The sequence below is a fragment of the Pseudoalteromonas sp. SR43-5 genome (genome assembly GCF_014163835.1).
GTDB lineage: Bacteria > Pseudomonadota > Gammaproteobacteria > Enterobacterales > Alteromonadaceae > Pseudoalteromonas > Pseudoalteromonas distincta.
This window is the reverse complement of the sequence record NZ_JACJEA010000006.1, coordinates 115,344-156,637: the sequence shown is the minus strand read 5'-3', so window position 1 is coordinate 156,637 and position 41,294 is coordinate 115,344. Positions and strand designations below refer to the sequence as shown.

34 protein-coding genes (1 of these 34 only partly in view) are annotated in these 41,294 nt (G+C 37.5%); 14 read left to right on the top strand and 20 right to left on the bottom strand.

Translation table 11 applies throughout. From position 1 onward, the window contains the following. The first annotated feature begins 27 nt into the window (after positions 1-27). Entirely contained in the window at positions 28-1,224 is a 1,197-nt protein-coding gene (locus H5090_RS05555; protein ID WP_182695223.1) for an MFS transporter, read from the top strand. An 81-nt stretch (positions 1,225-1,305) separates the two neighbouring features. Here the strand turns inward: H5090_RS05555 and H5090_RS05550 are convergent, their stop codons facing one another. The 4 genes from H5090_RS05550 to H5090_RS05535 all read right to left on the bottom strand — a co-directional run bounded on the left by H5090_RS05550 (position 1,306) and on the right by H5090_RS05535 (position 5,607). Continuing rightward, positions 1,306-2,169 (bottom strand): DMT family transporter, encoded by an 864-nt coding sequence (locus tag H5090_RS05550; protein WP_182681551.1) that lies wholly within the window; start codon positions 2,167-2,169, stop codon positions 1,306-1,308. A 232-nt stretch (positions 2,170-2,401) separates the two neighbouring features. Then, positions 2,402-3,145, bottom strand: coding sequence for a FadR/GntR family transcriptional regulator (locus H5090_RS05545; protein ID WP_002960591.1), 744 nt, complete (start codon positions 3,143-3,145; stop codon positions 2,402-2,404). 427 nt (positions 3,146-3,572) lie between these two features. Continuing rightward, the gene (locus H5090_RS05540; protein WP_182695222.1) at positions 3,573-4,559 is read right to left on the bottom strand and encodes a Gfo/Idh/MocA family protein; all 987 of its coding nucleotides are present in this window, start codon (positions 4,557-4,559) and stop codon (positions 3,573-3,575) included. Positions 4,560-4,596: 37 nt separating this feature from the next. Further along, positions 4,597-5,607, bottom strand: a complete 1,011-nt coding sequence (locus tag H5090_RS05535; protein WP_182695221.1) for an AraC family transcriptional regulator — start codon at positions 5,605-5,607, stop codon at positions 4,597-4,599. Positions 5,608-5,709: 102 nt separating this feature from the next. Between H5090_RS05535 and H5090_RS05530 the strand changes: the two genes are divergently transcribed. Next, the gene (locus H5090_RS05530) at positions 5,710-7,314 is read left to right on the top strand and encodes a GMC family oxidoreductase (protein WP_182695220.1); all 1,605 of its coding nucleotides are present in this window, start codon (positions 5,710-5,712) and stop codon (positions 7,312-7,314) included. A 27-nt stretch (positions 7,315-7,341) separates the two neighbouring features. Here H5090_RS05530 and H5090_RS05525 read toward each other — a convergent pair whose 3' ends face one another. The 3 genes from H5090_RS05525 to H5090_RS05515 form a co-directional block, all read right to left on the bottom strand. Further along, entirely contained in the window at positions 7,342-8,157 is an 816-nt protein-coding gene (locus H5090_RS05525; RefSeq protein WP_182695219.1) for a class I SAM-dependent methyltransferase, read from the bottom strand. A gap of 3 nt (positions 8,158-8,160) precedes the next feature. Next, a complete protein-coding gene (locus tag H5090_RS05520; RefSeq protein ID WP_002960599.1) occupies positions 8,161-8,562 on the bottom strand; it encodes a hypothetical protein in 402 nt (133 codons plus the stop codon). Between the two features lie 67 nt (positions 8,563-8,629). Next, on the bottom strand, positions 8,630-9,049 hold the full coding sequence (locus H5090_RS05515; RefSeq protein ID WP_182692533.1) for a DUF3429 domain-containing protein: 420 nt from the start codon (positions 9,047-9,049) through the stop codon (positions 8,630-8,632). 281 nt (positions 9,050-9,330) lie between these two features. On the opposite strand from H5090_RS05515, the gene ahpC reads away from it, so the two are divergent. Further along, positions 9,331-9,900 (top strand): alkyl hydroperoxide reductase subunit C, encoded by a 570-nt coding sequence (ahpC, locus tag H5090_RS05510; protein ID WP_002960601.1) that lies wholly within the window; start codon positions 9,331-9,333, stop codon positions 9,898-9,900. A 155-nt stretch (positions 9,901-10,055) separates the two neighbouring features. Then, complete coding sequence (ahpF, locus tag H5090_RS05505; RefSeq protein WP_182692532.1) at positions 10,056-11,630, top strand: alkyl hydroperoxide reductase subunit F; 1,575 nt, start codon at positions 10,056-10,058, stop codon at positions 11,628-11,630. A gap of 117 nt (positions 11,631-11,747) precedes the next feature. On the opposite strand, the gene H5090_RS05500 is transcribed toward ahpF, so the two are convergent. The 4 genes from H5090_RS05500 to H5090_RS05485 form a co-directional block, all read right to left on the bottom strand. Next, positions 11,748-12,005: a hypothetical protein gene (locus tag H5090_RS05500; protein WP_182695218.1), complete on the bottom strand. Its 258-nt coding sequence runs from the start codon at positions 12,003-12,005 to the stop codon at positions 11,748-11,750. Positions 12,006-12,063: 58 nt separating this feature from the next. Further along, on the bottom strand, positions 12,064-14,082 hold the full coding sequence (locus tag H5090_RS05495; RefSeq protein ID WP_182695217.1) for an ATP-binding protein: 2,019 nt from the start codon (positions 14,080-14,082) through the stop codon (positions 12,064-12,066). Between the two features lie 172 nt (positions 14,083-14,254). Further along, positions 14,255-14,476, bottom strand: coding sequence for a penicillin-binding protein (locus H5090_RS05490; RefSeq protein ID WP_182695216.1), 222 nt, complete (start codon positions 14,474-14,476; stop codon positions 14,255-14,257). Between the two features lie 206 nt (positions 14,477-14,682). Beyond that, entirely contained in the window at positions 14,683-15,456 is a 774-nt protein-coding gene (locus tag H5090_RS05485) for an undecaprenyl-diphosphate phosphatase (RefSeq protein ID WP_182695215.1), read from the bottom strand. A gap of 236 nt (positions 15,457-15,692) precedes the next feature. Between H5090_RS05485 and H5090_RS05480 the strand changes: the two genes are divergently transcribed. The 3 genes from H5090_RS05480 to H5090_RS05470 are packed head-to-tail and all read left to right on the top strand — an operon-like array spanning position 15,693 to position 17,814. Continuing rightward, positions 15,693-15,980: a hypothetical protein gene (locus tag H5090_RS05480; protein WP_182695214.1), complete on the top strand. Its 288-nt coding sequence runs from the start codon at positions 15,693-15,695 to the stop codon at positions 15,978-15,980. Then, positions 15,977-17,572 carry a PepSY domain-containing protein gene (locus H5090_RS05475; protein WP_182695213.1) on the top strand — a complete coding sequence of 532 codons (1,596 nt, stop codon included), beginning with the start codon at positions 15,977-15,979 and terminating at the stop codon, positions 17,570-17,572. Before H5090_RS05480 ends, H5090_RS05475 begins: the two co-directional genes overlap by 4 nt. Continuing rightward, entirely contained in the window at positions 17,569-17,814 is a 246-nt protein-coding gene (locus H5090_RS05470) for a hypothetical protein (RefSeq protein ID WP_165723373.1), read from the top strand. Before H5090_RS05475 ends, H5090_RS05470 begins: the two co-directional genes overlap by 4 nt. A gap of 9 nt (positions 17,815-17,823) precedes the next feature. On the opposite strand, the gene H5090_RS05465 is transcribed toward H5090_RS05470, so the two are convergent. Beyond that, positions 17,824-18,660, bottom strand: coding sequence for a patatin family protein (locus tag H5090_RS05465; RefSeq protein WP_165723372.1), 837 nt, complete (start codon positions 18,658-18,660; stop codon positions 17,824-17,826). 167 nt (positions 18,661-18,827) lie between these two features. Between H5090_RS05465 and H5090_RS05460 the strand changes: the two genes are divergently transcribed. Next, positions 18,828-19,700: an SMP-30/gluconolactonase/LRE family protein gene (locus H5090_RS05460; protein WP_165723371.1), complete on the top strand. Its 873-nt coding sequence runs from the start codon at positions 18,828-18,830 to the stop codon at positions 19,698-19,700. Between the two features lie 238 nt (positions 19,701-19,938). Here the strand turns inward: H5090_RS05460 and H5090_RS05455 are convergent, their stop codons facing one another. Continuing rightward, on the bottom strand, positions 19,939-21,378 hold the full coding sequence (locus tag H5090_RS05455) for a diguanylate cyclase domain-containing protein (protein ID WP_182695212.1): 1,440 nt from the start codon (positions 21,376-21,378) through the stop codon (positions 19,939-19,941). Between the two features lie 197 nt (positions 21,379-21,575). Here H5090_RS05455 and H5090_RS05450 point away from each other — a divergent pair, with 197 nt between their 5' ends. Continuing rightward, positions 21,576-22,469: a cation diffusion facilitator family transporter gene (locus H5090_RS05450; RefSeq protein ID WP_002960617.1), complete on the top strand. Its 894-nt coding sequence runs from the start codon at positions 21,576-21,578 to the stop codon at positions 22,467-22,469. Positions 22,470-22,528: 59 nt separating this feature from the next. On the opposite strand, the gene H5090_RS05445 is transcribed toward H5090_RS05450, so the two are convergent. Next, the gene (locus H5090_RS05445) at positions 22,529-27,028 is read right to left on the bottom strand and encodes an EAL domain-containing protein (RefSeq protein WP_182695211.1); all 4,500 of its coding nucleotides are present in this window, start codon (positions 27,026-27,028) and stop codon (positions 22,529-22,531) included. Between the two features lie 166 nt (positions 27,029-27,194). On the opposite strand from H5090_RS05445, the gene H5090_RS05440 reads away from it, so the two are divergent. The 3 genes from H5090_RS05440 (at position 27,195) to H5090_RS05430 (ending at position 29,867) form a co-directional block, all read left to right on the top strand. After that, complete coding sequence (locus H5090_RS05440; RefSeq protein ID WP_182695210.1) at positions 27,195-27,746, top strand: isochorismatase family protein; 552 nt, start codon at positions 27,195-27,197, stop codon at positions 27,744-27,746. Between the two features lie 146 nt (positions 27,747-27,892). Next, positions 27,893-29,359, top strand: a complete 1,467-nt coding sequence (locus H5090_RS05435; RefSeq protein ID WP_165723367.1) for a methyl-accepting chemotaxis protein — start codon at positions 27,893-27,895, stop codon at positions 29,357-29,359. Next, positions 29,343-29,867 carry a DUF6436 domain-containing protein gene (locus H5090_RS05430; protein WP_182695209.1) on the top strand — a complete coding sequence of 175 codons (525 nt, stop codon included), beginning with the start codon at positions 29,343-29,345 and terminating at the stop codon, positions 29,865-29,867. The genes H5090_RS05435 and H5090_RS05430 overlap by 17 nt, the downstream gene beginning before the upstream one ends. A 61-nt stretch (positions 29,868-29,928) precedes the next feature. Here H5090_RS05430 and H5090_RS05425 read toward each other — a convergent pair whose 3' ends face one another. Beyond that, the gene (locus H5090_RS05425) at positions 29,929-30,486 is read right to left on the bottom strand and encodes a TMEM165/GDT1 family protein (protein WP_182695208.1); all 558 of its coding nucleotides are present in this window, start codon (positions 30,484-30,486) and stop codon (positions 29,929-29,931) included. A gap of 342 nt (positions 30,487-30,828) precedes the next feature. Here H5090_RS05425 and H5090_RS05420 point away from each other — a divergent pair, with 342 nt between their 5' ends. Then, on the top strand, positions 30,829-31,023 hold the full coding sequence (locus H5090_RS05420) for a (2Fe-2S)-binding protein (protein WP_182695207.1): 195 nt from the start codon (positions 30,829-30,831) through the stop codon (positions 31,021-31,023). Between the two features lie 65 nt (positions 31,024-31,088). Here H5090_RS05420 and bfr (H5090_RS05415) read toward each other — a convergent pair whose 3' ends face one another. The 5 genes from bfr (H5090_RS05415) to H5090_RS05395 all read right to left on the bottom strand — a co-directional run bounded on the left by bfr (H5090_RS05415) (position 31,089) and on the right by H5090_RS05395 (position 36,568). Beyond that, positions 31,089-31,553 (bottom strand): bacterioferritin, encoded by a 465-nt coding sequence (gene bfr / locus H5090_RS05415; RefSeq protein ID WP_002958984.1) that lies wholly within the window; start codon positions 31,551-31,553, stop codon positions 31,089-31,091. Between the two features lie 12 nt (positions 31,554-31,565). Next, a complete protein-coding gene (gene bfr, locus H5090_RS05410; RefSeq protein ID WP_002958985.1) occupies positions 31,566-32,036 on the bottom strand; it encodes a bacterioferritin in 471 nt (156 codons plus the stop codon). A 272-nt stretch (positions 32,037-32,308) separates the two neighbouring features. Continuing rightward, positions 32,309-34,444, bottom strand: coding sequence for a TonB-dependent receptor (locus tag H5090_RS05405; RefSeq protein WP_182695206.1), 2,136 nt, complete (start codon positions 34,442-34,444; stop codon positions 32,309-32,311). A gap of 72 nt (positions 34,445-34,516) precedes the next feature. Beyond that, positions 34,517-35,587, bottom strand: coding sequence for a PepSY domain-containing protein (locus H5090_RS05400; RefSeq protein ID WP_182695205.1), 1,071 nt, complete (start codon positions 35,585-35,587; stop codon positions 34,517-34,519). Positions 35,588-35,701: 114 nt separating this feature from the next. Then, entirely contained in the window at positions 35,702-36,568 is an 867-nt protein-coding gene (locus H5090_RS05395) for a cation diffusion facilitator family transporter (protein WP_182695204.1), read from the bottom strand. Between the two features lie 251 nt (positions 36,569-36,819). Between H5090_RS05395 and H5090_RS05390 the strand changes: the two genes are divergently transcribed. After that, positions 36,820-41,294 carry the 5' portion of a PAS domain-containing protein gene (locus H5090_RS05390; protein ID WP_182695203.1) on the top strand. The gene runs 289 nt beyond the window's last position, so only the first 4,475 of its 4,764 coding nucleotides appear in the window; the start codon lies at positions 36,820-36,822; the stop codon falls past the right edge of the window.

Here is a 41,294-nt window from a genome sequence, read left to right as displayed (position 1 = left end):
TATTATTTTTATAAAGTAGAGACACACATGACCCAAACAGGCGTTTCAGCGCAACCCCTTAGCAATACACTCGTTACTATTATTGCTTTGTGTTGCGGTCTTATTGTTGCCAATATTTATTACGCTCAACCTATTATTGAGTTACTTGCCCCAGAAGTTGGATTAAGTGCGCACAGTGCTAGCCTTATCGTATCGCTTACACAAATAGGCTACGCTTTGGGGTTGTTTTTTTTAGTACCACTAGCTGATTTAGTTGAAAATAAAAAGCTTATGTTGGTCACTCTTGGTGTGTCGTTTTTGAGTTTAGTGGGTACGGCACTTGCTGATTCACCTAATGTAATGCTTATTTTGTGTTTGATGATAGGTATAAGTTCGGTTTCTGTTCAGGTGCTTATTCCACTTGCTGCGCATTTATCGTCTGACGAAAAACGCGGACAAGTTCTTGGTAATATTATGGCGGGTTTGTTGTTAGGTATTTTGCTAGCAAGACCTATATCGAGCTTAATAGCCGATCACTTTGGTTGGCGCGCTGTATTTTACTTTGCAGCAGGGTGTATGGTGTTTATTGCTGGTGTAATTTATTTTGCTATTCCAAGTAGGCAACCAACCCATAAAACAACGTATTTTAAGTTATTAAAATCGCTGAAACAATTAATGATAAGCCAGCCAGTGCTGCGCCAACGTTCACTTTTTCAAGCGTTAATGTTTGCATCGTTCAGCTTATTTTGGACGAGCGTACCGGTTGTGCTTGCCCGTGAGTATGGTTTATCCCAATCAGAAATAGCATTGTTTGCACTAGTGGGCGCCGCAGGTGCTGTAGCAGCTCCCATTGTTGGGCGTTTGGCTGATAAGGGCTATACGCATCAGTTATCGTTACTGGCCAAGCTCATTGCAGCACTGTGCTTTTTACCAAGCTTATTTGAGTTACCTTACGGCATTATAGTATTGGCATTAACCGGTGTGTTTATTGATTTTTCTGTGCAGGCCAATATGGTATTGGGTCAACGTGCAGTGTACGCACTAGAACCACAAAGCCGTGCGCGTTTAAACGCTATTTATATGACTAGCATATTTGTAGGTGGCGCAGTAGGCTCGCTTATTGCCAGCCCATTATATGAAGTGGGTGGTTGGACTGGTATTGCACTGGTGGCTACGGGTATGCCGCTTATTTCGTTGATTGGTTATTTGGTTACAACTAAAAAGCAAAGTAAGGCTGTGAGTTAAAAAATTACCGGATACAACACAATAAAGTCACCATGTTGTATGGTGACTTTATTGTGTTGTTTAGGTTAGTTTGGTAGTTAACTAAGTAGCCTGTTTTTTTGCGTTTGAAAACGAGCTACCAACAGATGCAATAATTACAAGCAAAATAGCGAGCCACTGCCATAAAGTAAGCAATTCACCCAGTATAATAAACCCTGCGAGCGAAGCTATTGCAGGCTCTAAACTCATCATTACGCTAAACCCTTGTGAAGGCATGTTACGCAGTGCAACCATTTCAAGTGTGTAAGGCAGTGCGCTTGATAAAATAGCAATACCAATACCCAGTGGGATAATTTCCCATGTAAACGCGGGGCTTTGCATAATGCCGCCGTAAGGCACTAGCACTATAGCGGCAACAGTCATGCCCAATGCGACAGTGGCTCCACCAGAACTTTGTGTGCCGGTTTTTTTACCAAATAATATATAACCTGCCCAACACGCGCCAGCACCAAGCGCAAGCGCTACACCTAATGGATCAAGGCTATCTTGCCCGCTCATATCAGGAAGCAGAAGCAAAATACCAGCAATAGCACAGGCAACCCAAAATAAATCACGTTTGCGGCGTGATGAAAATAAGGCAACAGCAAGCGGGCCTGTAAATTCAAGTGCTACACCAATGCCTAGTGGAATGCGTTCAATAGCGTAATAAAACAAAATGTTCATGCCGCCTAAACTTAAACCATACACAATTATAGGAATACGATTACCCGTAGTGGGTAAGTGTTTCCAAGGTTTAAACACTAAGCAAAGTATAAAGGCAGAAAAACCAAGCCTAAGGGCCGTCGTACCCTCAGGGCCAACAATTGGAAAAAGCTGTTTTGCAAACGACGCGCCCGTTTGAATGGTCATCATGGCAAGCAATACACACACGATAGCCAGTAAATAACTTTTTGAAGATGCTTGCATTTTTATCCTTGAGTTGAGTAACTCTATCAATTAGTTATGTAATGCAGGGAGTATAAAAGCTAAACCCACACGATATTAATGGCGGCATAGTATCTTTTTTTAAATTTATAGGTAAGTGTTTGCGACCAAAAATAACGCAATAAAAAGTATATTAAATAGGGAAGGTAAATAAAGTAAGAGGTAAAGTTAGCAAACAGGCGTTTGCTAACTTTAATCAGTTGGTTAAAAGGCCTTAGTGGGCACTTTTATTAACTAAGCCATCAAGCGAGTAGAGGCCTCGTTTTTCATCATTTTTACGTTTAATTTCTTCAAGTGCACGCGATTCTACAGCGTCAAATAAAGCATTAATTAAGCGGTTAAAATGTTTGTGCATTGCACTGCGCGCTGCATTTGCATCATGCGACTTTAGGGCTGTATAAATAGCGGTGTGTTCATCCATAACGCACTCGTTATTGTTTTTACACACACTGCCATAGTCAGCAACAATTTGTGGATTTGTTAAACGTAAATCCCACAAGTTAGACACTGCAAATTCAAGTGCTTTATTACGCGTTGCTCTAGCTATAATTTCGTGGAACTCACGATCGGCTTGCTCAACATATAGGCCTTTTTCCATAGCAATTAATGTTTTATTTAGTTGCTCTAGTTCTTCTTCTGTAATGCTTTGAGCAGCTAGAGCGGCAATTTCGCCTTCAATTAATGCGCGAGCTTGAGTAAGTTCAAATGCACTGATCTCTTTTGATTTTATAGATGCATTTTTTTGTTCTACTACGTAAACACCAGAGCCAGTTTTAACTTCAACTCGGCCACGTACTTCTAATGCGATAATAGCTTCTCTAATGGTAGGGCGGCTTACATCAAACATTTCTGCAAGTTCACGTTCAGGTGGTAAACGACTCCCAGCAGAAAATTCGCCTTGATTTATTAAAGACTCAATTTTATCAACTATGCGCCAAAATAAGCGACGATTACCCATACTTTACCTTCATTACCTTAAGGAATAATGGCCTCTGGGGCCTATAAGTCAAAACCAACTGTTAATATCAGAGGTTACCTTAAAATTCACTATTATGTCAAAATTCTAACGCGATGTTAGGGTTAAAAACCACTATACACCAACGGTTGCATTCTTGTATTACCAATTTAGTTTAAAATAATGTAATTGGCCAGCTTGATTGGTAATGTTTTTATGTGTTAGGTTAGATTTAAGGTTATTGAGTAATAAATATTGGTAATAAACCGAGTTGGGTTGTCAGTGTTAAGTTTGCTGTAGAAGTATTTGATTGCCCATGGATGGGGATCGCTATTTTAAAGTGTTTTGTAAAATGTGTCGTTGTACGAGAGCTATTTAAGCTTTCTTCTGGGCGTTAGCTGTCGTTGGTTAACGCCCATATTTTATTTAATTAGTCGTTAGGGTACACAACCCCAAGCTGTTTGCGCGCTTCATCAAGAACGCTCATTACGTTACTGGCTAAAATGTGCGTATTAACAGGTGACTCAAGGATATTTTGCTTCACTAATGACATGAAATGCTCAACTTCGTATTTCATAAAGTGCTCATCAAACGGCTGGGATATAATCTCTACATCACCATTATTAGCAATAAATTCCACTTTTTTAAGTTGCGATACGGCTTCTATACGTATGCGCCCAAGCTCGCCTTGTATTTCGGTTATGTTGTCGCCTTGCGATATTTTGGAGTAACTAATAACGGCTTGTTTATCTGCATAGTTTAGTAATACATCGCCCGCACCATCTACACCAGTATCGAGCAATACGCCACTGGCACTCACGCTTTTTGGTGCCCCCCAAAGTGCAATTAATAAATACAGCGGGTAAATCCCTAAATCAACTAAAGCACCATTTGCAAACTCGGGTAAAAATGTGTTTGGGCGTTCTCCATTTTTATACTTATCGTAACGCGATGAGTATTGACTGTACTGGCCAATATACTTACGTGGTGTGCCAATTTTTACCATTGCCTGTTGTAGCTGTTCATAGTTAGGCAAGTGAGAGGTCATCATGGCTTCCATGTAAAGGCGCTGATGCTTTTTTGCTGTAGCTATAATGCTTGCAAGCTCTTTAGAATTGGCAGCTGATGGTTTTTCGCCAAGGACATGTTTACCCGCTTCTAGACACATAACGGCATATTGTTTGTGTAAGCTATTAGGGGCGGCTATGTAGACAGCATCGACATTTTGATCTTGGCAAATTTGCTCGATTGAGGTGAAAATTTTTGCTTGTGCATTTTGTGGGTGTTTGGCTAAAAATGCTTCGCCGCTAGATACTGCGCGCGAGCACACCCCATATAAATTAAAATCGTTTAACGTATTTGCAGCGGCTAACAATGTGTCGCTAATAAAATTGGTGCCAACAATAACAAAGTTCATGCTCACTCCTTAGCTTAAATAAAAATAATAAGAGTATTTAGTTTAACATTTTTTTAGTTCTATATGCTCGAGGAGAACATCCAAACCAGCGTTTAACATTAACACTTAGTGTTGCTTGTTCCTGATATCCTAAAAGCTCAGATATGGTTGAGATTGTAAATTGGTTTTGCGCTAAATAGTGTGCAGCTAAAGCGCGGCGAGTGGCATCTTTTAGTTTTACAAAACTCGTATTATGTTTGATAAGTTCTCGATGCAGAGTACGCGGGTGCATACCCAGCGCAGCTGAAATAGTTTGGTTACTACATTGATAAATAGGAAGCATAGGCCTAATTAGCGCACTAACTTGGTTGGGCAACGGTTGTGTGTGTTCTTTGTTTTTTGCCAAGAAGTTTAGCGCTGCTTGTACTTTATTTAGTTTAGGGTGATCAAGCTCAAGAGTTAAATCACTTTTTGAGATTACAATGCCAGCGCTGTTGCGATGCTCTATAACGTTACAACCAAAGTAAGTGTTATAGGCACGAGTATTAGTACTTAACTTTTTTGGCAAAAATATATTAATTGGTTTGCAGCGGTTATTACTCAGCTTTTTAATAACAGCTAATGCTAAACCAATGGTTAGCTCAATGACTTGGTTTATGTGCGGTAATGGTTTTAAATTAATTTCGAATGATAAAAACAAGCTTTTATCATTCTCTAAAGGGTGCGAATTTAAGCTAAGTGCAGGGCTGTGTAAGTGAAGGTATTTAATAACCCAATTAAGTGCATCACCTAAATTAGTACTACTTTTGGCAGCTATTGCAATATGTCCTAAAATATCAAAGTTTTGTCTACTTGCGAGCTTAAGGCCAAAACTAGAGCAATTGAACTTACAAGCACAGTATTCTAAAAGCTCAGCGTAATCTCGATAAGGTAAATATTGGTTGTCGAGATTTTTAAAGTCAACGTTACTAATATTACAGCTTTGCATTATTTCATGCGGATCGCCGCCAAATTCGCTAATTAGCATGTCTATACCTTGTAATGACGTGGCTCTGATTAGGCTGCTCATGGTTAACCCCAAATAAGTGATGTCTAAAAATATCAAGTTTTATTGGGTTTTTCTATGCACTATTACTGTTAAGGCCGTTTAAAACTTTTATTAAGGTACACCATGAACAATACAACATTTGATTACATTGTGATTGGCGCAGGCAGTGGCGGCTGCGTTATGGCATCGCGATTGTCTGAGGATAAAAATGTCAGTGTGTGTTTAATTGAAGCTGGCGGCAGCGATAAAAGTGCATTTGTGCAAATGCCAGCTGGCATAGCAGCGAGTGTGCCTTATGGCATAAATAGCTGGCATCACAATACGGTGCCACAAAAAGAGCTTAATAACCGCTGTGGTTTTGTGCCGCGCGGCAAAGTATTGGGTGGCTCAAGCTCTACCAATGCAATGGTTTATATTCGCGGTAACAAATACGATTACGATAATTGGGCACAACTTGGTAATGAAGGCTGGGATTTTAAGAGTTTACTCCCGTACTTTATTAAATCTGAGAACAATAAAGCGTTTATAAATAATGAGCTGCACGGAACAAAAGGCCCGCTACATGTACAAGAGCTAAGTAACCCAAGCAATGTAAACCAATATTTTTTAAATGCCTGTGCTGAGCAGAGCGTTAATTTAAGCGACGATATAAATGGCAAAGAGCAAAGCGGTGCGCGTTTATCGCAGGTAACTCAGCACAATGGCGAGCGTTGTAGTGCGGCAAAAGCATATTTAACACCGCATTTAAACCGCCCCAATTTAACGGTATTAACCCATAGCCACGTTAATAAAATAAATGTAACCAATAAGATAGCGCAAGGTGTGCAAATAGAGCGCAATAAAGAGGCTATTAATTTACGTGCTAAAAAAGAGGTAATACTCAGTGCTGGCGCTATTAATTCGCCGCAAATATTAATGCTTTCAGGCATTGGCCCAAAAGAGCAGTTAAGTGCGCATAATATTAAGGTTCAGCACGTACTTGAAGGTGTTGGCGCTAATTTACAAGATCACTTAACGGTAGTGCCACTTTATAAATCAAAAACAAGTAAAGGCACATTTGGTATAAGCCCGCTTGGCATTGCCAGCATTTTAAAAGGATGCGTTAACTGGTTTACAAAACGACAAGGGCGATTAACCAGTAATTTTGCAGAGTCGCACGCGTTTATTAAATTATTTGAAGGCTCGCCAGCGCCCGATGTGCAGCTAGAGTTTGTAATTGGGCTGGTGGACGATCATAGTCGTAAATTACACACTGGGCATGGTTACAGTATACACAGCAGTATTATGCGCCCCAAAAGCCGAGGCACGATTACATTAGCAGATAACAACCCGCGTAGTGCACCGCTTATTGACCCTAATTACTTAAGCCACCCAGATGATTTAACTGTAATGCTTGCAGGCCTTAAAAAAACACTCGCTATTATGCAAAGCAACGCTTTTGATAACATACGCGGTAAAATGCTCTACCCGCTTGATATAAATAATGATGAGCAGCTAATTGAGTTTATACGCCAAACTGCAGATACCGAATATCACCCGGTCGGGACATGTAAAATGGGGCAAGACTCAATGGCAGTGGTAGATACTAATTTACGAGTACACGGGGTAAGTAACTTACGCGTAGTTGATGCGTCGATTATGCCTACTATTATTACCGGCAACACAAATGCGCCGGTAATTGCGATTGCTGAAAAAGCGGCTGATTTAATTAAACACGAAAACGTATAATTGAATTAACAATAGCAGGGCTATTAATTAGCGATAAAACTCATTTAGCCATTGTTGCCAATCGCTTTCAAGATGTAGCATTTGCTGATGCTTTTTAGCGTTTAGATGCTTGGCTTCGTCCTCGCTTGCCACATAAGGCCCAACGCGGCATAGGGGGCAATGGTTAGATGTTAAGTATGCAGGCTTTGTAAGGCGTGAGCTTAATTCGCTAGTATGTTTATCGAGACTTTTTGGGCTGAAAACGTAAGTTATGCCGCTTGTGTCTTTAACGTGTTTATCGCGGTCAACATTACGAATTTTATAACCTTCAAAATGGCTAATATCAAATGGGATTTGGCCTAAATAATCTGCGGTTAAACCGTTATTTAAACTCCCTTCTATATTCCACTCACGATAAGGTTTTACATCCTTTGAGGTGATGTAACAAAGCATTGGCCCATTTTTATCAAGCGCGTATTCGTTAGCGTATTTAATAAATTGGTGCAGTAAAGCGCGGTTTAATACGTTCATACTGGTTTGGCGCGTGTTGTTTTCAAATGCTTCACGGCCAACAAATGCAGGTATAAGCGGAAACTGAAAAATAACCACATCAAAGCTGTGCTGGTTTTCACTTAGAGCTTGCCAACATGCAGGGTTTGTTACATCAAAACTATTAAGTACCTCAACGTTATGCGCTTTTAAGTTGCTAAGTGCATTGTGCTGGTATTTTTGCTCAATAGTAGTTTGGTCATCGTAAGTGGATGCAACCAAAGCTTTTGGCGATAGATGAGTGTAAATAGCATTCGAAAACGATAAATCGCCATCGCCTACGGTGAGTATTCGCCATTGAGGATTTAAATACATATTTTATTTAGCGTTTATGTTTGTAGCAGTATTATTTATATCGCTATTTGTTTGTGAGTCTTTTGCTAGTAAACGATGAAACGCAAGTCTGGTTTTTAAACCTTCAATAGCGATTTGTTTAATAATAAGATTAAAGGTAATTAAAATGGCAAAGGCAATATGAATAGGGCCGTGAGTAAATCCTGCATCTGTATCGTACAGTGTTAAACCGAATAGCAAAAATAAGACGACTAAAAATATTTCGAGTAATTGACTTGAATAAAAGCTTAAACGACCTTCGCTTTTATGATCTTTTTTAATGCGAATAGCACAAAAAAATGGGATCACTTTGATTTTAAATGCAGCGTTTTTTTCTACGTAGTTTTCGCCAAGTTCGTCGAGTTGTTGGCGTAGTTGGTCAATCATGGTGTGTCCTCAAATAGCAGTGCGCGGATATTACCTTATTACCACGCAATATTTAAGTTTACAGCTGCTATTTAGGATAAATACTCATACCAATAGTAAGTATATGACACACAAACACAACAGAGGTTAGTACAAAGCGCATTTTTTGATAATCTTTATGATAGGTTTGCCATTGCGGCGTGGCTTTTTCAAATATAAGTACTAACCAAAAACTAGCACCTAAACAAGCGAGTGCCCACTCAACAGGTAAAAATGATAAAAATGGTATAGGTATTACAGGAACAACAGCTTTTATCGCATTGCTATAAGTTTGCTCTCCGGCGCGCCATAAGTTACCCGCCATAAATGCTAAAATGGCGATACTGTAAAAAGTAAAAAACTCCAAGTTAAGGCTATTACTGCCAAACATGAGCGGCCAACCTACACACCCTAAAAACGGGATTAAGCCTAGGTAACCTAGCTGTATATGGTTAACAAATTTTTCCATTACGGTGTGCCTTATATTTAATGACTTATTTGAAGCGAGGCTATTGTAGCAGTATTGCGATTAGCGGTCTTAATAATTCGCCAGCGTTTACAATTCAAATAATGCTTACGATAACAATGATTACATAGTTCAACCCAAAAAACCGATTGTTTTAATCTAAACAATCAATTTTATTTAATTTCCCATTGGCCTTATTGTATTAATCAAGCCAACGCAGAAGGTCGTTTAAAACGAAAGCGTTGATTACTTTTAAAATACATAAACACAGATGAGGAAATACCATGAGCACTTCATTAATCAATACAAAATTACAACCATTCAATGCAACCGCTTACCACAACGGTGACTTTGTAGAATTGTCTGAAAAAGATGTTCTAGGTAAATGGTCTATCTTCTTCTTTTACCCAGCAGACTTTACATTTGTATGTCCTACCGAATTAGGTGACCTTGCAGATTACTATGCACAACTTCAAGAAATGGGCGTAGAAGTTTACTCAGTATCTACTGACACTCATTTTACTCACAAAGCATGGCATGACACGTCAGACACTATCGGTAAAATTACTTACCCAATGATTGGCGACCCAACAGGGCGTATTACACGTAGCTTTGGTGTAATGATTGAAGAAGAAGGTTTAGCACTTCGCGGTACATTTGTAATGAACCCAGAAGGCGAAATTAAAGTAATCGAAACTCACGATTTAGGAATTGGCCGAAGCGCTAAAGAACTAGTTCGTAAAGTACAAGCTGCACAATACATTGCAACTCACGATGGTGAAGTTTGCCCTGCATCTTGGCAGCCAGGTGAAGACACACTTGCACCTTCACTAGATTTAGTTGGTAAAATCTAAATATAGGTTTACCCACTTTTATAAGGGCAGGTAACTGCCCTTAAATCAACGAACATTCGTTTGTTGGTGCCTCCTATATCAATATACTTGTTTAAGCACATGCATTATTTGGCATGGGAGGCTTGCTGTTTAAATTTTCCTAAAAGGGTTAAGCCATGTTAGATAACAACATAAAAAATCAATTAAAAAGCCATTTCGAATCGCTTACTCAACCTGTTGAGCTGCTTATTGCCTTGGATGACAGCAAAAAATCAGCAGAAGTAGAAAGCTTAGCAAACGATTTAGCCTCACTAAGCGATAAATTTACTGTAATAAGCAATCCTGATACAAGCGCACGTCGCCCGTCAATGGTTGTACATTCGCCTATTAAAAAAACTCATGTTACGTTTGCAGGCGTACCTATGGGTCATGAATTCACAAGTTTAGTGTTAGCACTTTTGCATACTGGCGGACACGCAAGTAAAGCTAAAAGCGAAGACATTGAGCAAATACAATCGCTTACTCAAGAGCTGAACTTTGAAGTATACATAAGTTTAAGTTGCCAAACGTGCCCGCAAGTAGTGCAAGCACTTAACACTATGGCAGCGACAAACAGTAATATTAAAGCCACCATGATTGACGGTGCATTATTTCAAGATGAAGTAGAAGAACGAAATATTTTAGCTGTTCCGGCTGTATATTTAAATGGCGAACCATTTAGCCAAGGTGCACTAAGCCTTACTGACATACTTAATAAAGTAGATAGCAAAGGGGCTGCTAAACAAGCAGCAGCGCTAAGCGAAAAAGACGAGTTTGATGTACTGGTAGTTGGTGGCGGCCCAGCGGGCGCGTCGGCTGCAATTTACTCAGCACGAAAAGGGTTAAATACAGGCATTGTTGCTGATAGATTTGGTGGACAAGTTGCCGATACACTAGCAATAGAGAACTTTATTTCGATTAAAGCGACTGAAGGGCCTAAATTGGTTGCCCAGCTTGAAGAGCACGTTAAAGAATACGATGTAGATGTAATGCATAATCAGCGTGCAGCGGCACTTGGTTATAACAATGGTTACGAAATTACACTAGAAAATGGCGCAGTACTCAAAGCTAAGTCGCTCGTACTTGCAACTGGTGCACGCTGGCGCGAAATGAATGTACCAGGTGAGCAAGAGTATCGTGGCCACGGTGTGGCATATTGCCCACATTGCGACGGCCCTTTATTTAAAGGCAAACCTGTTGCTGTAATTGGTGGTGGTAATTCAGGTATAGAAGCGGCAATCGATTTAGCTAATATTGTGCAAAGCGTTACGGTACTTGAATTTGCAGACACACTACGAGCCGATGAAGTGCTTATTCGTAAAGCTAAAAGCATGGCTAATATTACTATTATAAAAAGTGCACAAACAACCGAAGTACTTGGTGATGGTAAAAAAGTAACTGGCTTAATGTACACAGATAGAGTGTCGGGGGAGAGCAAAGAGCTTGAACTTGCCGGTATATTTGTACAAATAGGCTTAATACCAAATACCGAGTGGTTAAAAGACAGCGACCTTGAATTAAGCAAATTTGGTGAAATACTAATTGATGCTAAAGGCGCAACCTCATTACCAGGCATTTATGGCGCGGGGGATGCAACCAATACTCCGTTTAAACAAATTATTATTGCAATGGGCAGCGGTGCAACAGCAAGCTTAGGCGCATTTGATTATTTAATTCGTCACTCTGAAGAAGCTGATCAAAGCGCTGCTTAATGTAATTAGTAAAAACTCTCTTGATATAACAGCAAGGCTACACCCATAGCTGTTTGTTAACCCAAGCCGCCCTTCTCCAAAGGCGGCTTTTTTAATGCTTAAGAATTAGCACACGATTTAATCGCACCCACCACCAGAATCGCCGCCGCAATTTGTATAAGAATGTGATGAGTTACTGCTAGAGGAAGCTGTTGAGTCACTGCCAGTATAAGCAGATGATCCACGTGATGACTTAGCACTGATAAATGTAACTAACAGCAATACGCTTGATACGATAACTATTGTTATTGATGAGCTCCATTGCCCAGTGGAAACGCCTTTAAATACTGCAACAATAAGGACAGTTAGTAATATAGTTCTAACTATGTTTTTCATTGTTAATGCCTTATCTAACTATATTTAGCACGCGGTTAAGTGTGCAAAGCTAATATTTTTAAAGCTTTAGTAATTGCGCCGCTGACGCAATAGCGACTTCTAAAGAATGCATTTTAAACGGTTTTGAAATAAACATATCCATACCAGCTTGTTTGCACGCTAATTTATCTTGCGATGAAGTATTGGCTGTAAGGGCAACAATATAGGTTGAATCGTGCGGACAGATACTTTTTGATCGCAGTTGTTTTGTAGCCTCAAAACCATCGAGTATAGGCATAATACAATCCATAAAAATAAGGTCGTAATGCTTTTGCTCGCATTTAAATATGGCATCTTGCCCATCTACTGCAAAGTCTGGCTTTATATTGAGTTTATTAAGCGACGCATCAAGAACTAGCCTGTTTATGTCGTTGTCATCCACCACTAAAACAGAAAGCTTAGAAGCGTTAATGTTTATTTTTGATAGCGGATTTAGCTCTACTTTTTGCTCTTTACCTAGCTCTATAGGGATACTTAGCGAAAAAGTAGTTCCCTGATTAACTTTACTACTGACCTTGATTGTTCCACCCATGTACTCAACAAGTTCTTTAACTATTGCGAGGCCAAGTCCTGTGCCTCCTTTACTGTTTTTAGCATCTACTTCTTGAGTAAAAGGGGAGAATAAAGATTCAAGAAATTGGCTAGTCATGCCTCTTCCCGTATCGGCGACTTTAATGTTTAGCGTTAATTTATTATTGTTATTAATCACAGACGTGTGCAGTTTTACACAACCACGCTCAGTAAATTTTAACGCATTACTTAATAAGTTGGAGGTAATTTGACTTAGGCGTGTGTTATCGCAATATGCCCAGCAGCTATCAGAAATTTCATTTTTTACTTCTAGTTCTACATTGCTGTTTTTAAATAACGGGGTGTACAAAGAAATGAGATCAGTAAATGTTGTATTTAATAAAACATCCGTGGGTTCTAGTTTTAACTCACCGTGGTTAATTTTAGAAAAATCGAGTACTTCGTTTATTATGCTCAAGAGTATATCTGCGCTACGCAGCGCGACTTTTATTTTTTCGGTTCTCTTTTGTTCGTTATGTTCATCTATTAACGTAGTAAGCATGCCCGTAATGCCATTTAGCGGTGTTCTAAGTTCGTGGCTTATTTTTGCAAAAAGCATGCTTCTATCTTCGAGTAATCGCTCGGCTTGTTCTTGTTTATTTTTAAGCTCTTCTCTTAAAGCCACTGCTTCGGTAATATTTTGAAAGGTACCAAACAAACGTACACAGGTATCACCGTCAAATTCGGCTTCACCAAATGTAGATACCCAAATGGTCTGATTTTTGGCTGTAATAATTTCAAGCTCTAGATGCCACTTTTCGCCGTGTTGTATAGCAAGCTCAACTGCTTTACTTATTTCGTCTCTACTTGTACCTTCTTTATAAAAGTTAACTGCAGATTCAATTTCAGGCTGATAGTTTTCATCAACTTGATGGATTTGTTTAGTTTGCTGACTCCAATAAATTTTATTATTAGTAAGGTCAACTTCCCACGTGCCTATATTTGCTATGCTTTCTAGTTTTAATAAGCTATTGCTGTTTTTTATTAATTTTTCTTTAGTGATGCTGCGAGCTAGCTCTGCCCCTAACCACTGCGCAAATAGCTCAATATAGTCGTAGGCGGCATCTGTAAATACTGGAGATTGATTGGCAGAAGAAAAATTTACAGTTCCAAATATATCGGTACCTATTTTAATAGGTGCCCCAATATATGACTCAAGTTTAAAGTTTGCATAGCAAGGATGGTCAGCAATTGCGCTTTGTGAGACGTTATGAAATGCAAGTGCAGAACCCGCACTAAGAGTGTGTACACAATAGGTGCCATCTAAATCAAATTGAGTACCTATTTCTAATGCATTATCTGGCGTAATGGCATGTAGCACGGTATAGCAGTTTTTCTCGACCTTACTAATAATAGCTAAATCAAGGTTAAACACTTTAAGTCCAAATGCTAGTAGCTGATGGGTTTTTTCATCAAAGTCTAAACTTTGGTTAGATACTATGTCGTGAAATTGCCTAAGAAAATTCAATAGTAAACATCCTGTTGGTTTTAGAACTGAGTCTATAGCTTGATAAAGCACTAGTTTAACAAAAAAATTAAATATATTTAGTTAATTATTACTTTATATAAACTTTCTCTAATTAAGCACAACTGATTTAAACACAAACTGCGAGTAAGTTGCTCGCAGCTTATTGTGTATATTAGTACGTTGAGTTTGGTGTGTACTCAGGGTTGATATCGCCGCCTACTTCCTCTGGGTCAACATCGTTAATAAGCAGTGTTTCACGTACAGCTTCAATGTGATCAAGTACGTTTTGGTAGCGCTCGCCATATTCATACTTTGTCACTTCAATCGCTTTAGGCATGTAAGTAAAAGCTATTTTTAGGGCGTGGAGTGCTTCTTCGTTTATTTTTTCGCTCATAATGTTCTCTTATGTGTAGGCTATAGCTAACCTGAGTTCTGGATAATAAATCTATCTCAAGCAGCTATTTTTAGCGCTAACTGCGTTGAATTTCCTTGCAATAGACCAGCTATTGACGCGTAAATTCGCCTTGTTTTCACCAAAAATTTCTAGCTAGAGAGAAACAGACTTAAATATCGTTATTATTTATAGTGTTTTTAAATCTCTTAACCAGAATTCAGGTTAGTTAGTAAAATAACACCAAATACGATTCGGTAAAGACCAAAACTAACAAAAGTGAAATTTTCTAGAAAGCGTATGAATAGTTTAATAGTAAAATAAGCAACTATAAAAGACGTTAAAAAACCTACAGCAAGGGCAGTTAGGTCATCTAAGCTAAACAGTTGGTAATGTTTAAGTAAGTCGTACCCTGAGGCTGCTGCAAGTACAGGTAAACCAAGTAAAAATGAAAATTCAGCGCTGGTTTTTCGGTTTAAACCACACAACATGGCACCAACAATAGAGCTCCCAGCACGACTAGTCCCCGGAATTAACGCAAATACTTGTGCTACGCCAATCCAAAGTGCTTGTTTATAAGTAACTTGGGTTACATCGGTAGTTGTGCAGTGAGCCTCTTTATAACTGCGCTCTAATAGTAAAAAGATCACACCGCCTACAATAAACATAACACCTACTACTGGTACGCTAAACAGTGTTTTTATTACATCACTAAATATAAAACCAATAATACCCAAAGGAATAAATGCAATGGCAACTTTCACCCATAAATTGAAATATTTAGGGCTAAACTTGTCTTTATAGTTGGCTAGTACCGCCAAAATGGCGGCAAGTTGGATAATGACTTCGAAGGCGAGGTTAGTGTCTGTTGATTCAATGCCTAACGACTTTGAGGCTACAATTAAGTGCCCAGTTGATGATATGGGTAAAAATTCTGTTATACCTTCAATAATACCTAAAATAATCGCGTTAATTATATCCACGGTTTACTGCTTCCTGAAAAATTAAAAAGCCCGAACTCGGCTTAACTGAAATGACGCATTACTGCGTACCTAAATTGCGAGGCGTAGCATAAAAGCTCTTAAAGCAAACCAACAGTATTTTTAGACTTAATGTGTTTAATAAATTGCATTAAGTGTTAAATGCACAATATAATAACAATTGTTATCATTTGCATATGTTGTTTTGTATATGTTTGGGCAAATTTAATGAGCGAATAATGAATAATAAAAAAACGTTTACAGCTACACGGCGAAGGCACCTAATTGCATGTGTGCTAGCGCTAATTACTGCGGTAATAATTATTCCGGGTATGACAACTTATTTACCGTTTCAAATGAATGAACAAATATTACTGCCTATTTTACTCTTTCCTGTTATTTGGACTGCGTTGTTTATTTATGCGTATTTGGCGCAAAAGGTATGGCAACCGTTTATTGTAATGTTTGCACTGTGTGTATTACATGGTTTATTGAGTTTTTGGGCGTTAACGCAGGGGCAGGGATGAAGTCGATTACTTTAAAAAAGCTATTTTTATTACATAGCTGGGTAGGAATTATTACTGCTGTACTGCTATTTATTGTTGCATTTAGTGGGGCGTTAGCAGTGCTGTCGCGACCTGAGTTAAAAATATGGGCAAATCCAGAGCTACAATCTAGCCAACACGTTGCCAGCGCGCAAATTAATCGACTAGTAAACGAATACCATAAACAGGTGCCTAGTGAATTTGGCGAAAACATTCATGTGTTTTTACCAAGTGGACATAACTTTCATTTATTAACGTTGGTATTTGAATCCCACCATGGCGATGAAAACTATGACCAAGAGGTGGCCAGAGTATTTCAATTTCATCCCAATACATTGGCGCTGGAAAATACTTACTATGGGCCTAGTAAAGAATTTTACGCTAATAAAAAAACGGATGCGCCAACTTATATAGGTGAGTTTCATGCAGATTTGCATTTAGGGCTACCAATTGGGTTAATACTCACTGGTTTTTTAGGTTTAACACTTTTAGTAAGTGCAGTGACAGGCTTGTTTATTCATCGTAAATTGATAAAAGAGCTCTTTACGTTTAGGCGAGATAAAGGATTAGATATTGCAGTAAGCGATGCTCATAAGGTCATAGGTATTTGGGGCAGCGTATTTAATATTGTAATTGGTTTTACAGGATCATTTTTAGGGCTTGCGACCGTTATTTTATTACCAGCAGCTGCGTTTGTGAGCTTTGGTGGCGATCAAGATAAGTTAATAGAAACGTTTACCGCTATTCCTGAGCCGGTAGTTAGCCACATTAAGCAACCTACAAAAATAGACACTATTTTAGACAATGCTCATAGTCGTTACCCTGAAGCAATAATTAGGGATGTCACAATAATGGCGCATAACGATGCGAATGCGCAGGTGTATTTGCGTTTGTTAGGTGGCGAGGCTGTTGCTTCTCAATTACTGCATTATAAAGGCAATGGTGAGTTTGTGCAGTCGATGAGTAGTTTTGGTGATATTTCAGGTGTTTCGATAAAAGTAATTGAGTTGATGTTTCCGCTGCACTTTGGGAACTTTGCAGGGGTGTTTGTAAAATTACTTTGGGTATTGCTTGGCTTAAGTACTGCGCTTTTACCTATTTCGGGCATGATGATGTGGCTAGCAAAGCGTACACGTGGCAGTAGCCCGTCGCTGAGTGTGCAGGCATATGCACGCTGGAATCGTTTTATTATTGGTAGTTGTGGAGGCTTGGTATTAGCAAGCTTTGTGTTATTTCCTTTGCAAGTTGTACTTAATTATACCGTTATTGGTGTGGCGCAAAATAGCTTTTTTGGACCCGTGTTTTTTTATACGTGGTTGGCATGGTTACTCTTAAGTGTATTGCCTATAGGTTATAAAAACTATTTTAAGCTGACTCTTTTGCTATGCGGCGCTTCGCTTGCTTTGGTGCTGCCGCTCAATATTATATTTGGAGTGAGCAATGTTATTAACCTTAATAGCTCGCTTGTCGCGATAGTAGATATAAGTTTTATGGTGGTGGGTATCGCGTGTATTTTTGGTGCCTTAAAAATAAAAAACACACAAAAATTACAAGCAGAGGTACAACCCGCATGAACGAACTACTAATTATAATTGCCATGGTAAGTCTATTATTAATGATGCTTAATATACGCAAAAACACACTCACAATACCCACTAAAGCTTTTTTATGTACACTGCTATTTAGTTTAGCGCTGATATGCTTTATGAGTGTTTATGGTATTTTAGGCGGTGCAATATGCACCGTTGTAGGAGCTATGTTAGCAGGGTTACTAACTGCAGTTATTGCGGGTAAAGCGCCGCAATTATTAGGGTAAAAAATGCAGTTATTTAGCTAAAAAGGCCTTAGCAGCATCAACTCCCATATTGTAACCACTATTAAGTATTTCAAACTTTTTAGTGGTTCGGCCAACTTTAAAATTAGCTGGTGGAGCAATAATATTGATTTTGCAGTCATTTGGTGGATTCATAATAAAATCGATAGACTTATTATAAAAATCAGCCCTATCTAAGGTCGCTTGAACTAATGCAGGATAGTTTTTATACATTTTTTTAGTAAGCCAAGGTGCCTTACTTGGTTTTTTACGATAGCCTAAACATTGAGACAAAATAACGGTGATTTCGCGTGCACCCATTTCGTAAGCTTTTATAACCGGAATTGAATCAGCAACACCGCCATCGGTCATCGCTATGTCATTAATAATAGGGTAGTCACGATATGCAATGGGTATAGCGCATGATGCTTTTAATTGATGCACCATATCGGCGCTGGTGGCTTTTAAATAGTGTGCTTTGCCTGATTCGATTGCCGTAGATACAATATAAAACTCTTGTGGAGTTTGTTCGAATACCTCTGTATGAAGGCGTATTTCGCGAATTGTTTCTTGCCATAACCAATCTAAATCAAATAAATGACCACCTTTAATAAAGCGCGCTAAATTAATAAATTCAGGACGGCATGAATAGTCGGTAATCACTTTATAATTTCGCATTGGTTGTTTGCATAAAAATGCGGCTATATTAGTTGCTCCGGCTGAAACACCAAAATAGCGTTCAAATGGCTGGTATTGCTGTTTTAAAAACTCATCAAGCACACCAGCGGCAAATATACCGCGCATTGCACCGCCTTCAACGACGAGTGTGTTTTTATTATTGTTGTTCATGGCCAATCCTTTTTATGAAATTTGATGTTATCAACTCAGTCTAAAAAATGCGATAGAGATTACTGAAGATGATAAAAAATTAAAGCCGGGTACACATCGCGAAACTCACTGCTTTCTGGTAAGGTTTAGTATTACAAGGCTTTGTTAATAATAAAGAATAACTACTTATGTTTGATCCTAGCGTAACCATTTTTGAAAGCACACAGAGTCAGCTTGCAGAAAGTCCTCTTTGGCATCCTATGCTGAACACTTTTTTTTGGGTCGATATAAATAAAAAATTACTTTTAAGCAAAAATATACACAGCGAAAGCCAACTAAAAACCGTGAATATGCCCGATACGCTCAGTGCAATAGCGTGGATTGATGAGCAGCACTTATTGCTAGGGACAAGTACTGGTATATACAAATACCATATTAATTCAAGCACTCGCCATCTTATCCTTAGTATTGAAAATACACAGCTAAATCGACGTTCAAACGACGGCCGTGCTGATCCATGGGGTGGCTTTTGGTTAAGTACAATGGATGTAAATGCTAAAAAAGGGGATGGTATAATATACCGTTATTATAAAAACCAGCTTAAAGCCGTTGTAAGTGGTTTGAGTATCCCAAATGGATTGTGTTTTGATAAGTCCCGTTTACGCGGTTATTACTGCGACTCTTTAACGAGTTGCATTTATGTATTAGATTTGGATGAGAAAACTGGTGAGCCTTGCGCTGAGCCACGTGTTTTTTATCAATTTAATAATACTGATGTTGACCCCGATGGCTGCGTAACCGATAAATTAGGCAATTTGTGGCTAGCTGTTTGGGGAATGGGATGTGTTATGTGTTTATCCCCAAGCGGTGAGCTAATTAAAACAATAGAGCTTTGTGCATTAAAACCGACGTGCACCGCCTTCGGTGGTGAAAATGCTGAGTTGCTACTTGTAACATCGGCATTTGATGAAGCGATTAATAATACTGTTGGTGAACAAGGCGCTGTATTTCAGATCTCTGGTATAAAAAAAGGGCAGTTTGAGCCGCCCGTTTTACTGTAACTTGTAATTTTCAGTGATGATTAGCTTTTAGGCGTAACCCACATAATACCACTTCTTTTTTAGTTACTAAAACCTCAGTACCGGCGATAATTGGTTGCTCACTTTCAACGCCTTACTTAACTTACTACGCGTAAATCACTGAGTAGTTGTATTGTTTATAATTTCAGGTGTATGGACTATCACTACAGCAAACTTTAAAGCACTAAAACTCACTGCAGTGCGGCTCCTTAGTCGGTTTTTAAAAACTAGCTATTTTATTTCTACCTGTTTCTTTTGCGTTATAAAGGGCTATGTCGGCGTTAGTTATAACCTCTTTGGGTTTTGTTTTGTGATTGGGTATGAAACTATAAAACCCAATGCTTAAAGTGAGGTATTTACTGAAAGTTGAAAAGTTATGTTCAATTGCGAGTTCTGCGATTTTTTCCTGAATAAGAACAGCAAACCTTTGACAGTGTTCTGTGTCGACTGCAGGTAAAACTATCGCAAATTCTTCACCCCCGAAACGAGCTGCTAGATCACCTTCGCGTTTACAAATATAGTGTAGCGCTTTGGCCACTTGCTTTAGCACTTCATCGCCAAGCTGATGCCCATAGTTATCGTTATAACGCTTAAAAAAATCAATATCACACATAATTAAACTGATAGATTCTTTATTACGTGCACAACGCTTAATTTCGCATTTTAAAGTCTGATCAAAACAACGTCTATTAGCAATGTTTGTAAGGCCATCCGTATTGACTTGTTTATTGAGTTTTTGGTTGGCGTTAATGAGTTGCTGCTGAGTTTGTTGAAGCTCTTGCTTATAATTTAAATTTTTGAAAGCATTAGCAAGCATTTCACCTACTAACCTTAGGCGAATAAGGTCTAAATCTGTCCAGTCTTGCTTTTGAATTACACAATCACAGCCAATAAAGCCAACCAGTTCTTTGTCATAGCGTAAACCAATGCAAAGTACCGATTTTATTTCTTGTCGCTGGAAAATCGTTTTTTCGCTCATTGCTTGAATGGGGAGCAAAGATACATCATTCACTCTGAATAAATGGGTACGGGCCATCGAACTAAAAAAATAAGGGAGGTCGCTTTTTAAAAGGTTTTGTAAGTCGTCTTTAAAAGCTTTGATACCATCATTGACCCATTCGTGAGTGTTATTAATAGTTTTACCATCTTCGGCAAACTTAAAAAGATAACTCCTATCGGCATTGCAAACCGTACCGACTGCTTTTAATGCATAGTTAATATGCTTATCAACATCGTCATTTTGAATATCAATTAAGTCAGTTGAGATGTTCGATATAATATTATCAAAATCATATTGTTCATCCACGTTGTTATTTAATATATCGATAATAATAATGGAGTTTGAATTAGATAAATTTGCAAATTTTACGTTGAGTAGCAATTTGGATGATTGTTTCGATAAAATAAACTGGCATTGGTTATTTGCCGTAAAATAATCAAAGAATAGCTCCTCGATCAACAGATTTTTTTTACTGTGATGATTGGTTAAAGTGATGTGTGAAAAATCAGTTTTATAAAAATGTGATTGGTCTTTTAAGTCAAACAAGTCCTGTGCCTGGCTGTTAACTTTAAATATATCTTCATTTGCATCATAAAGTAATACACAAAACGGCAATAACTCCAAGTTTTGCCATGCTTCTTCTGATAGGTTATTACTCACTCAACTCTCCATGTGTCCAAGCCATAATTAAATTCTTTTTCTTTACTAACTATTAGCACATTTTTTTTGATTTACTAAGTTTTTAGTGCGTTTGCGGGCAGTACGTATTATAATTGATACTGTATATCATTACCCATTTCTACTCTAAGCCATCTTTGGCTTATTTGCACTTTAAGTATAGGTTATTCAAGCATTTCATGACAGAAATCACTACACACCAAGCTTCTCGTCGTCGGTTACTCATTGCGCTAGCAATTACGTGTTCGTTTATGGTAATTCAGGTTATAGGTGCTTATTATTCTAATTCGCTTGCTGTTCTTGCTGATGCGGGGCATTTGTTTGTTCACAATAGCTCGTTATTCATCGCACTGATAGCATCAAGTCTCGCTATTCATTTTGCCAAAACCTATAACGATGGCCATCAACGAGCAGAGCTTTTTGGTGGCCTAGTGAACGGGTTTTTATACCTAGCAATCAGTTTAATTATTTTGTATGAAGGTGGTGAGCGCTATATACACCAACATGAAGGAAATGAGCTGGCTATCAATAGTTATTTAATGTCGGTTATTGCTGCTATTGGTTTTTTATTTCATGGGGCTGCTGCATGGGTTTTATATAAAGGCCGCAAAGCGAGTATTAATGTGTACGCGGTATTTTTACACTCATTCTTTGATCTGATTTCTACCGTATCGACATTTGTTGCCGGTATTCTTATATATTTTACAGGCTGGGTTGTAATCGATATTTTATCGAGTATGTTAATTGCTTCTTTCGTATTATTCACCGGTATTAAGGTCATAATTAGTTGTATAAAAGGTTTACGCCTAAATAAAGCGAAACTTCCTAAAGTTACTGATATTGAAAGTAAAATTACAGATATGGAACATGTTCATAATGTCCATAATGTCACTGTAACGCGCAAATATAATGGTATTGTAGTAGGCGCACACGTTGTCCTTAAACAACATTGTACGATTGAAAAACATGATGAAGCGTGTCGTATGAAAGTAGAGCAATTATTAGCCGAAAAATTTAATGTACGTAATAGTGTATTACAAATTGAAAGCCATGAATGCCATCATATTCATTAATAGCATCTAATTAATATAAAAGCGTGTAATAATGATTAGCACGCTTTTAATGTTTCAAATCAAATCAAATCAATGATATTGCTAAAACAATCGCTTTTACGTAAGTCTTTAGCATTCATTGGTTTTGCAAAGTAATAACCCTGTAATACATGGCAGCCAACCTCGGCTAAAAAGAGCATCTGTTCGCGCGTTTCTACTCCTTCTGCAATGCAGTATAGATCTAAGTTTTCTGCCAATGAAAAAATAGTTTTAATAATTGATTCATCTCCCTTATCTATACCAATACTATTTACAAAGCTTTGATCTATCTTAATAACATTAATAGGGAATTGGCTTAAGTAGGTGAGTGATGAGTATCCTGTACCAAAATCGTCAAGCAGTAATTTAAACCCAGCAGCTTTTAGGTTTTGCAGCTGTTTGGCTGCTTTAAGCTTATCTTCTAATAAAATACTCTCTGTTATTTCGAGCCTTAATTGTCTTGGATGAACTTGAGAGTCCGCTAATATAGCCATTAACCGCTGTGTTATGTTTGTTTTTAAAATGTGTTTAGGCGATAAGTTTAAAGATATATAAAACAACGGGTTTTCGCTGAGTATAGGTGCAAGTTCAATTAGTGAACGGTGCAAGGCTTGCTCAGTAAGAAGTTCTATTAAACCGGTTTCCTCAGCTACAGGAATAAAAAGAGCTGGAGATATTAACTGGCCTTCATTTTTCCAGCGCATGAGTAACTCCACGCCATTTATTGTTTTCTCTTCTATGTCGATAATAGGCTGGTAGTGATTAAAAAATCGGTTGTCTTTTACTGCATCTTTTAAATCATTTTCAAGCAGTAATTTTTGTTTTATTAGCTCATTCATTTCATCGCTAAAAAACTTAAAGTCGTTTCTCCCGCCTTGCTTAGCGTGCATCATTGCAACATCGGCATTACGGATGAGTATATCTGTGGTTATAGCATCGAATGGGTACAGAGCTACGCCAATACTTGCTGAAATATTAATAGAGAAGTCTTCAATAATTACTTTATTAGCTAATTCATTACTAATTTTTCTTACGGTATCGCGAAGAGATTGGAGTGATTTTATATTTTGAATCAGCACTAAAAATTCATCACCACTTTGGCGGCCAAGTATAGCGTCCTCGCTAAGCATGCCGCTTACTCTTTGGGTGATATTACATAAAAGCTTGTCACCTACTGCATGACCAAAAGAGTCATTAACAGGTTTGAACTTATCTAAATCAATAAATAATAATGCGCATTGGGTATTGTTTTTATCGGCATATTTAATCGCCTTTTCAATGTTTTGATACATTAAACTACGATTAGGTAGATGTGTTAGAGGGTCAAAATTAGCCAAATAGCGCAGTTCGTTTTCAGCACGTTTTTGTTCAGTTAAATCTGTAATAACAATCACATAGTAACTTGCAGTGTCTTTTGTTACAGCTGTGGCACTTATATGTATTGGGTGTTCGTTATTTCTTGCTGTTCTTATATAAACATCACTTTGCCAGTTTTCAGTTGGTTTTAATTTTTTTAAAATACTAGCAAACTCTCTGCACTTATCTTTACCAATTGCTTTAATAAACAATTTAGGGCTAATTTTGGTGGCCGTTTGCTCGTTTGAAAATGTTTCAATAAAACTATTGTTCGCAGAAAATGGCATTAAACGCTTATCGAGTATAAGTAACCAATCGTTTATTTGGCTAAACGCTTCACCTAAAATTTTTGCTTGTTGCTCATTAGCTCGTTGCTCGGTGATATTGGTATATATGCCAGAAACATATAGAGGCTCATTTGTTTGAGGATCGTATATAACTTGCCCTGTATCTTGATACCAGAGCCAATGGCCATTTTTATGCTGTAAACGGTAAGTTGCTTGCCAGTTTTGTTGTTTTTTGTACTTGAAGTAGTTTTCCCATTGGTTTTCAAAACGACGTCGATCGTCTGGGTGTATAAGCGCTAAAAATTGATCTATATGCACGCGTTCAGGTAAGTCTGTATAGCCTAATTCACTTCCCCTGAGCGTATTTACGGAAGCGTCTTTAAAATTATAATCCCATACGCCGCTTTTATTATTTTTAAGCGCGAGTTCTGTTTGCTTTTGCGAATGAATAGTCGCTCTATGGGCTTGTTCAATTGCTACTCGGCGGCTGCGATACTGCCAAAAAATAAAAAATAACACCCCAAGAATTAAAATAATGTAGGTGGCTATAGCAATGGGCGATTTCCAAGGAGCATACGCCACGTTGATATTAAGTGTTGTAGGCTCGCTTGTAATAATACCATCACGATTATGTGCTGATATTTTTAGTGAGTAATTACCAGGTTGAAGCTTTGTGAAAAACACTTGATTAGATTGTAAATCTTCATATGTAAGAGACGTAGGCCCTGAAAGGATTACTTTATAATATGCTTTATCAATATTAGGGTAAGAGAAGTTAGAAAAGCTAACCGTCAATCCCATGTCTTCATAATTTAATTCAAGTGGTTTGCTAAGGTATTTATGAGGATTGTAATTGAGTTCCCTAGTAAGGAGGCTAATATCAGTAATAGCCAGATTACTTTTTTGTAATTGTTCTTCTTCATTAAAGTCTAACGGATTAAAAAGTAAGGCTCCAGCATTGCTGCCGAACATAAGCCTGCCATCGCTTAATGTTGCTGCCGCTATTGGTGTAAATTGGTTTATATTCAAACCGTCTTTTACTGAAAAACTCACTACATTGAGTGTATCTAGGTCTATTTGATAAAGACCATTGTCGGTACTCGCCCATAAAAAGCCGTTTTTATCAGGAAGTAGTGAATAGATAGAATCAGTATTAAACGAATTTTTTAATCCTATATAGTGCTTTATTTCATAAGTAACGGGGTCAACGCCGAGCAAACCTTCGTGAGTGGTTGCTAACCATAAAATGTTTCGTTTTGAGTCTAAGTAAAAGTTTTCTACAGTGTAAAAAATATCTTCTTTAGGATTAAAAGACTGAAATATAGTCGTTAAAGTTTTCGTTTTTTCGTTGTACCTAAGGAAGCTTTTTGATGTGCCAAGTACAAACTCTTCAGGATGTGTGTCGAGGTGTTTATAAAAAGCGTAAGAAAATAAAGGATCGACTTGCTCTTTGAGCCCCTTAATAATTCTTGTTTTTCCTGTTGTTTCATTAAAAACATAAAAATTATCATCCGACATAAATGCATATGTGTCTGCAGATAACTGGGCAAAGCCAAATAAGTTGGATTGGTTAATTACATCTTTTTCTGTGTCTTTATTTTCAATAATTTTACCCGTTTGTTTATCAAACAGTTTAAAACCATCGAAAGTAACAAGCCAAAGGAATTGATTATCACCAATTGAAGACGCAAAAATATCATAAACGGCAGATGCCCCGTATATTGCTTTTGAGTCGGTTGAGCTTAGATATACATCACTTTTATTTGTTGCTTTGTCGTACCGTGCAATTCCATCTTCTGTTCCTAACCAAATAATATTATTTTTGTCTTGGTAGGTGGCATGAACAGTATTGTTACCGGGTAAAGTAATGTGTTTAAACCGTCGGGTTTTAATTGGCCATGTAAACACGCCCTGGGTTCTAGATGCGAGCCAAAGTACGCCGGACTTATCAACCATTAGATCGTTTATTGAGTTTTCATTAATATTAAACTTACTTTTTTCATAATTTAAAATGAATTCTAGTTCTTTGGTTTCGCGGTGATAACTGAACAATCCACTTTCGGTTGCTACAAACTCCCCGTAAACAGTATTGGCATAATCCCATATATTATAATCAGGGATTAAAGTTGTAATATTTGCTGCAGATATATTTTTGGTATTATCGAATGCTAATTGATACATGCCTTCAACAGTACCAACAAGTAATCCTAATTCATTATCAACACTTAAGAATTTGACGTTTACATTATCTATCGTATTTTTTTCAGGGGGATGAAGAGGTATTTTTACAAGTTCTGAATTATCTATATTTGCAGTGTATAAACCATCATTTGTACCAATATATAAAGTGTTTTTATATATTGTTAATGACCGAATGTAGTCACCTTTATTTGGCAGGATTAGCTTAAATGTGAAGCGTTTACTCGTCTCATCAAATGTATATATTTGGGCATCTATGGCGAAGTAAAAAGTACCTTGTTGCTGAGTCATTGTAGAGATCGGAGAGAACATTTTTTGTTCTTTATCTATTTGACCAGAATAGATTTTTTTGGTTTTTAAAGTGAGGGGATCTATTATATAGGCACCAGAAAGATCTGTTGAGACAATGATTTTTCCGTCTTCGGCTTTAAATAATGCATAAATATAGTGTTTATCTAGGCCAAAGCCGCCACTAAAAGTTTTTACATTATAACCATCAAAACGGTTTAAACCCTGTTGGGTTGCTATCCAAATATAACCAATATCATCCTCTTGAGTCTGCAAAACGTAACTTTGTGATAGGCCTTCGTCAGTAGAAATTCGTTGTAATTGCTGAGCATAGTTTTGTGATGCAAAAGTGCTTTGGATGCATAGTAAAAAAGTGATGGTGATATGAAAAAAAAATTTGCTCAAACGCACTTATAAACACTCTCAGTGGAAGATAGGATGATGCTTAGCTAGATAGTAAATATAGCATAAGTTTTTATTTTTTAATTACAAATAATATACATAACGCTAAAAGTTCTATTTTTAAATAGTGAGCTACTCTATACAGATAATAGTAAATGCTTATAAGGAGAGTATAGTGCTTTTCTCTAATATTGATGCAAAAAACAGCGTGTTATTAGTTATAGACTTACAAGAGTTGCTTGCTCCTGCAATTAAAGATTTTCCGAATATTTTAAAAAGCACATTGCAGTTAGCTCAAGCGGGTATTATTCATGGCGTTCCATGTTTAGTAACGGAGCAATATGTGAAAGGTTTGGGCGAGACTAATCAGCAAATTAAAAATACGTTACCTAATGCCACGTATTTTCATAAAACGTACTTTAGTGCGTGTGCAGAGCCTGGTTTTGTTGATACGTTAAAAAGCCATGGTAAAAAGCAAGTTGTTGTTGTGGGAACTGAAGCACATGTGTGTGTTTTACAAACATGCTTAGATTTAATAGAAAATGACTTTGAAGTTATTATTGTTTACGACGGAGTTGGTTCGAGAAACCCACAACATAAAAATTTGGCGATTGAGCAGCTACGTCAAGCAGGAGCTGTAATTTCATGCGCTGAAATAGTAATTTTTCAATGGACAAAAAAAGCTGCTACGCCTACGTTTAAGAAAATACTGCCTATAATTAAGTAGACCGCATGCATGTAATGTAAATAAAATGTATTGCTTTGATGTGTCGTTAGTTAATTATTGTGTTAAGTAAACTGAAACTCGTTTATATACGTATATTGCAGACTGCTTTATAAAACAACAATGCAAACAACAATTTTAAGGTTCTTATGTCTAGTATTGGCCGGTTATTTACAATTATTTTCAGTCTTTTGTTTGTCGAGTCTATTGCTATAGGCTTGTATTTCGACACATTAGCGCAGGCTTTTATGATAGGTTTGCCATTGTGTTTATTACCTATATGGCTTTTAAAAACACAAGGTGATAGCCCTATTATCCCCCATGTGGTAGCTGCCGCCATAATGATGTTTTCTTTTTTGCACATACAACAAACTTTTGGGCTGATTGAAGTCCATTTTGAAATATTTATTTTAATGCCCATGTTAATTGTTTTTGTACAGTGGCGAGTGTTTATTACCGCTATTATTTTTGTAGCGGTACATCATTTATCTTTTTATTATTTACAAACTCAAAATACGGGTTTTTACGTATTTGACCCTGATAGACTCGCTTTTACTACGGTGCTAATTCATGCTGGATACGCAATAGTTGAAGTATTAGTTGCAGGCTATATTGCAAAAACGCTGCAACGGGAACGTCGTGCGGGCTTATCTTTAAGTTATGCGACAGAACAAATAATGAAAGATCCTGAAAACATTAAACTCTCTCTTCGCGCGGATGACACTAAAAGCGAAGCTGTAGCAGGATTTAACACATTACTAGATTACTTATCTGATGTTATTAAACAGGTACAAACACAATCAGAATCATTGCAAAAAAACTCACAAGAGCTTATTGATGTACACGATCAGTTAGCGAGTGGTGCGGTTCAACGCACACAACAAACCGATGATATTGCTAATTCTGGCGCTCAAGTTGCCAATGGCTTTAAACTTGTAGAAGAAGAAAGTGAGGTGCTTAAGCGCCAAGTTGACCATATTACACAATCTGCAGGTGATGCATTAAAAGAAGTGCTTCAAACAGACGCTAAAAGTAGAGAGTTGTTAACACTGCTTAACCATACCGAAGAAAAAATAAACCACTTAGTGGCAGCGGGCGATGTTATTTCAGGGCTTCTTAATGAAATATCAGGCATTGCTGAGCAAACAAACCTACTTGCTTTAAATGCCGCTATTGAAGCTGCCCGCGCAGGCGAACACGGTCGAGGTTTTGCTGTTGTTGCTGATGAGGTAAGATCTTTGGCCAACCACAGTAAAGCAACAACAGATAAAATTAGTCTTACATTAAAAGATCTTGTTAATAATAGTAAAACGTCAACGCAATCAATGAGTCAGTGTGTGAGTTTTGTAGTTGATTTAACAAGTATTAGTGCTGCAATGAAAGAAAATATTTCAGCAATGAGCGAGCAAATAGCCGCAGTATCTTCAAGCTCTGACTCAGTTGCACAAGTTGTAGCGGAGCAGGCAGGAAATACCGAGTTAATAGCAAGCAGTACTGATACTATGCGCCAAAATCAGTACCAAGATACGCAAATAGTGCAGCAGTTAACCGCTAAGGTGCAGTTAATCGATGTAAGTATTGATGTATTAGAGCAAAGCATTGCCAAGTTTAAATAAATCTAACTCTTTTGTATTTTCGCTTATAGCTATATGGCTTGTTTGTGTTGTTGCAGGGTTAGTTTATTTTCAGTTAGAGCAACTTAAACCGTTTGATAGCTCAAAAGTTTTATTGCAAAAGCACTGGTTTAATAACTTTAAAAAGCAATTGGACTGGGTTGACACTAATGAAGCGTCGTTAGTGCTTATAACTGAAAAAAATTGCGGGTGCACCATACAGGCTAAACCACATATTTCATCGTTAAGCTCTTTTGCTGCCAATAAAGCTATGAAGGTTGTACAAGTTGAATTAACACCAAAGCTTAAACTTGTTATTCCGGCAACGCCTGCCGCCGTTATTATTAATAAAAACGGTGATTTTGTTTATGCCGGTCCTCTCTCCGAAGGGTTAGCGTGTGCCCAGGGAAGTGGCTTTGTTGAAACTGCGGTCACTAATTTAGCTGCAGGTTTTAACTCAAACCTCTTAATTACACAAACCAAGGGATGTTATTGTGTAAATAATGCGTAAATAACGTGCAGAAAAAATTAAAGCTCGCACTTAAATTAATAGGTTCGAGCTTTAACATTGATTAAATTGTAACTAAGCCATAAATACCTAATGACACAAACACACAAGCAGCAATAGCACGTACGGTGTTTAGAGATATTCTTTTTAGTAATGCATTACCAGCATATATAACAGGCACGTTAGCAATTAGCATACCTAACGTGGTTCCTACCGTTACCCAAAACACAGACTGATATTGTGCGCCTAGCAACACTGTCGCTATTTGTGTTTTATCACCAATTTCTGCAATAAAAAATAATACAAAAGCAACTAAAAAAGCCCCGTAGCTATCGTATTTATTACTTACATCTTCGTCTTTGTCTGGAACTAATAGCCAAAGGCCAACAACAATAAAGCTGATGTTTACAAGCCAAGGTAAATATTCAGAAGAAAAACTATTACTTAACCACTGCCCAAACCACGCTGATAGGCCATGATTGAGTAAAGTTGCGGCTAAAATACCAAGAATAAGTGCGCTTTTATTACGAAAACGGGCAGCTAACAGGAGTGATAAAAGCTGGGTTTTATCGCCAATTTCGGCAAGTGTAACAGTGACGGTTGAGGTTAAAAAAACTTCCATTATTGATTCTTACAGGCGGGAATACTAAACCAAGGCAAACAACTATCTCCCGCCATGAGGATAGTGTCTACCTAGGTCTCGCCGATAACGCTTGCTACAACATTACAAACTTACCATGCACATGAGGTGCAATTATGTTGATAAGTTTACTCATTACTGAGCGGGCTACTCCCCTAAGAGGCGGCCATTATTCCATAACTTTATTCTTAGGTAAATATAGTTAAGAGAACAAATACCATACACTAATAAATAATTTATATTTATTAGTGAGGAAGTTATTGATAACAATTGTCGTTTAGATTAGTATGCACCTATTGAATGTAATTAACACGGTTTGTATTGATGTATATTTGTCTTTGTCACGGTGTGACTGATAAAAAAATTGAGCAAACAATTGACGATGGTGCAACGACCATGCGTGAATTAACCAAAGATCTTAAAGTAGGCAGCCAATGCGGTAAGTGTTGTGGTTGTACTAAAAAGATCCTTAATCGCAGACTTATTCAAATTGCGGATGTAACGGATCAAGTTGCTTAATTACATATAAAATTTAGATATAAAAAAAGCAGCTTTTTAGCTGCTTTTTTTATGCTTGTTACTATTTACAGTTGAGACTGTAAGTAGTTTTTGATACCCGTATTTTTAATAAGTAATTGTTGGGTTTCTAACCAATCAATTTGCTCTTCTTGTTCATTTAAAATGTGATCAAGGGCTTCACGGGTAATGTAATCTTTTTTACTTTCAGCCAGTTTAACGGCGCTTCGTAACTCGTCAATAGTATCGAGTTCAAAACTCATGTTAGCAGCAATCATTTCTTCGCTGTTTTCACCAATACGTAATCGGCCTAGGTCTTGAAGATTTGGTAAGCCTTCTAAAAACAAAATACGTTCAATTAAACGATCAGCGTTTTTCATTTTTTGAATTGATACTTTGTAGTCTGCTTTATCAAGCTGTGTAAAGCCAAAATCTTTAAACATACGTGCATGTAAAAAGTATTGGTTAATACCAACAAGCTCATTAGCGAGTACTTTATTAAGCGCTGCAATAACGTCTTTATCGCCTTTCATAATATGCTCCTACTAAGCCATTTGTGCTTGATGATAATTTTCAGAACCAATTTTATCAATTAGACCAAGTTGTTGCTCTAACCAGTAAACATGATCTTCTTCGGTATCAAATAACAGCTTTTCTAAAATGCTACGAGATTGATAATCTTGTTGTTCTTCACATATTGCGATTACGTCTTTAACACACGCAACTACTTCAAGCTCTAGTGTTAAATCGTTTTGCATCATGCTTTTTACATCGTTACCGATAAGTAAATCACGGCGCTTAGTCATATTTGGTACACCTTCTAAAAACAAGATGCGCTTAATAAGCCAGTCTGCGTGATCTTTTTCTTCTTCCATTTCGTGGTTAAGGCGCTCGTATAGTTTGTTTAAACCCCAGTCGTCATACATGCGCGAGTGTATAAAATACTGATCGATTGCTGCTAATTCGTTAGCTAACAATGTATTAAACGCATCGATTACTTTTTGATTACCTTTCATGATAAATCGCCTCAACTATTTCAATTGTATGCAGTGTAGTACATATAGCCTATATTGCAAGTTTTCTCTATAAAAATCATTGCGTTACTATTGGTTTTGATTCTTATTTAAGTTTGCGTTACTGCTTGGTTTATGGACAGTTTTTTATTTGTATTAGTATCTGAGAATGATTACTAGAGGTATTTATAAACAATAAGTAGAGATACTGCTTTTCATATTATCTTTTTAAATAAATAGGCATGCTGATGCCTATTTATTGAGTCTATCACTAATTAAAACTGGTATTTAGCACCCAGCGTTGCGGTTGTGCCTAATCCTTTAATATTATATCCACCGTAGGTGTAAGCCTGTGCGCGGGCAGGGTAGTAATCGCTATTAAATAGGTTTTCTATTCCAAAATACCCACTCCACCTGGCGTTAACATTGTATTGGCCACTTAAGTTGAATGTGTTGTAGCTACTAACAGGGCCCTGATCGCCAGAGTATTGGCCCTGTGCATTTTTATCAAAGCGCTTTCTGTCGCCTACATATAAAAAGCTCATTGCAAGCGATAGCTCGTCATTTGTTTGCCACGTTACATTCGCCGTTGCTTTGGGTGGGCTAATTTGGCTTGCGCCTAGGTAGTCATCAGCTTCGGTGTTTTTACCTTCTACGTAACTGTATGTGGCGCTTAATTTAAGGTCTTGGTTAATAGTATAATTAACTAACCCTTCGTAACCCCATATTTCTTGTGGTGCACGTACGGGTTCGTAAACACCCGTTACTTCATTATACTCATTACTTGTACCAAGCTCTGAGGTACTTCTGTAAAGAGCAAATTCAAAACGTACGTTTTCAAACTGTGAGGTAAAACCAATTTCGTAATTGTCGATTATTGAGGCTTGTGTTTGAACAAGTGCAATATCGTCAACAGTTGCAGCGCGAAGTAGGCGACCAATATCAGAAATATCAGAGCCCTGTGAATAACTAAAAAATGGGCTGAATGCATCTGTTAAATTGTATTTTATGCCTGCATTATACGTTGTAGCGTCATAGTTTATGGTATCACCACGCACATTTAATGGTACTGAACATTGAGATACGGTTTTGCAAAGTTTTAGCGTTTGGTAGTCACTTACACTCAAATCAATGCTTTCGTTTCTTACACCCGCTTTTACAATAATATCGTCGTTTATTACCCATTTGGTTTGTAAAAAGCCAGCCACACTTTCCATGTCCATTTCGGGCACCCACACACGGCCATCTACTAAAGGTTGCGATGTTTTATCATTTAAGGCATCAATACCGTAGATTAGAGTGGCTGTTAGGTTTTCAAAATCAAACTGGCTATTAAATGTAGCTCTTGCACCTTGCTTGTCTGATTTAATAACCGATTGACCACCGCTATAACCTTCATCAAGATTGGCTAAAGCGGTTGAGAAAAAGAATACGTTTTCTATATTTTGTTTATACAGATCGAGGGTCATTTGTGTGTTTTCAAACAACGCGTAATCAACATATTTTAGGGTTATATTTTTGTTGCCTTCTGGGCCTTGCGGTTTACCTTGTTTTTGAAGCGCTAAGGGGACGTGTATAGCGTAAGTTTTTTCTCCTATATTGCCATCGCCAGTAACATCGCCTAAATCAGTTTTTTGCTGTGAGCTGTAAAAGTTATAGCTGAACTGCAGTTGCTTTTCGTCGTCAAAATCATAAGTTAGTTTGGTAAAATAGTTTTGAGTTTCAGAGTCTGATAAACCATATTGCAAGCCTAAAATATCGCCCTGTGCATCGCGTTGCACGCCGTTTTCTTCATAGCTTGCCGTTAACAGGTAGCTTAGTTGGTCGAGCTTACCGTTTACTGCGGCTGATACTCTACCGCCACCACTTTCAGCTAATTTAACAGCGCTAAAGCGGCTTGAAATACTTATTTCACCTTCCGGTTTACCATCACTACGCGCTTGTTTTGTTATGTAGTTAATAATGCCACCTGAGGCACCATTACCATAAATAGACGTTGCGCCTTTTATTACTTCAATGCGCGCTATGGCACTTGCATCAAGTGTTTTTACGCCTAAAGAGCCATTACGAAGAGGGGTTGATTGCGGTACACCATCAATCATTATTAATGGCGCACGGCCGCGTAGTGTTTGTCCTGAATTACTTGAACTGCCTGTATCTGGGGCAAGCCCTGGAACCATTTGCGCGAGTAAGCTCCCCAATTCTGAGCTTACTTTTAAATGCTGTTGTATTTGTTGCTGATTAATAACGGTGATCGAGGCTGGTACTTCATCAATGCTTTCTGATATACGGCTGCCTGTAACAATGACATGCTCAAATTGATCAGAATTGTATTCATTTTTATTATTTTCATTTGCTAACGTGTTAGTACTTATTGCAACAGCGATAAGGCAAAGCGAAGTTTTTAACATGGGGTGTCTTAGTTGATAACAATTTGCGTAATGGTAATCATTATCAACTAATGACACAAGTGTTAATGAGATTTATTTCCATTTATGGCGTTTTAACCAGAAATACACACCGCTTACAATAAAAAATGCGAGTGAAAGGGCTATTAATAACCATAAAAACTGCACGATAGGACCTGCAAAATCACCAATGTGAAACTTATATTTGAAGTTCCATGCTTGTGTTGTGAAGTTTGTTTTACTGGCGTCAAATGAGTTTAATACTTTACCCGTAAATGGGTTAGTCCAAACCCAGCTGTAAGCGTGACTTTCGCCAGGGTTTTGCATTCTCAGTGCAATTGCTTCGTCATCCTTTTTAGGTAAGTAAATTCTATATAATTTACCGTCTGGAAATACGTTCTCTGCATTTTTAATTGCTTCATTGTAGTTTAAAGTAGCTTGAGAAGGGGTTATTACTTTTGGTGCTTTAGGTCTTTGTTCTACCTTGTTTAAGGTCACAAATTCTAATACCGATTGAGTTTGTGTTTTCCAGTTAAATGCCATACCAGTAAAGGCAATCAGCATAAGCGGTATAAAAAAGTAAACACCAAGCACTGTATGTAATTGATACATGAGCACTCTAAATTTGGCTTTTGGTTTTATAGCTAAACGTTTAACTCTGTTTTTGGGCTTTACCCATAAATAAAAGCCCAGTAATACATTTATTAAAAGTAGCAATGCACACACCGACATCCAATTTCGAAAGGTTTTTTCACCTTTACTGTTTTCAAACAACAGCCAACGATGTAATCCCATAGCAAACCCATAAATCGTATCGGTTGATTCATAGATGTTTAGTACACTCCCTGAGTAGGGGTTAACACTGGCGTAGTGTTTATTGGCTAACCGAAATTGCCATGCTGCGTTTGGCGCTTGTTCGGGCATAAAAAAGGTGATTTTTTGCTTAGTTTGAGCTTGTACATTTTGTATAAGTTCATCGTAATGCATTAAGTTTTTTTGGGGTGTTACTTGCCATTTCTCAGGCTCTATTAGGTGCTGTATGTCTTTTGCATAAATCATAACAGCACCGGTTAGGCTCACTATTAATAAAAATAGTCCGCTAATTAGGGCAAGGCCTAAATGAATTCTACGTAACCAAAGTTTCAAAAACGGTATCTCATTATGAGTTAATGACAATATTGTAAATGATAATACGAGCTGTTTTCAATTAAATAGTTATGTATTTGGTTTAGCTTGTTATTAAGAGCATTAAATTGGGCTTTAATTTGCGATTGGTCGGATTTCTATTATGCAATTTTCAATATTAAAATTGTCGTGTAAAAAGCTTTTTACTGCTGGCAAATTAATTAAGTGCTGAGTGCCAATAATAAGCTCACAATAATTTTCTTTATCATCTAGTTGCCAAAGCTTAATGCTAACTACCGATTCGATATTAAATTCATTACTAATAGCATGTGATATTGCGTGTATATCAATATTGCTAGGCGCTGCTTGCATTAAAATTTTGCAGCTTTGCTTTAATAGTAAAATGCCATGATAAATTACATAAAGAGAAATAAGCACAGTGGCAATTAAGTCAACGATATACCACTGGTATAAAATAATTAAGGTGCCCGCAATAATAACAACAATAGATGCCATTGCATCTGATACGTTATGAATAAAGGCCGCTTTTATATTTATACTGTGATTTGCGCCAGCTCGGTAGGTTAAATATGCGGTTGCTAAATCAATAATCAATGCTATTGCTGCCACCCACACAACTATCCAACCATTAATTGGTTGAGGGTTTAAATAGCTCGAAATGGCTTCAAAAATTAAATACACACCAATTAATATCAATGTACTGCTATTAAAAAGTGTGGCAAGTATTTCAGCGCGTTTATAGCCAAAATGATGAGTGGTGTCAGCAGGTTTATTACCAATTTTACGTGCAACGAGCGCGATAAATATAGCGGCAGCATCACTTAAATTATGAAGTGCATCGGCTATAAGTGACAAACTGCCCGAAAATACCCCGCCAATAACTTGGGCTACGGTTAGCAATACATTAATAACCACAGCGACGGTTAGCTGTTTATCGCTCTGGTTTTCGTCTACATGACTATGTGAGTGATCGTGCGCCATAATGACCTCAAATGTATTAATTGAATATTGCTTATATCATGGCTGGTTTAAAACCGCTACAGATGTGGTAGCGTCAATAAATCTAATTATAAGTTAGTAATAAAGGCGTATATTTTAAAAAGTGTGAATTTAATATTGTAACGCTAAACACCCATTTTTTAAGGAGTTTACCGCTCAAAACTTGCGTCTTTATATATTTAGTGCATTAATGTAAGTAATATTAAATGATTATAAGTTGCTGGATATTAAGCATGCACAAAGGTTTAAACTTTGATGAATTAACAGGTAAAGGACAGTCTGTTCGAAGTAAGTTAATTATAACCTTTATAATTATAGCCTTAGGGCCACTATGTATACTTACTTGGTTTAGCCTTGGACATGTAAATAGCACGCTTAAGCAAAATGCAGACGCTGAACTAAACGAGCTTAATAATATAGGTAAGCAATTTGCTGATATTTGGTTTGCAGAGCATGTTAAGGATCTATATTTGCTTAGGGCGCAGTTTGATATTAGCCCGACTAAAAAACAACAATTAATAGCGCAATTTGTTGAGCAGTACGACTTTGTTAATAATGTAGAACTTATTGATGTAAACCTCGTTAAATCACTACCTTCATCACCCTTTTTTAATATAATTAAAGATCAACGTTTTAATAACATACTCTCTGGTATTAAAAATACAGGTAAAATCCAATTTCAGTCAATGACAGTCTCAGGGCGTGAGTATCATATTATTGGCTTACCGTTAGTAAATACCGAAAATAAGCTACAAGCCATATTGCTCGCAGATATAAATTTAAACGGCTTATTAAATAATCTAAGTAAAATACACGCTGCAAATAAAGACATAACATTTTATGTTATGCATAATAATAAAATTCAAAAAAATAATAATTCAGAAGATTCTCAACCACTATTTTTCTCTCAAAACGGCTCCCCAACGCAACGTGTTTTTTCTTACAGTAATAAAAATGAAGAGACTTTATACGGGTATATTGATTCTCTAGAGTTTTTAAATGAATCTGGATGGCAATTACTTGTAACAAAACCAAAAGAAGTTGCACTACAAGGTGCTAATTTTTATAAACAGCTTGCTTTATTAACAAATGCGGGGGCATTGCTGCTTATATTAACGTCATCGTGGTGGTTTGGGCGTCGACTTTCTAGACCTTTAATTAACTTAGCTAAAATTGTTGAAAGTATTACAAAAGGAGATAAGGTAAAAGTCCCTGTAATAAACGACAGTATTGAGTTTAACCAGCTTTCATTGGGTTTACGTAATTTAGTAGCCGTAAAAGAAGAGCAACACAGTATATTACAAAAGCAACGCTCTGCACTTCAAATTGCATTAAAACAATTAGCCGAGCAAAAAAGTGCATTAGATGAACACGCTATTGTTGCTGTAACTGATTTGCATGGCACCATCACTTTTGTAAATAAGAAATTTTGTGAGATTAGTGGCTACGATGAACACGAATTAATAGGTCAAAACCATCGCCTTTTAAATTCAGGAAAACACGAAAAAGCATTTTTTAAAAATATGTATAAAACGCTTAAACGTGGTGATATATGGAACGGGCAAATATGCAATAAAGCTAAGCATGGTGGCATATATTGGGTAGATACGACGATTGCACCATTTTTAGATGAAAATGGAAAACCGCAAAACTATATTGCTATTCGTAATGACATTACAGCCCTGAAAGTACAAGAGCTAGAGCTTGAGCAACACAAAACACAGTTACAGTTAGTGATAGACTCAACAGCCGTGGGTATTTGGGATTGGTATATTGATACGAATAAAGTGACGTTTAATAACCGCTGGGCCGAGATAATAGGTTACAAACTCAGTGAGATTGAGCCTTGTACTATAGATACTTGGTATACATATGCTCACCCAGACGACTTAGTGATATCAAATAAAAAACTTCAAGAGCACTTTGCCGGTGAGACTGACTATTTTGTTAGTGAAGCCCGCATGAAGCATAAAAATGGACATTGGATTTGGGTACTCGATACTGCAAAAGTAGTTGAGTGGAATACCGATGGCTCTCCAAAACGTATGATAGGTACGCATTTAGATATATCAGAACGAAAATCTACAGAGCTTGAGCTACAAGGAAGCCGCGATAGGTTTGCATCTTTGGTATCAAATATCCCTGGCATTATTTATCGATGTAAGTTTGATAATAAATTAAGCATGCTTTATATGAGCGAGCAAGCGAGTGGAATAACAGGTTATTCACCTGATGAGTTGATACATGATGAACCCCCCAGCTTTTTTGATTTGATATGCGAAGACGATTCTAAAAAAATAAAAGATGAAATTCTACGTTGTGTTAGCGCTAAGCAGTCATGGTCTGTTGAGTATAGGATTACAGCCCGCGATGGCTCCTTACATTGGGTAAATGAAAAAGGCCAAGCCATTTACGCAGATGATGGCAGCATATTGTATTTAGATGGATTTATTTTTGATATTACAGAGCGTTACAATACACAGTTAAAAATAAATCGTCAGCAAAGCCTACTTGAATCAATGAGTAAGCAAGGGCAGATTGGCGCATGGGAGATGGACTTAGATGCGCATACACTTTATTGGTCTGATGAAGTTAAAGTTATTCACGAAGTACCAGAGGACTTTGAACCGAGCATAGATACCGCTATTAACTTTTATAAACCAGGCATACACCGAGATACTATAAGTACCTTATTTGAGTGCGCAGTGACTTTAGGTGAAAGCTGGAGTGTAGAGCTTATTATTTTGACCTATTCTGGGCAAGAGCGTTGGGTTAAATCGATGGGCCAAGCTGAGCTTAAAGACGGTAAATGTGTACGTGTGTTTGGTTCATTTCAAAGTATTGATGCACATAAACGACTTGAACTTGAGAGCGAAAAAGCAAATCGTTATAACAAAAATTTAGCCGCGCTTACAGTCGCACCTGAGGTGCAAAATAGTGATGTAGAACAGGTTAAAAAGCTAGCCGTTAAATCTATGTGTGAAGTGCTAAATGTTACACGAGCTTCGATATGGATCTTTAACGAAAAACGAGATGTGATGACGTGTCATTGCTTATATATAAATGGTCAAGGGTTTGTAGATACCGACGCTATTTTAACTGCTAAAGACTACCCAGCTTATTTTAATGCTATTTATAAACATAATTTAGTGGCTATTGATGATGTTTATACTCACTCAGCAACTGTTGATTTTATTGAAGCATATGTAACACCACTAAATATTAAATCGATGCTTGATGCTGTAATTGCAACAGGCGATGGTAATTTAGGTATTTTGTGCGCTGAAACAGTAGGCGAGCATCACAACTGGACGCAAAGTGAAGAAACGTATCTTCGCTCATTAGCTACTTTAGTGGGAAGCACTTTAGTTTCTCAAAAACGAAAAGTAATTAGTGAGGAGCTAAAAGTAGCACTCGTGAAAGCTGAAGATGCAGCCATTGCTAAGAGCCAATTTTTAGCAACCATGAGCCATGAAATTAGAACGCCGATGAATGGCGTACTCGGTATGCTAGAGCTTGTTCAATTAGAGTCGCTATCTAAACCAATAGAAACAAAAGTAGATATAGCCAAAAAAAGTGCACATTCTTTATTGGGTGTAATTAATGATATTTTAGATTTCTCTAAAGCTGAAGCAGGTAAAATCGAGCTTGAAGAAATTAACTTTAATGGACGTGATTTAATTGGTGAAGTTGCTGCCGCACAAGCATTTACAGCTCAAGACAAAGGTATTGAAATTATTTTGGATCTGGTAGCGCTAGAGCCTTCGCAGTTATGCGGCGATCCTGGGCGCATTCGCCAAGTTATTACTAATTTATTGAGCAACGCCGTTAAGTTTACGAGTCAAGGCGAGGTTGTTGTAAGCGCGAAAATTAATAAAGTAGCTCAAGGTTTAGAGTTTGTTGTAAGTATAAAGGACTCAGGCATAGGAATAAGTTTAGAAAAACAAGAGCAATTATTTACCCCTTTCTCTCAAGTCGATGCATCAACAACGCGTGAATATGGAGGCAGTGGCTTAGGGCTGGCTATTTGTAAGCAGCTTTGTGAACTAATGGGGGGGGCTATCTCTCTCACTAGCGAAGCCGGTAAAGGGAGTACTTTTACTGCCACTATAATGCTGACTCCGGGAGATCAAAAAGAACGTTATATTCCTAATATTAATATGGAAGAGCTAACCGTTTTGGTTGTTGATGATAACGAGACAAATCGAATTGTAATTTCACAGCAGCTTGAGCACTGGGGAGCTAAGGTTGCGCTTGCATGTGACGCACGCGAAGCTCTTGATATGTGCGCGCAGCAGTATAAAAGTAACAATTGCATGTATGACATTGCAGTGCTTGATATGCAAATGCCAGGAATGGATGGTATAGAGCTGTGTAAAGCACTAAAAGCACATGAACATTATAAATCAATGCCACTTGTAATGATGACCAGTATTGCTGGTATGGAAGGTGCGCAGCGCTATTCTAATGCAGGCTTTCAGGCATATTTCCCCAAACCTGTAACCACTGCCGATTTAATTTCTGCACTGTCAGTCATAACAAGTAATGATTCAGATGAGACACTCCCACTTGTTACTTCAGGCTATATTTCCTCTCTTAAAAAAGAAAAGGTGCAGGAACCTACCCAAATATTACTTGTAGAAGATAATCCAATTAATCGGCAAGTGGCTACATTAATGCTCAAAAAGCTTAATTGTGACGTTACAAT

What these genes read in the sequence shown, in the direction of transcription:
- H5090_RS05555 (WP_182695223.1), top strand. Translation starts at nt 28, where the DNA reads ATGACCCAAACAGGCGTTTCAGCGCAACCCCTTAGCAATACACTCGTT.
- H5090_RS05550 (WP_182681551.1), bottom strand. Translation starts at nt 2,169, where the DNA reads ATGCAAGCATCTTCAAAAAGTTATTTACTGGCTATCGTGTGTGTATTG.
- H5090_RS05545 (WP_002960591.1), bottom strand. Translation starts at nt 3,145, where the DNA reads ATGGGTAATCGTCGCTTATTTTGGCGCATAGTTGATAAAATTGAGTCT.
- H5090_RS05540 (WP_182695222.1), bottom strand. Translation starts at nt 4,559, where the DNA reads ATGAACTTTGTTATTGTTGGCACCAATTTTATTAGCGACACATTGTTA.
- H5090_RS05535 (WP_182695221.1), bottom strand. Translation starts at nt 5,607, where the DNA reads ATGAGCAGCCTAATCAGAGCCACGTCATTACAAGGTATAGACATGCTA.
- H5090_RS05530 (WP_182695220.1), top strand. Translation starts at nt 5,710, where the DNA reads ATGAACAATACAACATTTGATTACATTGTGATTGGCGCAGGCAGTGGC.
- H5090_RS05525 (WP_182695219.1), bottom strand. Translation starts at nt 8,157, where the DNA reads ATGTATTTAAATCCTCAATGGCGAATACTCACCGTAGGCGATGGCGAT.
- H5090_RS05520 (WP_002960599.1), bottom strand. Translation starts at nt 8,562, where the DNA reads ATGATTGACCAACTACGCCAACAACTCGACGAACTTGGCGAAAACTAC.
- H5090_RS05515 (WP_182692533.1), bottom strand. Translation starts at nt 9,049, where the DNA reads ATGGAAAAATTTGTTAACCATATACAGCTAGGTTACCTAGGCTTAATC.
- ahpC (WP_002960601.1), top strand. Translation starts at nt 9,331, where the DNA reads ATGAGCACTTCATTAATCAATACAAAATTACAACCATTCAATGCAACC.
- ahpF (WP_182692532.1), top strand. Translation starts at nt 10,056, where the DNA reads ATGTTAGATAACAACATAAAAAATCAATTAAAAAGCCATTTCGAATCG.
- H5090_RS05500 (WP_182695218.1), bottom strand. Translation starts at nt 12,005, where the DNA reads ATGAAAAACATAGTTAGAACTATATTACTAACTGTCCTTATTGTTGCA.
- H5090_RS05490 (WP_182695216.1), bottom strand. Translation starts at nt 14,476, where the DNA reads ATGAGCGAAAAAATAAACGAAGAAGCACTCCACGCCCTAAAAATAGCT.
- H5090_RS05480 (WP_182695214.1), top strand. Translation starts at nt 15,693, where the DNA reads ATGAATAATAAAAAAACGTTTACAGCTACACGGCGAAGGCACCTAATT.
- H5090_RS05475 (WP_182695213.1), top strand. Translation starts at nt 15,977, where the DNA reads ATGAAGTCGATTACTTTAAAAAAGCTATTTTTATTACATAGCTGGGTA.
- H5090_RS05470 (WP_165723373.1), top strand. Translation starts at nt 17,569, where the DNA reads ATGAACGAACTACTAATTATAATTGCCATGGTAAGTCTATTATTAATG.
- H5090_RS05465 (WP_165723372.1), bottom strand. Translation starts at nt 18,660, where the DNA reads ATGAACAACAATAATAAAAACACACTCGTCGTTGAAGGCGGTGCAATG.
- H5090_RS05460 (WP_165723371.1), top strand. Translation starts at nt 18,828, where the DNA reads ATGTTTGATCCTAGCGTAACCATTTTTGAAAGCACACAGAGTCAGCTT.
- H5090_RS05450 (WP_002960617.1), top strand. Translation starts at nt 21,576, where the DNA reads ATGACAGAAATCACTACACACCAAGCTTCTCGTCGTCGGTTACTCATT.
- H5090_RS05435 (WP_165723367.1), top strand. Translation starts at nt 27,893, where the DNA reads ATGTCTAGTATTGGCCGGTTATTTACAATTATTTTCAGTCTTTTGTTT.
- H5090_RS05425 (WP_182695208.1), bottom strand. Translation starts at nt 30,486, where the DNA reads ATGGAAGTTTTTTTAACCTCAACCGTCACTGTTACACTTGCCGAAATT.
- H5090_RS05420 (WP_182695207.1), top strand. Translation starts at nt 30,829, where the DNA reads ATGTATATTTGTCTTTGTCACGGTGTGACTGATAAAAAAATTGAGCAA.
- bfr (WP_002958984.1), bottom strand. Translation starts at nt 31,553, where the DNA reads ATGAAAGGCGATAAAGACGTTATTGCAGCGCTTAATAAAGTACTCGCT.
- bfr (WP_002958985.1), bottom strand. Translation starts at nt 32,036, where the DNA reads ATGAAAGGTAATCAAAAAGTAATCGATGCGTTTAATACATTGTTAGCT.
- H5090_RS05405 (WP_182695206.1), bottom strand. Translation starts at nt 34,444, where the DNA reads ATGTTAAAAACTTCGCTTTGCCTTATCGCTGTTGCAATAAGTACTAAC.
- H5090_RS05395 (WP_182695204.1), bottom strand. Translation starts at nt 36,568, where the DNA reads ATGGCGCACGATCACTCACATAGTCATGTAGACGAAAACCAGAGCGAT.